69 protein-coding genes (2 of these 69 cut by a window edge) are annotated in these 52922 nt (G+C 61.7%); 53 read left to right on the top strand and 16 right to left on the bottom strand.

Features of this window, described 5'->3' with window-relative positions:
* The 4 genes from KKP04_RS09650 to grxD all read left to right on the top strand — a co-directional run.
* Nucleotides 1–379, top strand: partial view of a type II toxin-antitoxin system RatA family toxin gene (locus KKP04_RS09650; protein WP_215030055.1) — the 3' portion only. It extends 107 nt beyond the left edge of the window; 379 of the gene's 486 nt are visible here — the last part of the coding sequence; the start codon falls outside the window, past its left edge; it ends in the stop codon at nt 377–379.
* A gap of 162 nt (nt 380–541) precedes the next feature.
* Nucleotides 542–859, top strand: a complete 318-nt coding sequence (locus KKP04_RS09655) for a hypothetical protein (protein WP_215030058.1) — start codon at nt 542–544, stop codon at nt 857–859.
* A gap of 309 nt (nt 860–1168) precedes the next feature.
* Nucleotides 1169–1405 carry a BolA family protein gene (locus KKP04_RS09660; protein ID WP_215030060.1) on the top strand — a complete coding sequence of 79 codons (237 nt, stop codon included), beginning with the start codon at nt 1169–1171 and terminating at the stop codon, nt 1403–1405.
* 94 nt (nt 1406–1499) lie between these two features.
* Complete coding sequence (grxD, locus tag KKP04_RS09665) at nt 1500–1838, top strand: Grx4 family monothiol glutaredoxin (RefSeq protein WP_215030062.1); 339 nt, start codon at nt 1500–1502, stop codon at nt 1836–1838.
* Nucleotides 1839–1931: 93 nt separating this feature from the next.
* Here the strand turns inward: grxD and ubiB are convergent, their stop codons facing one another.
* The 3 genes from ubiB to KKP04_RS09680 form a co-directional block, all read right to left on the bottom strand.
* Nucleotides 1932–3482, bottom strand: a complete 1551-nt coding sequence (gene ubiB / locus KKP04_RS09670; protein WP_215030074.1) for a 2-polyprenylphenol 6-hydroxylase — start codon at nt 3480–3482, stop codon at nt 1932–1934.
* 179 nt (nt 3483–3661) lie between these two features.
* The gene (xth, locus tag KKP04_RS09675; RefSeq protein ID WP_215030077.1) at nt 3662–4450 is read right to left on the bottom strand and encodes an exodeoxyribonuclease III; all 789 of its coding nucleotides are present in this window, start codon (nt 4448–4450) and stop codon (nt 3662–3664) included.
* 6 nt (nt 4451–4456) lie between these two features.
* Nucleotides 4457–4792: an iron-sulfur cluster assembly accessory protein gene (locus KKP04_RS09680; protein ID WP_215030080.1), complete on the bottom strand. Its 336-nt coding sequence runs from the start codon at nt 4790–4792 to the stop codon at nt 4457–4459.
* 109 nt (nt 4793–4901) lie between these two features.
* On the opposite strand from KKP04_RS09680, the gene KKP04_RS09685 reads away from it, so the two are divergent.
* The gene (locus KKP04_RS09685) at nt 4902–6101 is read left to right on the top strand and encodes a deoxyguanosinetriphosphate triphosphohydrolase (RefSeq protein ID WP_215030083.1); all 1200 of its coding nucleotides are present in this window, start codon (nt 4902–4904) and stop codon (nt 6099–6101) included.
* A gap of 51 nt (nt 6102–6152) precedes the next feature.
* Here the strand turns inward: KKP04_RS09685 and KKP04_RS09690 are convergent, their stop codons facing one another.
* The gene (locus KKP04_RS09690) at nt 6153–7184 is read right to left on the bottom strand and encodes a cytochrome-c peroxidase (protein WP_215030087.1); all 1032 of its coding nucleotides are present in this window, start codon (nt 7182–7184) and stop codon (nt 6153–6155) included.
* Between the two features lie 304 nt (nt 7185–7488).
* Here KKP04_RS09690 and KKP04_RS09695 point away from each other — a divergent pair, with 304 nt between their 5' ends.
* Entirely contained in the window at nt 7489–8160 is a 672-nt protein-coding gene (locus KKP04_RS09695) for a phosphatase PAP2 family protein (RefSeq protein WP_215030093.1), read from the top strand.
* Here the strand turns inward: KKP04_RS09695 and KKP04_RS09700 are convergent.
* Nucleotides 8142–8372, bottom strand: coding sequence for a hypothetical protein (locus KKP04_RS09700; protein WP_215030096.1), 231 nt, complete (start codon nt 8370–8372; stop codon nt 8142–8144). The genes KKP04_RS09695 and KKP04_RS09700 overlap by 19 nt on opposite strands.
* Before the next feature lie 401 nt (nt 8373–8773).
* On the opposite strand from KKP04_RS09700, the gene rpsL reads away from it, so the two are divergent.
* The 35 genes from rpsL (at nt 8774) to frdD (ending at nt 31630) form a co-directional block, all read left to right on the top strand.
* Nucleotides 8774–9145 (top strand): 30S ribosomal protein S12, encoded by a 372-nt coding sequence (rpsL, locus tag KKP04_RS09705; RefSeq protein WP_013420548.1) that lies wholly within the window; start codon nt 8774–8776, stop codon nt 9143–9145.
* Nucleotides 9146–9163: 18 nt separating this feature from the next.
* Nucleotides 9164–9634: a 30S ribosomal protein S7 gene (gene rpsG / locus KKP04_RS09710; RefSeq protein ID WP_037232737.1), complete on the top strand. Its 471-nt coding sequence runs from the start codon at nt 9164–9166 to the stop codon at nt 9632–9634.
* 27 nt (nt 9635–9661) lie between these two features.
* Nucleotides 9662–11737 (top strand): elongation factor G, encoded by a 2076-nt coding sequence (gene fusA, locus KKP04_RS09715; RefSeq protein ID WP_215030108.1) that lies wholly within the window; start codon nt 9662–9664, stop codon nt 11735–11737.
* Between the two features lie 75 nt (nt 11738–11812).
* Nucleotides 11813–13003, top strand: a complete 1191-nt coding sequence (gene tuf / locus KKP04_RS09720; protein WP_215030111.1) for an elongation factor Tu — start codon at nt 11813–11815, stop codon at nt 13001–13003.
* A gap of 64 nt (nt 13004–13067) precedes the next feature.
* Nucleotides 13068–13376 carry a 30S ribosomal protein S10 gene (gene rpsJ / locus KKP04_RS09725; RefSeq protein WP_013420552.1) on the top strand — a complete coding sequence of 103 codons (309 nt, stop codon included), beginning with the start codon at nt 13068–13070 and terminating at the stop codon, nt 13374–13376.
* Nucleotides 13377–13536: 160 nt separating this feature from the next.
* Complete coding sequence (rplC, locus tag KKP04_RS09730) at nt 13537–14247, top strand: 50S ribosomal protein L3 (protein WP_215030114.1); 711 nt, start codon at nt 13537–13539, stop codon at nt 14245–14247.
* On the top strand, nt 14248–14868 hold the full coding sequence (gene rplD / locus KKP04_RS09735; RefSeq protein WP_215030117.1) for a 50S ribosomal protein L4: 621 nt from the start codon (nt 14248–14250) through the stop codon (nt 14866–14868).
* Nucleotides 14865–15158, top strand: coding sequence for a 50S ribosomal protein L23 (locus KKP04_RS09740; RefSeq protein WP_215030120.1), 294 nt, complete (start codon nt 14865–14867; stop codon nt 15156–15158). Before rplD ends, KKP04_RS09740 begins: the two co-directional genes overlap by 4 nt.
* Nucleotides 15159–15186: 28 nt before the next feature.
* Nucleotides 15187–16020: a 50S ribosomal protein L2 gene (gene rplB, locus KKP04_RS09745; protein WP_215030123.1), complete on the top strand. Its 834-nt coding sequence runs from the start codon at nt 15187–15189 to the stop codon at nt 16018–16020.
* A gap of 8 nt (nt 16021–16028) precedes the next feature.
* Complete coding sequence (gene rpsS, locus KKP04_RS09750) at nt 16029–16307, top strand: 30S ribosomal protein S19 (RefSeq protein WP_215030126.1); 279 nt, start codon at nt 16029–16031, stop codon at nt 16305–16307.
* A 2-nt stretch (nt 16308–16309) separates the two neighbouring features.
* Nucleotides 16310–16690: a 50S ribosomal protein L22 gene (rplV, locus tag KKP04_RS09755; protein WP_013420558.1), complete on the top strand. Its 381-nt coding sequence runs from the start codon at nt 16310–16312 to the stop codon at nt 16688–16690.
* Nucleotides 16690–17460, top strand: coding sequence for a 30S ribosomal protein S3 (gene rpsC, locus KKP04_RS09760; RefSeq protein WP_215030129.1), 771 nt, complete (start codon nt 16690–16692; stop codon nt 17458–17460). Before rplV ends, rpsC begins: the two co-directional genes overlap by 1 nt.
* Before the next feature lie 58 nt (nt 17461–17518).
* Nucleotides 17519–17950 carry a 50S ribosomal protein L16 gene (rplP, locus tag KKP04_RS09765; protein ID WP_013420560.1) on the top strand — a complete coding sequence of 144 codons (432 nt, stop codon included), beginning with the start codon at nt 17519–17521 and terminating at the stop codon, nt 17948–17950.
* Nucleotides 17951–17957: 7 nt separating this feature from the next.
* Nucleotides 17958–18161, top strand: coding sequence for a 50S ribosomal protein L29 (gene rpmC, locus KKP04_RS09770; protein ID WP_215030132.1), 204 nt, complete (start codon nt 17958–17960; stop codon nt 18159–18161).
* Between the two features lie 11 nt (nt 18162–18172).
* Nucleotides 18173–18427: a 30S ribosomal protein S17 gene (rpsQ, locus tag KKP04_RS09775; protein ID WP_215030148.1), complete on the top strand. Its 255-nt coding sequence runs from the start codon at nt 18173–18175 to the stop codon at nt 18425–18427.
* Between the two features lie 49 nt (nt 18428–18476).
* Nucleotides 18477–18845: a 50S ribosomal protein L14 gene (gene rplN, locus KKP04_RS09780; protein WP_215030152.1), complete on the top strand. Its 369-nt coding sequence runs from the start codon at nt 18477–18479 to the stop codon at nt 18843–18845.
* On the top strand, nt 18845–19171 hold the full coding sequence (gene rplX, locus KKP04_RS09785) for a 50S ribosomal protein L24 (RefSeq protein WP_215030155.1): 327 nt from the start codon (nt 18845–18847) through the stop codon (nt 19169–19171). The genes rplN and rplX overlap by 1 nt, the downstream gene beginning before the upstream one ends.
* Nucleotides 19164–19736: a 50S ribosomal protein L5 gene (gene rplE, locus KKP04_RS09790; protein WP_251134016.1), complete on the top strand. Its 573-nt coding sequence runs from the start codon at nt 19164–19166 to the stop codon at nt 19734–19736. Before rplX ends, rplE begins: the two co-directional genes overlap by 8 nt.
* A gap of 17 nt (nt 19737–19753) precedes the next feature.
* The gene (gene rpsN / locus KKP04_RS09795) at nt 19754–20059 is read left to right on the top strand and encodes a 30S ribosomal protein S14 (RefSeq protein ID WP_215030157.1); all 306 of its coding nucleotides are present in this window, start codon (nt 19754–19756) and stop codon (nt 20057–20059) included.
* 13 nt (nt 20060–20072) lie between these two features.
* Nucleotides 20073–20471, top strand: coding sequence for a 30S ribosomal protein S8 (gene rpsH, locus KKP04_RS09800; protein ID WP_013420567.1), 399 nt, complete (start codon nt 20073–20075; stop codon nt 20469–20471).
* Nucleotides 20472–20572: 101 nt separating this feature from the next.
* Nucleotides 20573–21106, top strand: a complete 534-nt coding sequence (gene rplF / locus KKP04_RS09805; protein ID WP_215030159.1) for a 50S ribosomal protein L6 — start codon at nt 20573–20575, stop codon at nt 21104–21106.
* Between the two features lie 9 nt (nt 21107–21115).
* Nucleotides 21116–21478 (top strand): 50S ribosomal protein L18, encoded by a 363-nt coding sequence (gene rplR, locus KKP04_RS09810; protein WP_215030161.1) that lies wholly within the window; start codon nt 21116–21118, stop codon nt 21476–21478.
* 47 nt (nt 21479–21525) lie between these two features.
* The gene (rpsE, locus tag KKP04_RS09815; protein WP_215030163.1) at nt 21526–22107 is read left to right on the top strand and encodes a 30S ribosomal protein S5; all 582 of its coding nucleotides are present in this window, start codon (nt 21526–21528) and stop codon (nt 22105–22107) included.
* Between the two features lie 11 nt (nt 22108–22118).
* Nucleotides 22119–22340, top strand: a complete 222-nt coding sequence (gene rpmD, locus KKP04_RS09820) for a 50S ribosomal protein L30 (protein WP_013420571.1) — start codon at nt 22119–22121, stop codon at nt 22338–22340.
* Between the two features lie 33 nt (nt 22341–22373).
* Nucleotides 22374–22925, top strand: a complete 552-nt coding sequence (gene rplO / locus KKP04_RS09825; RefSeq protein ID WP_215030165.1) for a 50S ribosomal protein L15 — start codon at nt 22374–22376, stop codon at nt 22923–22925.
* Nucleotides 22926–23064: 139 nt separating this feature from the next.
* A complete protein-coding gene (gene secY / locus KKP04_RS09830; RefSeq protein WP_215030167.1) occupies nt 23065–24387 on the top strand; it encodes a preprotein translocase subunit SecY in 1323 nt (440 codons plus the stop codon).
* The gene (locus tag KKP04_RS09835) at nt 24384–25040 is read left to right on the top strand and encodes an adenylate kinase (protein WP_215030172.1); all 657 of its coding nucleotides are present in this window, start codon (nt 24384–24386) and stop codon (nt 25038–25040) included. Before secY ends, KKP04_RS09835 begins: the two co-directional genes overlap by 4 nt.
* A 203-nt stretch (nt 25041–25243) precedes the next feature.
* Nucleotides 25244–25612 (top strand): 30S ribosomal protein S13, encoded by a 369-nt coding sequence (rpsM, locus tag KKP04_RS09840; protein WP_215030175.1) that lies wholly within the window; start codon nt 25244–25246, stop codon nt 25610–25612.
* An 89-nt stretch (nt 25613–25701) separates the two neighbouring features.
* Entirely contained in the window at nt 25702–26091 is a 390-nt protein-coding gene (gene rpsK / locus KKP04_RS09845) for a 30S ribosomal protein S11 (RefSeq protein WP_013420576.1), read from the top strand.
* 115 nt (nt 26092–26206) lie between these two features.
* Nucleotides 26207–27247: a DNA-directed RNA polymerase subunit alpha gene (locus KKP04_RS09850; RefSeq protein WP_215030178.1), complete on the top strand. Its 1041-nt coding sequence runs from the start codon at nt 26207–26209 to the stop codon at nt 27245–27247.
* A gap of 160 nt (nt 27248–27407) precedes the next feature.
* A complete protein-coding gene (gene rplQ / locus KKP04_RS09855) occupies nt 27408–27830 on the top strand; it encodes a 50S ribosomal protein L17 (RefSeq protein ID WP_215030181.1) in 423 nt (140 codons plus the stop codon).
* Nucleotides 27831–28328: 498 nt separating this feature from the next.
* Nucleotides 28329–30116, top strand: coding sequence for a fumarate reductase (quinol) flavoprotein subunit (frdA, locus tag KKP04_RS09860; protein WP_215030184.1), 1788 nt, complete (start codon nt 28329–28331; stop codon nt 30114–30116).
* Nucleotides 30109–30864 (top strand): succinate dehydrogenase/fumarate reductase iron-sulfur subunit, encoded by a 756-nt coding sequence (locus tag KKP04_RS09865; protein WP_215030187.1) that lies wholly within the window; start codon nt 30109–30111, stop codon nt 30862–30864. Before frdA ends, KKP04_RS09865 begins: the two co-directional genes overlap by 8 nt.
* Nucleotides 30861–31259 (top strand): fumarate reductase subunit C, encoded by a 399-nt coding sequence (locus tag KKP04_RS09870; protein ID WP_215030190.1) that lies wholly within the window; start codon nt 30861–30863, stop codon nt 31257–31259. The genes KKP04_RS09865 and KKP04_RS09870 overlap by 4 nt, the downstream gene beginning before the upstream one ends.
* On the top strand, nt 31259–31630 hold the full coding sequence (gene frdD, locus KKP04_RS09875; RefSeq protein WP_215030193.1) for a fumarate reductase subunit FrdD: 372 nt from the start codon (nt 31259–31261) through the stop codon (nt 31628–31630). Before KKP04_RS09870 ends, frdD begins: the two co-directional genes overlap by 1 nt.
* A 12-nt stretch (nt 31631–31642) precedes the next feature.
* On the opposite strand, the gene KKP04_RS09880 is transcribed toward frdD, so the two are convergent.
* The gene (locus tag KKP04_RS09880) at nt 31643–33067 is read right to left on the bottom strand and encodes an aldehyde dehydrogenase family protein (protein ID WP_215030196.1); all 1425 of its coding nucleotides are present in this window, start codon (nt 33065–33067) and stop codon (nt 31643–31645) included.
* 348 nt (nt 33068–33415) lie between these two features.
* Here KKP04_RS09880 and KKP04_RS09885 point away from each other — a divergent pair, with 348 nt between their 5' ends.
* Nucleotides 33416–34597, top strand: coding sequence for an acetate/propionate family kinase (locus KKP04_RS09885; protein ID WP_251134017.1), 1182 nt, complete (start codon nt 33416–33418; stop codon nt 34595–34597).
* A gap of 43 nt (nt 34598–34640) precedes the next feature.
* Here the strand turns inward: KKP04_RS09885 and KKP04_RS09890 are convergent, their stop codons facing one another.
* Together KKP04_RS09890 and KKP04_RS09895 are read right to left on the bottom strand one after the other, a co-directional pair.
* On the bottom strand, nt 34641–35315 hold the full coding sequence (locus KKP04_RS09890) for a response regulator transcription factor (protein WP_215030203.1): 675 nt from the start codon (nt 35313–35315) through the stop codon (nt 34641–34643).
* 273 nt (nt 35316–35588) lie between these two features.
* Entirely contained in the window at nt 35589–36080 is a 492-nt protein-coding gene (locus KKP04_RS09895) for a hypothetical protein (protein ID WP_215030205.1), read from the bottom strand.
* Between the two features lie 211 nt (nt 36081–36291).
* Here KKP04_RS09895 and KKP04_RS09900 point away from each other — a divergent pair, with 211 nt between their 5' ends.
* From KKP04_RS09900 to KKP04_RS09915, 4 genes are all read left to right on the top strand, one after another.
* Nucleotides 36292–37449: an MlaE family lipid ABC transporter permease subunit gene (locus tag KKP04_RS09900; protein WP_215030207.1), complete on the top strand. Its 1158-nt coding sequence runs from the start codon at nt 36292–36294 to the stop codon at nt 37447–37449.
* A gap of 1 nt (nt 37450) precedes the next feature.
* Nucleotides 37451–38245 (top strand): ABC transporter ATP-binding protein, encoded by a 795-nt coding sequence (locus KKP04_RS09905; protein WP_215030210.1) that lies wholly within the window; start codon nt 37451–37453, stop codon nt 38243–38245.
* A 1-nt stretch (nt 38246) separates the two neighbouring features.
* Entirely contained in the window at nt 38247–39182 is a 936-nt protein-coding gene (locus KKP04_RS09910; RefSeq protein ID WP_215030212.1) for an MlaD family protein, read from the top strand.
* 431 nt (nt 39183–39613) lie between these two features.
* Nucleotides 39614–40210 (top strand): ABC-type transport auxiliary lipoprotein family protein, encoded by a 597-nt coding sequence (locus KKP04_RS09915; protein ID WP_215030215.1) that lies wholly within the window; start codon nt 39614–39616, stop codon nt 40208–40210.
* A gap of 81 nt (nt 40211–40291) precedes the next feature.
* Here the strand turns inward: KKP04_RS09915 and KKP04_RS09920 are convergent, their stop codons facing one another.
* Nucleotides 40292–40912 (bottom strand): glutathione S-transferase family protein, encoded by a 621-nt coding sequence (locus KKP04_RS09920; protein ID WP_215030218.1) that lies wholly within the window; start codon nt 40910–40912, stop codon nt 40292–40294.
* Between the two features lie 298 nt (nt 40913–41210).
* Here KKP04_RS09920 and pufB (KKP04_RS09925) point away from each other — a divergent pair, with 298 nt between their 5' ends.
* The 5 genes from pufB (KKP04_RS09925) (at nt 41211) to KKP04_RS09945 (ending at nt 44551) form a co-directional block, all read left to right on the top strand.
* A complete protein-coding gene (pufB, locus tag KKP04_RS09925; protein ID WP_127077868.1) occupies nt 41211–41363 on the top strand; it encodes a light-harvesting antenna LH1, beta subunit in 153 nt (50 codons plus the stop codon).
* 28 nt (nt 41364–41391) lie between these two features.
* The gene (locus KKP04_RS09930) at nt 41392–41589 is read left to right on the top strand and encodes a light-harvesting protein (protein WP_215030220.1); all 198 of its coding nucleotides are present in this window, start codon (nt 41392–41394) and stop codon (nt 41587–41589) included.
* Between the two features lie 678 nt (nt 41590–42267).
* Nucleotides 42268–42423: a light-harvesting antenna LH1, beta subunit gene (pufB, locus tag KKP04_RS09935; protein ID WP_215030283.1), complete on the top strand. Its 156-nt coding sequence runs from the start codon at nt 42268–42270 to the stop codon at nt 42421–42423.
* A 32-nt stretch (nt 42424–42455) separates the two neighbouring features.
* Nucleotides 42456–42653 (top strand): light-harvesting protein, encoded by a 198-nt coding sequence (locus KKP04_RS09940; RefSeq protein ID WP_215030222.1) that lies wholly within the window; start codon nt 42456–42458, stop codon nt 42651–42653.
* A gap of 449 nt (nt 42654–43102) precedes the next feature.
* Nucleotides 43103–44551 carry a PucC family protein gene (locus KKP04_RS09945; protein ID WP_215030224.1) on the top strand — a complete coding sequence of 483 codons (1449 nt, stop codon included), beginning with the start codon at nt 43103–43105 and terminating at the stop codon, nt 44549–44551.
* A 163-nt stretch (nt 44552–44714) separates the two neighbouring features.
* On the opposite strand, the gene gor is transcribed toward KKP04_RS09945, so the two are convergent.
* The 4 genes from gor to KKP04_RS09965 all read right to left on the bottom strand — a co-directional run bounded on the left by gor (nt 44715) and on the right by KKP04_RS09965 (nt 49693).
* On the bottom strand, nt 44715–46085 hold the full coding sequence (gene gor / locus KKP04_RS09950) for a glutathione-disulfide reductase (RefSeq protein ID WP_251134019.1): 1371 nt from the start codon (nt 46083–46085) through the stop codon (nt 44715–44717).
* 86 nt (nt 46086–46171) lie between these two features.
* Nucleotides 46172–47386 (bottom strand): hypothetical protein, encoded by a 1215-nt coding sequence (locus KKP04_RS09955; protein ID WP_215030229.1) that lies wholly within the window; start codon nt 47384–47386, stop codon nt 46172–46174.
* Between the two features lie 136 nt (nt 47387–47522).
* Nucleotides 47523–48248: a ribose-5-phosphate isomerase RpiA gene (gene rpiA, locus KKP04_RS09960; RefSeq protein WP_215030232.1), complete on the bottom strand. Its 726-nt coding sequence runs from the start codon at nt 48246–48248 to the stop codon at nt 47523–47525.
* On the bottom strand, nt 48245–49693 hold the full coding sequence (locus KKP04_RS09965; RefSeq protein ID WP_215030235.1) for an NAD-dependent succinate-semialdehyde dehydrogenase: 1449 nt from the start codon (nt 49691–49693) through the stop codon (nt 48245–48247). Before KKP04_RS09965 ends, rpiA begins: the two co-directional genes overlap by 4 nt.
* 206 nt (nt 49694–49899) lie before the next feature.
* On the opposite strand from KKP04_RS09965, the gene KKP04_RS09970 reads away from it, so the two are divergent.
* Nucleotides 49900–50121 carry a hypothetical protein gene (locus KKP04_RS09970; protein WP_215030238.1) on the top strand — a complete coding sequence of 74 codons (222 nt, stop codon included), beginning with the start codon at nt 49900–49902 and terminating at the stop codon, nt 50119–50121.
* Between the two features lie 300 nt (nt 50122–50421).
* On the opposite strand, the gene KKP04_RS09975 is transcribed toward KKP04_RS09970, so the two are convergent.
* Both KKP04_RS09975 and KKP04_RS09980 read right to left on the bottom strand, forming a co-directional pair.
* Nucleotides 50422–51006: a YceI family protein gene (locus KKP04_RS09975; protein ID WP_215030240.1), complete on the bottom strand. Its 585-nt coding sequence runs from the start codon at nt 51004–51006 to the stop codon at nt 50422–50424.
* Nucleotides 51007–51192: 186 nt separating this feature from the next.
* Entirely contained in the window at nt 51193–51672 is a 480-nt protein-coding gene (locus KKP04_RS09980) for a pyridoxamine 5'-phosphate oxidase family protein (protein WP_215030243.1), read from the bottom strand.
* A gap of 237 nt (nt 51673–51909) precedes the next feature.
* Between KKP04_RS09980 and KKP04_RS09985 the strand changes: the two genes are divergently transcribed.
* A complete protein-coding gene (locus KKP04_RS09985) occupies nt 51910–52626 on the top strand; it encodes a hypothetical protein (protein WP_215030247.1) in 717 nt (238 codons plus the stop codon).
* Nucleotides 52627–52734: 108 nt separating this feature from the next.
* Here the strand turns inward: KKP04_RS09985 and hisN are convergent, their stop codons facing one another.
* Nucleotides 52735–52922, bottom strand: partial view of a histidinol-phosphatase gene (gene hisN, locus KKP04_RS09990; protein ID WP_215030250.1) — the 3' end only. Its footprint extends 598 nt past the window's final position; only the last 188 of its 786 coding nucleotides appear in the window; its start codon lies beyond the right edge, outside the window; its stop codon occupies nt 52735–52737.

Genomic DNA, 52922 nt, shown 5'->3' on the forward strand with positions numbered 1-52922 from the left:
ATTGCACATCGAGAAGCGCATTGCGGACGAGGACGGCGAAACGCTCATTGCGCGCATGACCGCGTCGTACAAGCTGTTCAGCGAGAGTTTCACCACGAGGGTGCGGCTCAGGCCCGAGAACCGCGTGATCATGGTCGATTATCTCGACGGCCCGTTCCGCAAGCTCGAAAATCGCTGGACGTTCGTTCCCGCGCCGGACGGCACCTGCCGCATCCTGTTCTATCTCGACTACGAATTCCGCTCGCTGCCGTTGCAGATGCTGATGGGATCGGTGTTCGACAAGGCTTTCCGGAAGTTCTCGACCGCGTTCGAGGACCGCGCCGACCAGATCTATCGCGGGCGTGCTGCCGCGGAAGGCCCGGCTTCCGCCACCGGTTAGGCGCGCGCGCCGTCTTGCTCATCGCCTGAATTCGCGAGACTAATACATAGCCCGCTGTCAGGCAGACGCTCCACTTATCGTCCCAAATTCCGGGACCGCCTCTCTGTACAAAGTGCCGCGGAGCATGTTAGGTAAGTCGAGCAATTTCGAGCGAGGGAAAAAATGCGCAAAGTTGCTCTTGCCGGTCTGGCCGCCCTTGCGGTCTCTCTCTTGGCGCCGACGCACGTTTGGGCGTGGTCGAGCGAACCCATCGAGCAAAACAGCGGTGCCGCAGCCGCTCTGAACGACGACGACAAGCTGAAGGCCCTTCAGGACAAGGTCGACGGCAAGGGAGAATTCAAGAGCGGCTTCTACGTTTCGGGCGGCGCGGCAAGCGGGCCGTTCGGGAGCCACTTCGGCGCCCAGCGGCAGAACCCGGCGAACGCAGGAGTGCCTTACGGATATTCGCCTATGCCGGGGTTCCGCGGGATGGGCCGCTAGAAGTCAGAAGTGGATCTGCAAGCGTCGTGCCTGCTGGCGCGGCGCGTTTTCTAGCGCGACCGGAGCGCAGAGCGCACTCGCATCTTGCCGCGATCACGCTTCCGCACAGAGGCGCGCTCAAGTAGCCCATTCCACGGCCGATCTTGATCCGTCGATCGTACACGTTCGACCTGAACGGCCCCGGTTGAGAATTGCCCCGATCACGCGGCTTTGAAACCCGATGAGGCGACCCGCCTCCCGCGCTTGTTGCGCAATGCAGCATTTCGCCTGTAATCTCTCGCCAACATTATCGAAGGAGACGCATCCCCGATGCCCATGGAGGCCAACGAAATCGAGCGCCTGATCAAGGAGCACCTGCCGGATGCCGAAGTGCAGATCGAGGCGCTCAAGAGCGACGGCGATCATTATGCTGCTCTCGTGACATCGTCCGCCTTCGCGGGGAAGTCGCGCGTGCAGCAACATCAACTGGTTTATGCCGCGCTCAAGGGTCGGATGGGGGGCGAACTTCATGCCCTCGCGCTCACGACCAAGCTCCCCGGCGAATAGCGGCGGCAGCCGAGAGCGAAGAGCTACTGCCGCGCCTTGTTTTTTCGACGCGCGGTTAACACCTTAGTTCCGACATCGCACAAGGAATGCAAGCATGAGCGAAGACGTCCAGAGCTGGATCAAGGAGCAGGTCACGAGCAACGACGTGGTCCTCTTCATGAAAGGGACCAAGGAGTTTCCGCAATGCGGTTTCTCAGGCCGTGTCTCGCAGATTCTGAATTTCCTCGGTGTGACCTACAAGGATGTCAACGTCCTCGCCGACGATGGAATTCGCGACGGGATCAAGATTTACGCCAATTGGCCGACAATTCCGCAGCTCTACATCAAAGGGGAGTTCGTCGGCGGCGCCGACATCGTGTCCGAGATGTTTCAGTCAGGCGAATTGCAGAAGGTGTTCACCGACAAGGGTGTCCCGACAAGCAAGGCGGCGTAGCGAATTTGACATTTGAGCCGCGTTGCTGCGAGTTCCCGCTCAAATGTCATCTTCAAAAGCTCAAGCGCGGCGCAAGGTCCGACAGGTCGGGTTTCAGGGAAACAGAAGTTTTGCCGCGATCGTGACCAGCGCGCCCGTCGCAAGCCAGAGCGGCAGCGCGATGGGCCACCGGCTTGGCCGTGGCGACGTTTCGCGCGCCTTGTCGGGATCGAGCGCATCGACGATCTTCGCGCCGCGTTCGATCAGGTCGGGCGCATGCTTGAGCGCCACCGCCAGAGCGTTCACGTTCGACACAGCATCGCGGATCTGCGCCCTAGGGCCGAGCTGACCGGTCAGCCATTCGCGGACGACCGGCTCGGCCGCCACCCAGATGTTGAGCTTCGGATCGAGCGAACGGGCGACCCCCTCAACAACGACCATCGTCTTTTGCAGGAGCAAGAGTTCCGGCCGCATCTTCATCTGGAACACTTCCGTGTTCTCGAAAAGCTGCGTGAGCAGGCGCGCCATGGAGATTTCTTCCGACGGACGCCCCATGATCGGCTCACCGATGGCCCGCAGCGCCTGGCCGAACGCCGCCACGCTCTGGTTCGCAGGCACATAGCCGGCCTCGAAGTGAATTTCCGAGGTGCGATAATAGTTGCGGGTGATAAAACCGTAGAGGATTTCGGCGAGGAAGCGCTGTTCCCTCGGACCGAGGCGCCCCATGATGCCGAAATCCACGGCGATCAACGCGCCGTCGCTCGGATCGACGAACAAATTGCCCTGATGCATGTCGGCGTGGAAGAAGCCGTCGCGGATTGCATGCTTGAGGAAGGACTGGATCACCATGAGGCCGAGCGCCTCCATGTCGACCCCGGCCGCCCGCACCGCCTCCACATTCGTCAGCGGGATACCGTCGATCCAGTCGAGTGTCAGCACGCGCTTCGACGTGCGTTCCCAATCGACGCGCGGCACCCGAAAGCCGACATCCCCGCCCTTCGCGATATTGTCGGCCATCTCGGAAATCGCGGCGGCCTCAAGGCGCAGATCCATCTCCAGCACAACGGACTGGGCGAGAGTATCGACCGCTGCCACCGGCCGCAGCCGCCTTATTTGCGGAGAAAACCTCTCCGCCGTATGCGCCGCGAAATAAAAGCTCTCAAGGTCGCGCTCGAAGCGCTTTTCGACGTCCGGCCGAAGGATCTTGACGGCGACAGCCCGAGTGGTGCCGCCGGGCGTGCGCACGGCCGCCTTGTGAACCTGCGCGATGGAGGCCGCTGCGATAGGTGGCCCGAACTCCACGAAAACGTCCTGCCACCGCTTGCCGAAGGACGCTTCGATCTCATGGTGAGCCTTGTCGCCCGAGAACGGAGGCAGTCGATCCCGCAGCGAGCCGAGCGCGTTGGCGAGATGAGGCCCCACCACATCCGGCCGCGTCGCCATAAACTGCCCAAGCTTGATATAGGTCGGCCCGAGCGCCCGGATCGCCTTCGACAGCCGTTCCCCTCGCGCTTGCTGTTTCGCGGCCGACTCCCGCGCGTCTCCGCGCAGAATGCGCAGCGACGCGGGCAGCGTCACAGTATCGGGGACGAATCCCACGCCGTACCATGCGAGCGTCGCGCCGGCTTTCGTCAGTCGGTATGTATTCCTGATGGTTTTGAACATGAGCGGGGGTGTGGAATTGGATTAGGTGCCGATTAGCACGTGCGAGGATTAATGTCAGGTTTTTGAATCGCCGCAGTTTGAATTTTCGCGGAAAATTCCCCTGCGCGCGACGTATCGAACGAAGCAAAGAGCGAGGCTAGGCGGCCTTGTTCTTTTTCCGCCCCTGACCGAACGATCGCTCACATGCCGAGGGTGACCTGGACGGGAGTGTGATCCGAAGGTTTGTCCCAGCTTCTCGGCGTGCGGTCAATGCTTGCGGTGCGAAGCCGGGAAAACGCCTGTGGCGACAGCAGGATGTGATCAATGCGGAGGCCGAGATTCTTCTGCCATGCGCCCGCCTGATAATCCCAGAAGGTATATTGCCCGCCGCCGGAATTGCAGGCCGCCACCGCATCCGTCAGGCCGAGGTTGAGGATGCGGCGGAACGCTTGCCGCGATTCCAGACGGAACAAGGCATCTTCCGTCCACACAGCCGGATTATACACGTCGATGCCGCGCGGAATGATGTTGTAATCGCCCGCGAGCGCGAACGGTTCCTCATAGGCGAGAAGCGTCCGGGCGTGCGCCTTGAACCGCGCAAGCCACGCGAGTTTGTAATCAAGCTTCGGCGAAGCCACGGGGTTGCCGTTCGGCGCATAGACCGACGCCACCCGAAACGCTCCGCCGCCCGGAAGAGAGAGAACGGCCTCGATGTAACGCGATTGCTCGTCGGTGTCGTCGCCGGGCAGACCGACGACGGTTTCATCGATGGGCAACTTCGACAGGATGGCGACGCCGTTGAACGATTTCTGCCCGATGACGGCGCAATTATAGCCAAGCTCCTCGAAGGCGCCGCGCGGAAATGCCTCCGTCTGGCACTTGATCTCCTGAAGGCAAAGCACATCGGGGCGCGCGCGCTTCAGCCATTGCACGGCGGCGGCCTCGCGCTGCTTGATGGAGTTGACGTTCCAGGTCGCGACGGTGAGCACGACGCCTCAGATCGAGAAGGATGTGCCGCACCCGCAGGAGGCGGTGACATTCGGGTTCGTGATCTTGAACGACGATCCCATGAGGTCGTCGATGAAATCGATCTCGGAGCCAGCCATGAACGGCACCGACACGGGGTCGATGACGACGCGTGCGCCAGCTTTCTCGATCACGATATCGTCCTCGGCGGGCGCGGGCACGATTTCGAAATTGTAGCTGAACCCCGAACAGCCGCCGCCTTGCACGCTGATACGCAATGCATTCTCGCCTTGCGCAGGGCCGACGATCTCCCGAATACGGTTGGCGGCGCGCTCGCTCACGCTTATGTTGACTTCCGTGGTCATGACGATTGTTCGCCTCTCCTGAACCTTGACCTCAGTTTGGATGTTCGCGCGTCAATGTCAACCGCGCGGGGAGCGCGCATCCCCGCGACGAGGCATCGGAGACGAAACCATGGCCGAGCTTGCCCCGTACGCGGCACATGCCGAAACGAGCCTCGGGCGGCTTCACCCCGAGGCGCCCTGCCCCACCCGCGACGTCTATCAGCGCGACCGCGACCGCCTCGTTCACTCGACCGCGTTCCGCAGGCTGATGCACAAGACGCAGGTCTTCATCTGTCACGAGGGCGACCATTACCGCACGCGGCTCACCCACACGCTGGAAGTGGCGCAGATCGCGCGCACGCTGGCCCGAGCGCTCGGCCTTAACGAAGATTTGACCGAGGCCATCGCGCTCGCCCACGATCTCGGCCACCCGCCTTTCGGCCATGCGGGCGAGGACGCGCTGAACGAGGCCATGGCGGCCGTCGGCGGCTTCGATCATAACGCGCAGAGTTTGCGCATCGTGACGTTGCTCGAACACCGTTACGCAGCGTTTCGCGGCATGAACCTGACGTTCGAAACGCTGGAAGGCATCGTCAAGCACAACGGCCCGCTTGTCGCCGCCGATGGGCGCCCGCTCGCGCGCTACGCTGAAACCGGCCTCCCGCTCGCGATCCGTGCCTACGCCCGCGAACAGGATCTGCGGCTTCATACGCAAGCGCCGCTCGAAGGCCAGATCGCGGCGCTTGCCGATGACATCGCCTACAACAATCACGACATCGACGACGGTTTCCGCGCCGGATATATCACGGTGCGCGAGATGGAAGAGGTGCCTCTCGTCGCGCGGATGCTGGCGGAGGTGCGCGCGCGCCATGGCGATCTCGCCGATGCGCCGCTCGTTTACGAAATGAACCGGCGCATGGTGGCGGCGATGGTGCAGGACGTGCTGGCGGAGACGCGCGCGCGGATCGCTGCCGACGCGCCTGCGTCCATTGATGACGTCCGCAGCGCGCCCGAGCCGCTCGCGCGGTTCTCGGACGGCATGGCGGCGAGTATCGCCGACCTGCGGCGCTTCCTGTTCGCGCGGGTCTACAAACACCGCGACATCGTGAAGAAGATGACGGATGCGCAAGCGATCCTGCGCGAGCTTTACGATTATTTCGCAGCCAATCCCGCCGAGATGCATCGCGAAGCCGCGCGCGTGGCCTCGCTGTCGGACGACACGGCGCGGCTTCGCGCGGCGGGCGATTTCGTGGCTGGCATGACCGACATGTTCGCGATCAAGGCTTATGCTGCGATCAGAAGCGGCCTCGCGAAAGGCGCGCCGCTATAGAAGCGTGGATGCGCCCGAAACGGTTCGGTGCCGCTTCGAGCGCCGCGTTTTCTACTCCGGCTTCGGCACGTCGTTCGTGCGGACCGGCAGGATCGGCAGTTCGACCCGCGGTTGCTCGCCGGTGAGCGTCTTGAGGAAGGCGACGATCAGCTTCGTGTCTTCGTCGGTCAGCTTCTCGCCGAGTTGTGAATCGCCCATGACGGCGACGGCCTGCTCAAGCGACCACACCTGCCCGCTATGGAAATAGGGTGCGCGCAGAGCGACGTTGCGAAGCGGCGCCGCGCGGAACACATATTCATCCGAGGCGGTCTTGCTGACGGCGAAGCGGCCTTTATCCCCGAGCGGCAGGATCTCCGCGCCGGGCTTCTGGACCACGCCGAACGGATAATAAGCGTTGCCGCCGATGTTGATCCCGTTGTGGCAGGCCGCGCAGCCCTTGTCCATGAACAGGCGAAGGCCCTTTTTCTCAGTGTCGTTCATGGCCGTTTCGCTTCCTTCGAGGAATTGGTCGAAGCGCGCGGCGGGCGTGATGAGCGTGGCTTCGAAGGCCTCGATGGCCTTTGCGAAATTATCGAACGTGACCGGTTCCTTCTCGCCGGGGAACGCTTTCTTGAACGCGTCGACATAGCCGGGCATCGCGGACAGCGTCGCGACGACATTGGCAGGCGTGTTGTTCATTTCGACGCTCGCCTGCACCGGGCCTTTCGCCTGTGCCTTGAGATCTTCGGCGCGGCCGTCCCAGAATTGCGCGACGTTGAACACCGAGTTGAACACGGTGGGAGCGCGGCGCGGCCCCTTCTGCCAGCCGTGGCCAATGGACGTCGGCCCCGCATCCACGCCGCCGGTGCCGAGATTGTGACAACTGTTGCAACTGATGATCTGGCTGCGCGAAAGGCGCGGATCGAAGAACAACATCTTGCCGAGTTCGATCTTGTCGCGCGTGACGGCATTATTCTTCACGGCCGGAACCATCGAGGGGATCGGCTTGAACACGGCATTTGCGTCGGCGCGCAGTTCGTCCGCCGATGCCGCTGCCGGCAACGCAAGGCCAAGTGCCAGAGCCAGTGAGAAAAGTCTCTTCATGAGCCCACTCCTTTTTTGAAAGAGGCAGACCCATTTCTGCGCCTTTCGGCGGAAAGCTCATTGAGCGAGGTCAAAGTTTAGAATGATTTAAAGGAGAAGCTTATTTTCCGAAGAGAGCGCGCTCTGACAAAGTACGCGAACGCGACTTCGCGGGATGGCTCCTGCTTCGCTTCCACCGCGAGCGCCGCGATGTCCATCTGCTGGGGCTCGAAACAAACTTGTATGCGGGTTAAGCTTAAGACGCATTAGCGTAACGTTGAGCATCTATGGTGCGGCAAGCCCGGCGGTGTGAGGAGAGCGGTGCATGGACGCGGTGACGGTCGAATTTCAAGCGAGGCGGAAGGCATGCCTGATCCGCTTCGTCGCGGGACTAGGCGCGGTGGCGGTGGCGGTCGTCTTCTGCTTTTTCTTCGTCGACCGGCAGATCGCCGGGCTGCTCCGGCCGGATTTCTACGGCGATCCGTTTTTCGTTGCGTTGACCTTCATCGCGAAGCCGCTCGCGCCCGCAGGCGCGATTGTTCTCGCCCTTATCGCGACGCGGAATTACCTGCGCGGCGGCTCGCTGACGCCCCGCGAGGATGAGATGCTGCGCCTCTCCCTCGCCATCGTGGTCTCGGCTGCGCTCGCCGTTCAACTGAAAATCCTGTTCGGCCGGACGTGGCCGGAAACGTGGGTGAACAACAACCCGTCCTGGTTCGTGAACGGCGTCTACGGCTTCTTCCCGTTGACCGACAGCCGGGGCTTCGCCTCATTCCCATCTGGCCACACGACAATTATCGCGGCCTTTGCCGGTGCTGTGTGGCGGCTCTGGCCGAAGCTGCGTTTCGTGGGCGTGATCGCGACGGCGCTCGTCGGCATCGGGCTTCTCGGCGCGACGTATCACTGGTTTTCGGATATCGTCGCGGGCGCGGTGCTCGGCTTTGTAACGGGCCTCGCCGCCGCGAGCATAGGCAAGACTCAGCCGAACGCCTCATAGAGATACGGAATCAGAATGAAGCCCGCCAGCGCGATCAGCGAAAGCGCGGTGCCGATCACAACGAGCGCATGCGGTCTGCCGAATCCGCGCCGCTTGCGGAGAGGCGGTTCGCCGGGTAAATCGCCGCTCTCGAACTTCGTCCCGGCATTCTGCCCGGTATGTTCCGGTTCGCGATGCGCGCGGTGCCGGGGGTGATGCGTCGGATGGGTCATGGCGGAGCTTTCCTTTTCAATGCATCCAATGCGAAGGCCCGCCCGCTGTTCCGTAAAGGATGTTGCGGAAGCTTGGCTTTTACCCACGGCGTTAACGCAGGGTGCGAAAGGCGTTCTTCGCGGCAACACGAAACGAAAGATGAGCAAACTGCCGAAAATAAACCAAATTTGAGCTTGACGGCCCAAGCCCACGCCCCTATTTTGCGCACACTCTGGTGGCAGGTCGTAAGCAGTTTTCGCGCGCTAAGGCGTGCTTTCGCTTAAACACTGCCGCGAAGACACCGGACAACCTTATTCCCGAGACCCAAGAGGCTGTGCCTCCGAAGTCTTTTCGTCTTCATCGGACTGGAAGGCGGAAGTTTCCGTCCCCGGTCCCTACGCCGTTTGATTTGGAAGCGTTGATGCCAACGATACAGCAATTGATCCGCAAGCCGCGCGTCGCGCCGGTCAAGCGAAACAAAGTGCCGGCGATGACGGAGTGCCCGCAGAAGCGTGGCGTCTGCACGCGCGTCTATACGACGACGCCGAAGAAGCCAAACTCCGCTCTGCGTAAAGTGGCGCGCGTCCGTCTGACGAACGGCTTCGAAGTGACGAGCTATATTCCGGGCGAAGGCCATAACCTTCAGGAGCACTCCGTGGTGCTGATCCGCGGCGGCCGCGTGAAGGACTTGCCGGGCGTTCGCTATCACATCATCCGTGGCGTGCTCGACACGCAGGGCGTGGCGAAGCGCAGGCAGCGCCGTTCGAAGTACGGCGCGAAGCGGCCGAAGTAAGACTGAGGATTTGAAGCAATGTCACGTCGGCACAGAGCTGATAAGCGCGAGATCATTCCGGACCCGAAATACGGGGACGTGGTCATCACGAAATTCATGAACAGCCTCATGTTCGAGGGCAAGAAGTCCGCGGCCGAGACCATCGTCTATGGTGCGCTGGGCCGGATCGAACAGAAGGCGAAGCGCGATGGAATTGAAATGTTCCACGAGGCGCTGAACAACGTTAAGCCGGCCATCGAGGTTCGCTCCCGCCGTGTCGGCGGCGCGACCTATCAGGTGCCGGTGGAAGTGAGAAACGAACGCCGTCAGGCGCTGGCGATCCGCTGGATCATCACCGCTGCGCGCGGACGCAACGAAAACACGATGGAAGAGCGGCTTTCCGGCGAGTTGCTGGATGCCGCAAACAACCGCGGCACCGCAGTAAAGAAACGCGAAGACACGCACAAGATGGCGGAAGCCAATCGCGCGTTCTCGCATTACCGTTGGTAACGAATCAGAGACGGCAAGGGCTTGGTCATGGCGCGTCAAACTCCCATCGAAGACTATCGCAATATCGGCATCATGGCTCACATCGATGCCGGTAAGACGACGACGACTGAGCGCATCCTGTATTACACGGGAAAGAGCCACAAGATCGGCGAGGTGCACGATGGCGCCGCGACGATGGACTGGATGGAGCAGGAGCAGGAGCGCGGCATCACGATCACGTCCGCCGCGACGACCGCTTACTGGAAGGGCAAGCGTATCAACATCATCGATACGCCCGGCCACGTGGACTTCACCATCGAAGTCGAGCGCAGCCTTCGCGTGCTCGATGGCGCTGTCGCGCTTCTCGACGCCAACCAGGGCGTTGAGCCGCAGACGGAAACCGTCTGGCGCCAGGGCGACAAGTACAACGTGCCGCGCATGATCTTCGTCAACAAGATGGACAAGATCGGCGCCGACTTCTACGCCTGCGTGCAGTCCGTGATAGACCGTCTCGGTGCGAAGCCGCTCGTGTTGCAGCTTCCGATCGGTTCGGAAAGCGACTTCAAGGGCATCGTCGATCTCATTCGCATGAAGGCCGTGGTCTGGGACGACGATATTCTCGGCGCGAGCTTCCGCGACGACGATGTCCCTGCCGACTTGCTCGACAAGGCGAAGGACTATCGCCACAAGCTCGTAGAGACGGTTGTCGAACTCGATGACGAGGCGATGGAAGCTTACCTCGACGGCAACGAGCCGGACGAGGCGAAGCTGAAAGAGCTCATTCGCAAGGGCACCATCGGAGCTCAGTTCTATCCGGTGTTCTGCGGCTCGGCCTTCAAGAACAAGGGTGTCCAGCCGCTGCTCGATGGCGTGCTCGATTACCTCCCGTCGCCGCTGGACATTCCGCCGATCAAGGCGATCGACGTGAAGACCGGCGAAGAGACCGTTCGCAGGTCGTCAGACGATGAGCCGCTTTCGATGCTCGCGTTCAAGATCATGAACGACCCGTTCGTCGGCTCGCTCACGTTCTGCCGCATCTATTCCGGCCGCGTTGAAACGGGCATGCAGCTCATCAACACGGTCAAGGACAAGAAAGAGCGTATCGGCCGCATGCTTCTCATGCATGCGAACAGCCGGGAAGACATCAAGGAAGCATTCGCGGGCGACATAGTCGCGATCGCGTCGCTGAAGGATGTGATCACGGGCGACACCCTTAGCGATCCGCTGAAGCCCGCGATCCTCGAACGCATGGAGTTCCCGGAACCCGTGATCGAGGTCGCGGTGGAGCCGAAGACGAAGGCCGACCAGGAAAAGATGGGCATGGCGCTGAATCGCCTCGCTCAGGAAGATCCGTCCTTCCGCGTCACAAGCGACGTCGAGAGCGGCCAGACGATTATCAAGGGCATGGGCGAGCTTCACCTCGAAATCATCGTCGACCGCATGCGTCGCGAGTTCAAGGTGGAAGCGACCGTCGGTGCTCCGCAGGTGGCCTATCGCGAGACGATCACGCGGAAGCAGGAAGTCGACTACACCCATAAGAAGCAGACCGGCGGTACCGGCCAGTTTGCGCGCGTCAAGATTATTCTGGAGCCTCAGGAACAGGGCGCAGGCTTTCTGTTCGAGTCCAAGATTGTCGGCGGTTCGGTGCCGAAGGAATACATTCCCGGCGTGGAAAAGGGCGTGCGCAGTGTGCTCGACAACGGCATTCTGGCAGGCTTCCCGATGCTTGACCTGAAGGTGTCGCTGATCGACGGTGCGTATCACGAAGTCGACTCGAGCGTGCTTGCGTTCGAAATCGCATCGCGCGCCGCCTTCCGCGAAGGTGCACAGAAGGCCGGCCCGAAGCTGCTTGAGCCGATCATGAAGGTCGAAGTCGTCTCGCCGGAAGATTACGTCGGCGGCGTCATCGGCGACCTGACCGGCCGTCGCGGCCAGATCCTCGGGCAGGAAATGCGCGGCAACGCCACGGTGATCAACTCCATGGTTCCGCTCGCGAACATGTTCGGTTATGTGAACACTCTTCGCTCGATGAGCCAGGGGCGTGCGCAGTTTACCATGCAGTTTGACCACTATGCGCAGGTTCCGCAGAACGTGGCAGAAGAAGTCCAGGCGAAATTCGCCTGATAAGGCAACAAAGTCAGGAGCTTTATACCGACCTAGTCTCTAGTTCGGGATGAAAGAGGAAGAACGGAGAGCCACATGGCCAAGGCAAAATTCTCGCGCAGCAAGCCGCATCTGAACATCGGCACCATCGGTCACGTGGACCATGGCAAGACGTCGCTGACGGCCGCGATCACGAAGGTGCTGGCTGAGACCGGCGGCGCGACGTTTACGGCTTACGATCAGATCGACAAGGCGCCTGAAGAGAAGGCCCGCGGCATCACGATTTCGACGTCGCACGTCGAGTACGAAACCGCCAACCGTCACTATGCGCACGTCGACTGCCCCGGCCACGCCGACTACGTGAAGAACATGATCACCGGCGCCGCGCAGATGGACGGCGCGATCCTCGTCGTGTCCGCTGCGGACGGCCCGATGCCGCAGACCCGCGAGCATATCCTGCTCGCCCGTCAGGTCGGCGTTCCGGCGCTCGTCGTGTTCATGAACAAGGTCGACCTGCTGGACGATCCGGAGCTGCTCGAACTCGTGGAACTCGAAATCCGCGAGTTGCTCTCGAAGTACGACTTCCCGGGCGACGACATCCCGATCGTGAAGGGTTCCGCCAAGGCGGCGCTCGACGGCGATGCCGGCGAACTCGGCCGTGAGGCGATCATCAAGCTGATGGAAGAAGTCGACGCTCACATCCCGCTGCCCGAGCGTCCTCGCGACCAGCCGTTCCTGATGCCGATCGAAGACGTGTTCTCGATCTCGGGTCGCGGTACGGTGGTGACGGGTCGTATCGAACGCGGTGTGATCAAGGTCGGCGAAGAAATCGAGATCGTCGGCATCAAGCCCACTGTCAAGTCGATCGTCACGGGCGTTGAAATGTTCCGCAAGCTGCTCGATCAGGGTGAGGCTGGCGACAACGTGGGCTGTCTGCTCCGTGGTATCGACCGCGAAGCGGTCGAGCGCGGTCAGGTGCTCTGCAAGCCCGGCTCGGTCACGCCGCACACCAAGTTCACGGCGGAAGCCTACATTCTCACGAAGGAAGAAGGCGGTCGTCATACACCGTTCTTCACGAACTATCGCCCTCAGTTCTACTTCCGCACGACGGACGTGACGGGTGTGGTTCAGCTGCCGGAAGGCACTGAAATGGTGATGCCGGGCGATAACGTCTCGATGGAAGTCGAGCTGATCGTGCCGATCGCCATGGAAGAAAAGCTTCGCTTTGCTATCCGCGAAGGTGGCCGCACCGTCGGCGCCGGCGTGGTTGCCAGCATCATCAAGTAATTATTAAAGGGACGACGGAGCGGGCGCTCCAAGAACGGAGCGCCTCTTCTATTGGGAGTTTGATATGGCAGGCCAAACCATTCGCATCCGGCTGAAGGCGTTCGACCACCGCGTGCTCGACGCCTCCACGAAGGAGATTGTCAATACCGCGAAGCGGACGGGTGCGGATGTGCACGGGCCGATCCCGCTCCCGACACGCATCGAGCGGTACACCGTGAACCGCTCGCCGCACATCGACAAGAAGAGCCGCGAGCAGTTCGAAATGCGCACCCACAAGCGCCTGATCGACATTGTCGATCCGACTCCGCAGACGGTTGATGCGCTCATGAAGCTCGACCTCGCGGCGGGCGTGGATGTTGAGATCAAGCTTTAGCGCGCGTCGCTGAAGGTTTTATGACGCTGCGCCCCGTTTGCGGGGATTAGGGCAAGGCCCGCGCGGCAACGTTGGATGCGCCGACCGCAGAGCGGAGGGCGCGGGTTGAACAAAGAATTCAGCCGCTTTCGATGGCGGCGAAGGAAACTGAGGCAGACCGATGCGATCGGGATTGTTGGCACAGAAGGTTGGCATGACGCGAATCTTCACCGAGTCGGGCGAGCATGTGCCCGTGACGGTGTTGAAACTCGATCAATGCCAGGTCATCGCGCACCGGACGCAGGAAGCGAACGGTTACACGGCGATTCAGGTCGGCGCGGGGTCGCGGAAGGTCAAGAACGTGACGCGCGCCGAGCGCGGTCATTTCGCGAAGGCTCAGGTTGAGCCCAAGGCGAAGGTGGTTGAGTTCCGCGTGACGCCGGAGAATGTCATCGAGGTCGGCGCAGAGCTGACGGCGGATCATTTTCTCACGGGGCAATTCGTCGACGTGATCGGGACCAGCATCGGCAAAGGCTTTGCCGGCGCAATGAAGCGCTGGAACTTCGGCGGTCTGCGCGCTACGCACGGTGTTTCTATCTCGCACCGCTCTCATGGTTCGACCGGTAATCGTCAGGATCCGGGCAAGACCTTCAAGGGCAAGAAGATGGCCGGTCATATGGGCGTCGATCGCGTCACCACGCAGAATTTGCAGGTGGTGAGGACCGACGTCGAGCGCGGCCTTCTCCTCATCCGCGGCGCCGTTCCCGGCGCAAAAGGCGGCTGGGTCATGGTCAAGGACGCCGTGAAGAAGCCTCTTCCGAAGGACGTTCCCGTTCCGGGGGCGTTCCGCAAAAGCAACAACGATTCCGCGGCTGCGGAAGCGGGGGCATAAATGAAGGCGGAAGTCATCACCCTTGACGCTTCCAATGCGGGAAGCGTGGAATTGGACGATGCGGTGTTCGCGCTCGAACCGCGCGCCGACATCCTGCAACGCATGGTCCGCTACCAGCTGTCGAAGCGCCAGGCCGGCACTCACAAGGCCAAGGCGCGCAGCGAGGTGAGCGGTCCGAACAAGAAGATCTACAAGCAGAAGGGCACAGGCCAGGCCCGTCACGGCAACGACAAGCCGCCGCAGTTCCGCGGTGGTGGTCGCACCGCCGGCCCGGTCCCGCGCAGCCACGCGCATGATCTGCCGAAGAAGGTGCGGGCGCTCGCGCTGAAGCATGCGCTCTCGGTCAAGGCGAAGTCGGATGCGCTCGTCGTGCTCGACAAGGCGGAGGTCGCCGAGCCGAAGACCGCGCAGCTTCGCGGCAAGTTCGCCGGCCTCGGCCTGTCGAATGCGCTGATCATCGACGGCGCCGCGCTGCAGGATAATTTCGCGCTCGCCGCACGCAACATCCCGAATGTGGATGTGCTGCCGGTTCAGGGCATCAACGTGTACGACATTCTGCGCCGGGAGAAGCTCGTGCTGACCCGCGCGGCGCTCGAAGCGCTGGAGGAGCGGTTCAAATGAGGGAAGAAGAACTCTACGACGTGATCCGCTCGCCGATTATCACCGAGAAGTCCACGCTGGTCTCCGAGAACAATCAGGTGGTGTTCAAGGTGGCGATCGACGCGACGAAGCCGGACATCAAGGAGGCCATCGAGCGCCTCTTCAACGTCAACGTCGTGGCCGTCAACACCCTGATCCGCAAGGGCAAGGTCAAGCGGTTCAAGGGCGTCAAAGGCCAGCAGAGCGATTTCAAGAAAGCGATCGTGACCCTGAAAGAGGGCCAAACGATCGATATAACGACAACGCTGTAAGGCAGACTTCGGTAAGGGCGCATTCGCCATGGCATTAAAGAAATTCAACCCCATAACGCCGGGTCTTCGCCAGCTCGTTCTGGTCGACCGTTCCCAGCTGTGGAAGGGCAAGCCGGTGAAGGCGCTGACCGAGGGGCGCGCCGAGAGCGCCGGTCGGAACGTGCACGGTCGCATCACTTCGCGGCGTCGCGGCGGCGGCCACAAGCGTAATTATCGCATCGTGGACTTCAAGCGGCGCAAGTTCGACATCCTCGCGACGGTCGAGCGGCTCGAATACGATCCGAACCGGACGGCGTTCATCGCGCTGATCAAGTACGAAGACGGCGAGCTGTCCTATATTCTCGCGCCGCAGCGCCTCAATGTCGGCGACAAGGTCGTCTCCGGCAAGAAGGTCGACGTGAAACCGGGCAACGCGATGCCGCTGGCCAACATGCCGATCGGCACGATCATCCACAATGTGGAGATGAAGCTCGGCAAGGGCGGCCAGATCGCGCGCTCCGCAGGCTGCTACGCCCAGCTCGTCGGGCGCGACCAGGGCATGGCGATCCTCCGCCTCAACTCGGGCGAGATGCGCATGGTACAGGCGGATTGCATGGCAACCGTCGGCGCCGTGTCGAACCCCGACAATTCGAACCAGAGTTTAGGCAAGGCGGGCCGCAACCGCTGGCTCGGCAAGCGGCCGAGCGTCCGCGGCGTCGCCATGAACCCGATCGACCATCCGCACGGCGGCGGCGAAGGCCGCACCTCCGGTGGCCGTCATCCCGTCACCCCGTGGGGCAAGGGCACCAAGGGTAATCGTACCCGCAAGAACATTCGCACGGATAAGTTTATCGTCCGCGCCCGCCACGTGAAGAAGAAGTAGAGGCCGCGATGACACGCTCAGTCTGGAAAGGGCCGTTTGTCGACGGCTACGTAATCGCCAAGGCGGATGCCGCCCGCGATAAGAAATCCAATGCGCCGATCAAGATCTGGAGCCGGCGTTCGACGATTCTGCCGCAGTTTGTCGGCCTGACCTTCGCCGTTCACAACGGCCAGAAGCATATCCCGGTGCTCGTCTCCGAGGATATGGTCGGCCACAAGTTCGGCGAGTTCTCGCCCACGCGCACCTATTACGGCCACTCCGCCGACAAGAAGGCGAGGAAGAGGTAGCCATGTCGAAGCCGAAAACAGAGCGGCGGATCAAGGACAACGAGGCTCAGGCAGTCGCGCGTTCGCTTCGCGTGAGCCCGCAGAAGCTGAACCTCGTCGCCCAGCTCATTCGCGGCAAGAAGGTGGACAAGGCGCTCGCAGACCTCACCTTCTCGCGCAAGCGCATCGCACAGGACGTGAAGAAGACGCTTCAGTCGGCCATCGCGAACGCTGAGAACAACCACAATCTCGACGTCGATCAACTCATCGTCGCCGAGGCTTATGTGGGCAAGAACCTCGTGCTGAAGCGCTTCCACGCCCGCGCCCGCGGCCGCATGGGACGCATCGAGAAGCCGTTTTCGCAACTCACCGTGGTTGTGAGAGAAGTTCAGGAGCAGGCCTAATGGGTCAGAAAGTCAACCCGATCGGGCTGCGGCTCGGCATCAACCGCACCTGGGACAGCCGGTGGTACGCGGACAAGGACGAATACGGCAAGCTTCTGCACGAAGACTTCCGCATCCGCGAATTTATCATGAAGCAGCGCCGTCAGGCGGGTATTTCAAAGGTCGTCATCGAGCGCCCGCATCGCAAATGCCGCGTGACCGTGCACACGGCGCGGCCCGGCATCCTGATCGGCAAGAAGGGCGCGGACATCGAAAAGCTCCGCGGCCAGCTTGCCAAGTTCACGACGTCAGAGGTGCATCTGAACATCGTCGAAGTTCGGAAGCCCGAGCTTGACGCGACGCTTGCCGCTGAAGGCATCGCCCAGCAGCTCGAACGTCGCGTTGCGTTTCGCCGCGCCATGAAGCGCGCGACCCAATCGGCTCTCCGTCTCGGCGCCCAAGGCGTGCGCATCTACGTCGCGGGTCGTCTCGGCGGCGCGGAGATCGCGCGTATGGAATGGTATCTCGATGGTCGCGTGCCGCTGCATACGCTGCGCGCCGACATCGACTACGGCACGGCCGTGGCCGAGACTGCCTATGGGGTGATCGGCGTTAAGGTGTGGATCTTCAAGGGCGAAATCCTTGAGCACGATCCGATGGCCCAGGAGCGTCGGTCTATGGAAAGCCAGGAAAGCGGCGGTCCGGGTGGCGGTCGTCCGGAAGGACGGGGCCCACGTCGTGATCGCGGCGATCGCGATCGGGATCGCGGCGGACGCGATCGCGACCGCTAAACGGAAAAGGCTAAGACCCGCAGCCTTGTTGGCGCGGCTTTGGATCATGGTGTGAGCGATGCTGCAACCGAAAAAAACAAAGTTCAGGAAGGCCTTCAAGGGCCGGATGAATGGCAATGCCAAAGGCGGCACGTCGCTTAACTTTGGCAGCTACGGCCTGAAGGCTCTGGAACCGGAACGCGTGACGGCGCGGCAGATCGAGGCGGCCCGCCGCGCGATCACCCGCCAGATGAAGCGCGCGGGTCGCGTATGGATCCGCATATTCCCGGACCTGCCGGTTTCGAAGAAGCCGACCGAAGTTCGCATGGGCAAGGGCAAGGGCTCGCCGGAATTCTGGGCGGCGCGCGTCAAGCCGGGCAAGATCATGTTCGAGATCGATGGTGTCGGCGAGGAAACCGCTCGCGAGGCTCTGCGTCTCGGTGCGGCGAAGCTGCCGATCCGCACCCGCGTGGTTGTGCGTCTCGGCGAAATCGCGGCTGTGAAGGAATAAGGCGGCCATGAAACTCGAAGACATTCGCAAATTCACGCTGGATCAGCTTGAGGATGAACTCGTCAAGTTGAAGCGCGAGCAGTTCAACCTTCGCTTTCAGAAGGCGTCGTCGCAGTTGAACAACACGGCGCGCGTCAGAGATGTCCGGCGCACCATTGCGCGTATCAAGACGGTCGAGCGCGAGAAGCGCGTCGCCGAAGCGCAAAGTTAAGGAAGAAGAAAATGCCGAAGCGCGTTTTGCAGGGTGTGGTGGTCTCCGACAAGAACGACAAGACCGTTGTCGTGCAGGTCGAGCGCCGTCTGACGCACCCGGTTCTGAAGAAGACCGTGCGCCTGACGAAGAAGTATCATGCGCACGACGAGAACAATGCTTTCCATGAGGGCGACGTGGTTCGCATTCAGGAAAGCGCTCCGATTTCGAAGAACAAGCGCTGGGTCGTCCTCGATCCGGCGACATCCGGGCCATCGTCCGAGTGATTGAACGCGGGGCAGGCCAAGAGCTTCCTCGTCTGAAAGGTGAACTGCAATGATACAGATGCAAACTAATCTGGAAGTCGCCGATAACAGCGGCGCGCGCCGGGTCATGTGCATCAAGGTGCTCGGCGGCTCGATGCGTCGGACGGCCACGATTGGCGACGTCATCGTCGTCAGCGTCAAGGAAGCCATCCCGAAGGGTCGCGTGAAAAAGGGCCAGGTGATGAAGGCGGTGATCGTGCGCACGTCGTTTCCGGTGCGCCGTCCCGATGGCAGCGTGATCCGTTTCGACTCGAACGCCGCCGTGCTCATCAACAACCAGCGCGAGCCGATCGGTACGCGCATCTTCGGACCGGTGCCGCGCGAACTCCGCGCCAAGCAGCATATGAAAATCATCTCGCTCGCGCCTGAGGTGCTGTAATGACGCAGCCTAAGCTGAAAATCAAAAAGGGCGACAAGGTTGTCGTCCTTGCCGGCCGCGACAAGGGCAAGCACGGCGAAGTGGTGAAGGTGTTCCCGACGGAAAATCGCGCCGTGGTTCAGGGCGTGAACGTCGTTCAACGTCACCAGAAGCAGTCGGCTGCGCAGGAAGGCGGCATCGTCGCCAAGGAAGCGCCTATCCATATTTCGAATATCGCGCTGGAAGATCCGAAGGATGGATCGGCCACGCGCATCGGTTTTAAAATCCTGGAAGACGGGCGCAAGGTGCGGGTCGCCAAGCGTTCGGGCGAGACGATCGATGACTAATCAAGCGGAAGCCACGAACGGGTACGTGCCCCGGCTCAAGACACGCTACATCGAGGTCGCGCGTCCGGCCCTGATGGAAGAATTCAAGTACTCGAACCCCATGCGGGTTCCCGAGATCACGAAGGTTGTGCTCAATATGGGCATCGGCGAGGCAACGGCCGACCGCAAGAAGGTCGAGCAGGCGACGCGCGACCTGACGCTCATCGCCGGCCAGAAACCGGTCATGACCAAGTCGCGCAAGTCCATTGCGGGCTTCAAGCTCCGCGAAGACATGGCGATCGGCTGCAAGGTCACGCTTCGCAAGGCTCGCATGTACGAGTTCCTCGACAGGCTCGTCACCATCGCCCTGCCCCGCGTCAAGGACTTTCGCGGCCTGAATGCGAAGAGCTTCGACGGACGCGGCAATTATGCGATGGGCATCAAGGAGCACATCGTTTTCCCGGAAATCGACTACGACAAGGTCGAGCAGATCTGGGGCATGGACATCATCGTGTGCACCACGGCCGAGACTGACGACGAGGCCCGCGCACTTCTGAAACAATTCAACTTCCCGTTCCGGCAGTAGGGCGAGGGAGGAGCACTATGGCTAAGACAGGCATGATCGAGCGCAACAACAAGCGTCGGCGCATAGCGGCGCGTGATGCCGAGAAGCGCTCGGAGCTCAAAGCAATCGCGACCGACAGGGATCTGCCGATGGAGGAGCGCTTCGCCGCGCGCCTCAAGCTCGCGCAGCTTCCGCGGAATGGCTCGCCGACGCGCATTCGTAATCGCTGCGAGGTAACGGGACGTCCGCGCGGTTTTTACCGCAAGCTGAAGATGTCGCGTATCGCGCTTCGCGAACTGGGCAATCAGGGACTTATCCCCGGTTTGTTAAAGTCGAGCTGGTAGGGATCACAGAGCAATGACGGTTTCCGATCCACTGGGCGATATGCTGACGCGGATTCGCAATGCGCAGATGCGCAGCAGGCCCAAGGTTTCGACCCCTGCGTCGAAGCTGCGCGCACGCGTCCTCGACGTTCTCCGGGAAGAAGGCTACATCCGCGGCTATGCCGAGATCGAGTATGGCGGTGGCAAGACTGAATTCGAGATCGAGCTGAAATATTATGATGGCGCTCCCGTCATTCGTGATATCAAGCGCGTCTCCACCCCCGGCCGCCGCGTCTATTCGAGTGTGCAGGATTTGCCGACCATCGCAAACGGTCTCGGCGTTGCGATCCTCTCTACGCCGAAGGGCGTGATGTCGGATACGCGCGCCCGGGCCGAGAATGTCGGTGGCGAGATTTTGTGCAGCGTGTTCTAAGCCAAGGCTGGAGCACGACAGCGAAGTTTTCTGAACGGCCGGCGAGACGCTCATAGGCGGTCTTGGCCGGAGCAGCAGGAAGAAGAAGAAGGTTTTGGACGATGTCCCGAATTGGCAAGAAGCCGGTCCCCGTCCCGAAGAACGTGACGGCGACGGTTGAAGGACAGACAGTGACGGTGAAGGGGCCGAAAGGTCAGCTTTCGCTCACCCTCGTCGATGACGTCGAGGTGAAGCTGGAAGACGGTGCTATTTCCGTCAAGCCCAGAACCGACACCAAGCGTGCCCGCTCGATGTGGGGCATGTCGCGGTCGCTCGTGGAAAACCTCGTTGTCGGCACGACAAACGGTTTCACCCGCACGCTCGAAATCACCGGCGTCGGTTATCGCGCCGCGATGGACGGCAAGGCGCTGAAGCTCCAGCTTGGCTACAGCCATGACGTGATGTATTCCATCCCGGAAGGCATTAATATTGTCGTCCCGAAGCCGACCGAGATTACGATCTCCGGCATCGAGAAGGACAAGGTCGGCCAGGTAGCGGCTGAAATTCGCGGGTTCCGCGGTCCCGAGCCTTACAAGGGCAAGGGCGTTCGCTATCAGGGCGAGTACATTCAGCGCAAAGAAGGCAAGAAGAAGTAAGGACGAACGATGGCCTCTCCGCTCTCCAGTTACGATCGCCGCAAGGCTCGCGTTCGTCGCAGCCTGCGCCGGGCGCAGGGCGACCGTCCTCGCCTGTCCGTGTTCCGCTCGTCGAAGAATATCTACGCTCAGATCATCGACGACACCAAGGGATGCACGCTCGCTTCGGCTTCGAGCCTCGACGCCGAGTTCAAGAGCAGCCTGTCGAAAGGCACCGATGTCGCCGCAGCTGCGGCGGTTGGCAAGCTCGTCGCGGAACGCGCGATCAAGGCCGGCATCAAGGATGTCGTCTTCGATCGCGGCGGCTACATGTATCATGGGCGCGTCAAGGCGCTCGCAGACGCCGCTCGCGAAGCCGGGTTGAACTTCTAAATATACGCCTCGGGCCTCCGGTCTGAGACAAATGAAAGGGTACGCTCGTGGCTCGTGATCCACGTGAAAGAGGCAGAGAACGGGACCGCGACGATCGCGACAGCGAATTCGTGGACAAGCTCGTTCATATCAACCGCGTCGCCAAGGTGGTGAAGGGCGGTCGTCGCTTCGGTTTTGCCGCTCTCGTCGTCGTCGGCGACCAGAAGGGCCGCGTCGGCTTCGGCCATGGCAAGGCGCGTGAAGTGCCGGACGCCATCAAGAAGGCGACTGACGCCGCGAAGCGCAGCCTCATCCGCGTTCCGCTGCGCGAAGGCCGCACGTTGCATCATGACGTGCATGGCCATCACGGTGCGGGCAAAGTGTTCCTCCGCGCGGCGCCTCCCGGCACCGGCATCATCGCGGGCGGCCCGATGCGCGCCGTCTTCGAGACGCTGGGCGTTCAGGACGTCGTGGCGAAGTCGATCGGCACGTCGAACCCCTACAACATGGTTCGTGCCACGTTCGACGCGCTCAAGCATGAAGACAGCCCGCGCGGCGTCGCGGCGCGTCGCGGCAAGAAGGTGAGCGAGATCGTGACCCGCCGTCGTGACGGCGCAGAAGGCCAAGCCTCCGCTCAGGCTGAGGCGTAAGGGAGGCGATCATGGCGGAAGCGAAGAAGACGCTCACCATCGAGCAGATCGGCAGCCCGATCCGCAGGCCATTCGATCAGCGCGAGACGCTGATCGGCCTTGGCCTGAACAAGATGCACCGCCGCAAGGTCGTGGTCGATAATCCGGCCATCCGCGGCATGATCAACAAGGTTTCGCATCTCGTGCGCATCGTTGAAGAAAACGGTGTGCCGGTGGACGCAAAAAAGCGATAAGGGAAGCGCAACGCGCGGCCCGGAGACGGAATTATGAAGCTGAACGAGTTGAGAGACAATCCTGGCGCCACGAAGGACCGCATCCGCGTCGGTCGCGGCATCGGCTCCGGCAAGGGCAAGACGGGCGGTCGCGGCGTCAAGGGTCAGAAGGCGCGCTCTGGCGTGGCCATCAAAGGCTTCGAAGGCGGCCAGATGCCCATCCATATGCGTCTGCCGAAGCGTGGCTTCAACAACATCTTCCGGCTCGACTTTGCCCACATCAACCTCGATCGCGTTCAGGAGGCCATCGATGCGGGCAAGCTCGACGCCTCCAGGGTGATCGATGCTGAAGCTCTCGTCGAGAGCGGCGCGCTCCGGCGCGAACGCGACGGCGTGCGGCTCCTCGCGCGCGGTGAAGTGAAGTCGAAGCTGGCCTTCAAGGTGGCGAAGGCTTCCGAAGCTGCGGTCAAGGCGGTCGAAGCTGCGGGCGGATCGGTGGAAATTACCATGCCGCGCGAGGATCGCCTCGCCGGTGACGGCAAACGCGCGGTGCGTCGCCGGGCTGCGCTGGCGAAGCGCGAATCCCGTGCTTCAAAGGCAGACTGATTTTGGCCGCGCTACGTTCCACGACGCCGGATCGTTCGCACGGCTCTGTGAGCTTAAACAGTGACGAATTAACGAGCTAAACTCGCGCAGACGCTCCGGGCGCACCCGCGCCCAAAGCGCCGCAACCGGAGTCGCAGTCATGGTTTCCGCAGCGGAACAACTCGCCGCTAACCTCAAGTTTTCGACGTTCGCAAAGGCCGGTGAACTCAAGCAGCGGCTTTTGTTCACGCTCGCCGCATTGCTGATCTATCGGCTCGGCACGTTCATCCCGTTGCCCGGGATCGACACGACGCTGCTCGCGAAGCTGTTCGAAAGCGCCCCGAACACCGTGTTCGGGATGCTGAACGTGTTCTCGGGCGGCGCGCTTTCCCGTTCGGCGATCTTCCTTCTGAACATCATGCCGTATATCACGGCGTCGATCATCATTCAGTTGCTGACGTCCGTTGTTCCGACGCTGGAAGCGCTGAAGAAGGAAGGCGAGTCCGGCCGAAAGCAAATAAACCAGTACACGCGATATCTGACCGTGCTGATCGCGACGGTACAGGCGACGCTGACGGCGCAGGGGCTGAACAGCTCGGCGCTCGAACCCGGCTGGTTCTTCCAGCTCACGACGGTCGTTTCGCTCGTGGGCGGCACGATGTTCCTCGTGTGGCTCGGCGAACAGATCACGGCCCGCGGCATCGGCAACGGCGCATCGCTCATCATCTTCGCGGGCATCGTGGCGGAAATGCCGACCGCGCTCTATCGCATCCTCGAACAGGGCCGCAGCGGTGTGCTTTCGCCTGCTGTCATCCTCGGGCTGTTCGTGATGATGGTTGCGGTTGTGACGGTCGTGGTGTTCTTCGAACGGGCGCAGCGCAAGCTGACGATTCAGTATCCGAAGCGGCAGGTCGGCAACCGCATGTTCCAGGGCGACAGCTCGCATCTTCCGCTGAAGCTGAATGCCTCGGGCGTTATCCCGCCGATCTTTGCGTCGACGCTTCTCTATCTGCCCGCGACGATCGAGCAGATTGTCGGCAAGTCTTCGGAGACGCTGAACCAGGTGCTCCCGTATTTCGGGCCGGGCCAACCGCTTCATATCCTGTTCTACATCGCGCTGATCGTCTTCTTCTGCTTCTTCTATACGCCGATCGTCATCAACCCGAAGGACACGGCCGAGAACCTCAAGAAGTATGGCGGCTTCATACCCGGCATTCGACCCGGCCAGCGCACGGCGGAATATATCGACTACGTGATGACCCGCATCACGCTCGTTGGGGCGGCCTATGTGTCGGCGGTGTGTATCTTGCCTGAAATTCTGTCCTATCAGATGCAGGCACCGTTCTACTTCGGCGGAACTTCGCTTCTGATCGTGGTCAGTGTCACCATGGATACGGTCGCACAGGTGCAGAGCCATCTTCTGGCGCATCAATATGAGGGCCTGATCAAGAAGGCGAAGCTTAGGGGAGCGAAACGTCGATGAACATCATTCTGCTTGGCCCTCCCGGCTCCGGCAAAGGCACGCAGTCGAAATATCTGGAAGATAATTTCGGCCTCAAGCAGCTTTCGTCCGGAGACATGCTGCGGGCGGCCGTTTCGAACGGCACCGAAGTCGGCAAACTGGCGAAGTCCTATATGGAGAGTGGCCAGCTCGTTCCGGACGAAGTCGTCATGGGTGTGGTTTTCGAGACGCTGGAGAGCTTCCCGGCGGACAAGCCGGGGTTCATTCTCGACGGCTTCCCGCGGACGAATCAGCAGGCCGAGGAACTCGACGCGTTTCTCACGAAACACGGCAAGACGATCGGCGCAGTGATCCTCGTGGATGTACCGGACGATCTGCTCGTCAAGCGGATCGCAGGTCGCTTCACATGCGGAAGCTGCGGCGAGGTCTACAACGACTTCTTCCGTCTGCCGAAAGTCGAGAACACGTGCGACCGTTGTGGTAGCACCGCGTTCAAGCGGCGCTCGGACGACAAGCCGGAAACGGTGAAGGAGCGCCTCGATGTCTACCACACGCAGACGAAGCCGCTGGTCGACTATTACAAGGCGCAGGGCAAGCTGAAGACGGTGAACGGCGACGCGCCGATCGAAACTGTAACGCGTCAGATGAACGACATCCTGGGCGCGGCGGGCTGAGGCCTCCGCGCATCATTCGAGGCGCAAGATCGTTCGCAGACTTTCTTGCGCATTGCGGCTGGACTAATTAGCAAAGGGTGACTATATTGGCGCCCTTGGCTCATGATCTGCGGTTGCCTGGAGGTTTTCGCCTCGCAGGCGCCGTTGTCTTATTTTCGGTATGAGCGGACACCCGCTCGAACTAGCAACACGACGAGGACCACGTGGCACGTATCGCGGGTGTGAACATCCCTTCCAATAAGCGCGTTGAAATCAGCCTTCGCTATATCCATGGCATCGGGGCGAGATTCGCGAAGGAAATCTGTGACAAGGTCAGCATCCCGGTGGAACGCCGGGTCAACGAGTTGAGCGACGCAGAGATCCTGCAAATCCGCGAAGTCATCGACCGCGACTATGTTGTCGAGGGCGATCTTCGTCGCGAAGTTGCGATGAACATCAAGCGGCTGATGGATTTGGGCTGCTATCGCGGCCTTCGGCATCGTCGCGGGCTGCCTGTACGCGGCCAGCGGACGCATACGAACGCGCGCACGCGGAAAGGTCCGGCCAAGCCTATCGCCGGTAAAAAGAAGTAAGGGCTGGCTTTGAAGGTGGCGCGGCCCGCTCACGGCGTTTCGTCGGATTGTGGGTCGCGTTGTAGCTTCGATTTTTTGGGACTGGGACGATGGCGAAGGAAAAAGCGCGCGTCAAACGCCGCGAGAAGAAAAATATTGCATCGGGCGTTGCGCACGTGAATGCGAGCTTCAACAACACGATGATCACGATCACCGACGCGCAGGGCAACGCGATTTCCTGGTCGTCTTCGGGCGCGATGGGCTTCAAGGGTTCGCGCAAGTCGACGCCCTATGCAGCGCAGGTTGCGGCCGAAGATGCAGGCCGCAAGGCGCAGGAACACGGCATGCGCACGATCGAGATCGAAGTGAGCGGCCCCGGTTCGGGACGTGAGTCGGCTCTTCGCGCGCTCCAGGCCTGTGGCTTCCAGGTCACGTCGATCCGCGATGTGACCCCGATTCCGCACAATGGTTGCCGCCCGCGCAAGCGCCGTCGCGTTTAAGTTGCGATGCCGGTCCGCCGACGGAGCGATTGGCGCCCCGTTTCGATGAGCGGGTGCGAGGCGAGGCCAGGGCAAGCTTCGCATGAGTTAACGAGCGCGGGGAACCTCGCGTTCGATGCCGCCGTATAAGGAAAGAAACGTGCTTAACAAGAATTGGCAGGATCTCATCAAGCCGGGCAAGATCAACGTGATCCCCGGTGCGAATCCGAAATACGTGGCTTCCATCGTCGCGGAGCCGCTTGAGCGCGGCTTCGGCCTGACGCTCGGCAACGCGCTTCGCCGCGTTCTGCTGTCGTCGCTTCAGGGCGGCGCGGTCACGACAATTCACATCGACGGCGTGCTGCACGAATTCTCGTCCATCCCGGGCGTTCGCGAAGATGTCACCGACATCGTGCTGAACGTCAAGGAAGTCGCCCTCCGCATCCATTCCGAGGGCGTGAAACGGATGGTGCTGCGCAAGGAAGGCCCCGGCGTGGCCCGCGCGCGCGACATCGACGCCGGTCCGGACGTTGAGATCCTCAATCCCGACCACGTTCTCTGCACGCTCGACGAAGGCGCGACAGTTCGCATGGAACTGACCGCCGCCATCGGCAAGGGTTACGTGCCCGCCGAGCGCAATCGCCCGGACGACGCGCCAATCGGCCTCATTCCGGTCGACAGCCTCTACAGCCCGGTCAAGAAGGTCTCGTACCGCATCGCGAACACGCGCGAAGGGCAGATCCTCGATTACGACAAGCTGACGCTGGACGTCGAGACGAACGGCGCGGTGTCTCCGGAAGACGCGGTGGCGCTTGCGGCGCGCATCATTCAGGATCAGTTGTCGATCTTCGTGAATTTCGAAGAGCCGCGCAAGGAAGTCGCCGAGGAGCGCATCCCGCAACTCGAATTCAATGCGGCGTTGCTCAAGAAGGTCGACGAACTCGAGCTTTCGGTGCGTTCGGCGAACTGCCTGAAGAACGACAACATCGTCTACATCGGCGATCTCATCCAGAAGACCGAAGCGGAGATGTTGCGCACGCCGAATTTCGGGCGTAAGTCTCTGAACGAAATCAAAGAGGTGCTCGCCGGCATGGGGCTGCATCTCGGCATGGAAGTCCCGAACTGGCCGCCGGAGAACATCGAAGAACTGGCGAAGCGCTTCGAGGACCATTACTAGATCGGCCTGTGCGTCAAATCGGAGATGATTGGACGCTGAGAACCTGATCGACACCCAAGACTTGCAGCGTGGTGCCGCGCCTGATGTACGGTACGACGCTGTAACAGACCAATCAGACCGCGGGGCGCAGTCCGGCGCGGCGAAGTTTGAGGACGAGACAATGCGTCACCGTAGATCCGGTCGTAAATTCAATCGCACGGCGAGCCACCGTCAGGCCATGTTCGCCAATATGGCCGCTGCTCTCATCAAGCACGAGCAGATCGTGACCACCCTGCCGAAGGCGAAGGATCTGCGCGGCGTCGTCGAGGCGCTGATCACGCTCGCGAAGCGCGGCGATCTGCATGCGCGCCGCGTGGTGGCGTCCCGCCTTCGCGACGAAACGCAATTGGCGAAGCTGTTTGCAACGCTCGCTCCGCGCTATGCGGATCGTCCGGGCGGTTATACCCGCGTTCTGAAAGCTGGCTTCCGCTATGGCGACAATGCGCCGCTCGCGGTCATCGAGCTTGTGGATCGCGACGTCAATGCTAAGGGGCTGGATTCCGGTCCCGTGCAAGACGTCGAGGACGAAGCGGAAGCGGCGTAAGCCGGTCTACCGAGCGGCAGGCGCGGATTCGCAGGCTGCGAGACACGTTTCAGAAGTTTAGTTTCCGGCCGCGCGATCGATGCGCGGCCTTTTCTTTGCATCCGGGGCGTCGGACTTTGATCGCAAGGTGAGAAGGCCGACGCGACGCAGACACCCGCCCAAGAAGTTGGACGTGGGTTGCTTGCGATAACTCGTCATCCTCCCAAGCCTTGATGAGCGTTCGATTTTCTGTCCGCGCGATGTCTTTCTGCCCCGCATGCAAAGCGTCAGGGGAGAAGCTGTGCACGCAAGCAAATCCCTTGTGCGCTTCGTCGATCTGCGGTCTTCGCGCCACTTTTCGCAATTCGATGCATTTTTGCGGCACAGACCCGACGATCTTTCATCACGGATCGGTTATCTTCGGCGCGACCATCGGCGCAGCGAGCGATTCTCACGCGCCCAATCATAACAATCGCGAAGGTAGCGGCGGAGAACGCCCCCGCGCAGGAGGGACTCGGAGTGGAGCACATCGAAGCCGATATCCTGATCATTGGCGCGGGCGGGGCGGGCCTGCGTGCGGCGATTGCCGCCGCCGAAGCCGCGCCCGGCCTCTCCATCGCGCTGGTTTCGAAGGTTTACCCGATGCGAAGCCACACGGTGGCGGCGGAGGGCGGCTCTGCGGGCGTGTTGCAGGACTCCGACAGCCTTCAGGCCCATTTCGACGACACCGTTTCCGGCGGCGACTGGCTTTGCGAGCAGGACGTGGTGGAATACTTCGTCGAGCACTGCACGCCGGAAATGATCCAGCTCGAACATTGGGGCTGTCCGTGGAGCCGCAAGCCGGACGGCGATATCGCCGTGCGGCGCTTCGGCGGCATGAAGATCGCGCGCACGTGGTTCGCGGCGGATCGCACGGGCTTTCATATCCTGCACACGCTGTATCAGACGTCCATGAAGTACCCGTCCATCAAGCGGCTGGATGAGTTCTTCTGCACGGACCTCCTTGTTGACGATGGCCGCGCGCAGGGTGCCGTGTTCCTCAGCCTCGCAACCGGCGAGTTCACCGCCGTCACCGCGCGCGCTGTCATCATCGCAACGGGGGGCGCGGGCCGAGTGTACCCGCAGAACACCAATGGCGGCATTGTCACCGGCGACGGCATGGCGCTGGCGTTCCGTCACGGCGTGCCGCTGCGCGACATGGAATTCATGCAATATCATCCGACCTGCATGCCGGGCAGCGGCGTGCTCTTCACCGAGGGCGCGCGCGGCGAAGGCGGCTTCCTGCGCAACAAGGACGGCTACCGTTATTTGCAGGATTACGGCCTCGGTCCGGCATTGCCAGAGGTCCGCAACAAATACATGGAGCTTGGCCCGCGCGACAGGATCAGTCAGGCGTTCTGGCATGAGGAGCGCAAGGGACGCACCATCGAGACGGCGCATGGCGATGCGGTGCTGCTCGACCTCACGCATCTCGGCCGCGACAAGATCCTCGAACGCCTCCCGCAGATCTACGACCTCGCGAAGGATTACATGGGCGTCGACGCGGCGGAACAGCCGATCCCCGTGCGTCCGGCGGTGCATTACACGATGGGCGGCATTCTCGTGGACGGTCGCACCGCCGCGCCGCTGCCCGGCCTGTATGCTGCGGGCGAATGCTCCAGCGTCGGCATTCACGGCGCGAACCGACTCGGCTCGAACTCGCTCGCCGAGCTTTCGGTGTTCGGCCGCGTGGCTGGCGAACAGGCGGCGGCCTTCGCGCAGGACTCGTCGAACGGCGACAAGGGCCGTCTTCTCGATCAGGCCCGCGCGGCGGAAGGCCGGGCGCTCGCGCTGCTGAACCGGCAGGGCAAGGGTGAACGGCACGCGGCGCTGCGCGACGAGATGACGGCCGCCATGGAGCGCGGCTGCGGTATCTATCGGCTCGGCGACGAGACGCAGCAAACCTGCGATACGCTCGCCGACCTCAAGAAGCGCTATGCGGATGTCACGCTCGACGATCATACCCGCGTTTGGAACACCGACTGGACCACAGCCATCGAACTCGGCTTCCAGCTCGACGTGGCGGAGGTCATCGCGTATTCGGCGCTGGAGCGCAAGGAGTCGCGCGGGGCGCACCAGCGGCTCGACGGCTACGAGAACCGCGACGATGAGCGCTATCTGGCGCACAGCCTCGCGCATTATCGCGACGGCGCGGCGCCGGAAATTACCTATGCGCCCGTGTCCATCACCAAATCGCCTCCCGGCCAGCGCGCCTACGGCGAAGCAGGCGTCAAACTCGAAGAAGCGAAGGCGCACAAGCATGACTGAGCGCGCGGACAAGACCATTGAATTGCGCGTCTTGCGCTACAATCCGGTGACGGACGAGAAGCCGCATCATCAGAGCTTCACCGTGCCGTATACGAGCGACATGTCGGTGTTGCAGGGGCTTCAGTGGATCAAGGACACGATAGACGGCAGCCTGACCTATCGCTGGTCGTGCCGCATGGCGATCTGCGGAAGCTGCGGCATGATGATCAACGCCGAGCCGAAGCTCGCCTGTCACACGCTGCTGCGCGATCTCGCGCCGGGGCCGGTCACGGTCGAGCCGCTGAACCATTTCCCCATCGAGCGCGATCTCGTGGTGACGGTGGACGACTTCGTGAAGAAGATCGAGAGCGTCACGCCCTGGCTGATCCCCAAACACCCGAAGCCGGTTTCGGAAGGTCCGTATAATCAGACGCCCGCGCAGATGGCGGCCTATGAAAATTTCAGCGCCTGCATCAACTGCATGCTGTGCTACGCAGCCTGCCCGCAATATGGCGAGAACCCGAAGTTCATCGGCCCGGCCGCGATGGCGATCCTCCAGCGCTACGATGGCGACTCGCGCGACGGCGGCAGCGCGCTGCGCATCGATGCGGTGCATGGCGAGGATGGCGTGTGGGGTTGCACGGCGGTTGGGGCATGCAGCGATGTTTGCCCCAAGGCGGTGGACCCGATGCACGCCGTCAACCAGAACAAGATGAACACCGCGCTCGACTACTTCCTGCGCTTCTTGAAGAAGAGGGACACGAAATGAGCGAACGTCGCCCTTATGTGCGCCCCATGCCCCGCGACTGGTGGGCGCGCTGGCCTTTCCGGCATTACACCGTCCGCGAGCTTTCGGGCGTGACCATCGCGATCTACGCCGCCGTGCTGCTGTCCGGGCTGGTCGCGCTGTTGCAAGGCCCTGCCGCCTGGGACGCCTGGCGCGGCTGGCTTGCCTCCCCCGCCTCGCTGGTGCTGCATGGCGCGCTGCTCATCGCCATGCTCTGGCATGTGCGCACATGGTTTCAGATCCTGCCGAAGACGATGCCGAAGCTCATACTCGGAGGCACGCCGGTGCCGCAAAGAACCATCACGCTGATCGGCACATCGGTCGCGGTCATCTGTTCGTCGGCGCTCGTCGCATTCGTTCTGTGGAGGCCGTTTTGATGCCGCACGCTCCCGAAAAGCGCAGCAACGCACCGATCTTTTGGCTTCTTTTCGGCGCGGGCGGCACGCTGTCGGCGCTGTTCGGCGTCGGGCTGATCCTCGTGACCGGTTTCCTTGCGCCGCAGGGCATCGGCATCGGCCCCGACGCGTTGAGCTACGAAAACGCGCTTGCGTTCACGCAAAACTGGCTTGGCAAGGCCGCGATCTGGGCTGTTATTTCGCTGTTCTTCTGGCACGCGGCCGAGCGGCTTTATCTCACGCTGAAGGACATGCATGTGTTCAGCGACCTTGGGCGGCGGCTTCTGACTTATGGCGTCGCCGCCGTGGTGACGGTGGCGACGGCGGGGCTTCTTCTTGCCATCGGGTTTTAGACGGAACGAGCCCTATCTCCCGTATTTCTCCCAGTGCGGGCCGAATAACTCGGCTTCCGTCGGGCGCTTCTCGGGGATAGGCGTCACAAGATGCGTGATGTTGAGGAAGTGGCGGTAGTTGAGATTTTCGGAGATCGAGTTCTTCTGCCAGCTTCCGCAGCCCATACTGAGCGTAAACGGCAACCCGGAATCGAACGAACCCCCATGGGCGAAAGTGTGCGCGAAATTCACGAGCACGCGCACCACGTCGAGATCGGCGGCGAGTTCGCGCGCGCGGTCCATGTTCGCCGTGTGGATGCCGAGCGAGTGCCCGCGCCCCTGATGATCGAGAATGCGCCGCACGATATCCTTCGCGTCGGCAAAGTCGCGGGCGCGATAGACCGTCAGCACGAGCGAAAGCTTCTCGCTCGACAGTGGAAAATCGGGGCCGATGCCGGTTTCCTCCACGAGAAAGAACCGCGCGGCGTCCGCATCGCGAGGCAGGCCGAACGCCCGCGCCAATACGCCTGCATCCTTTGCGATGAGGTGGCGATTGAGCTTGTGGCTCTGCCATAGCGCGGCTTCGATATCGGCTCTCTTCTCCCGCGCGCAGAGATAGGCGCCCGCGCGCTCCAGCGCCGCAATCGCGCGCTCATAGACGGCGTCGACAATCACCACCGCGTTTTCCGACGAGCACGACGTGGAATTATCGAAGATCTTCGATCGCGCGATCTTCGCGGCCGCCGCGTCGAGATCGGCCGTTTCGTCCACGATCACCGGCACATTGCCCGTGCCGACGCCGATGGCGGGCGTTCCGCTCATATAGCCGCGCCGCACATTGTCCTGCGAGCCGGTGACGACCACGAGGTCGACCGCCTCCATCATTGCGCGCGTGAGATGCTTCGTGACGGGCTGCGGCAGCACTTGAAGCAGGTCTTCGGGCAGGCCGATGTGCGCCAGCCCTTCGCGCATGAGTTCGACGGCGCGCGCGGTCGTCGTGTAGCCGAGCGGCGACGGCGCGACGATCATCGCATTGCGGCCCTTGATCGCCATCATCCCCTTGTTGGCCGCGGTGGCGCCCGGATTGGTTGACGGCGTGACGGCGCCGACGACGCCGATGGGCTTCGCATATTTGACGATGCCTTGCGCCGGGTCTTCCTCGATCACGCCGACCGACTTCACCCGCAAGAGATCGCGCAGCGTGCCGAAGGTCTTGCGCTGCTTCTTGTCGATCTTGTCGGGCACGTTGCCGAGGCCCGTGTCGGCGACGGCGATACGAGCGAGTTCCTCCGCGTGCTCGGGCTTGTAGATCGCCCAGGCCATGGCGCGCACGGCTTCATCGACGCGCGCCTGATCGCTCCCGGCGAACGTCGCCTGCGCGGCGCGGGCGCGCTCCATCAGCACCGCGACTGCGTTCCGGCTTTCCAAATGTGGCCTCTCGGCATCGCCCGCTGACATCTATTTTCCGATTGCCGCTGTTTCCGCTGGAAGTTGTACAGGGGCGCGAGCCATTTGAGGAAGGTGTTTTCGCTCTGCCGCTCGCCCGAAAGGCGGATATCGCATGGCCGGCGAAGTTGCGGGCGCCATGGCGCGGGCGGGCGATATGAATTTCCCCGCAACGACCAGGGCAGAACCTCTTTTCCGAGGTTGCCGATGCTGCCGGTTTGGCAGAGACTGCGCCGCGTCCGGGCAATCCCGATGAGGAAACCGGAGAAGACGAACGGCTGACTTCACACTTCACACGCGCCCGTTGCGCTTCGCCGAACGCACGCGCGCCTTGCGGAACCCAACCCGATGAAGAATGCCATGATCACCCTCAATGCGGGGTCTTCGTCGCTGAAATTCGCGCTTTTCGATATTCACGGCGATGGGATCGTCGAGGCGTTTCGCGGGCAGGTCGAGGGGCTGCATGGCGACGCCGCGGAGTTCTCCGTCAAGGCCGCGCCGGGTTCGGAGATGCCGTCCTTTGCGCCGAGGCCGACCGTCTCCGCATCGCATGTGGCGGCGCTTCACGAGGTGCTGGATTTCGTGCATCTATATGGCGGCGGCCGGAAGATTGTCGGCGTCGGCCACCGCATCGTGCATGGCGGCACGATGTTCACGAAGCCTATTCGCGTGGACGAAGACGCGCTTCTGGAAATGCGCACCCTTATTCCGCTGGCGCCGCTGCATCAAACACACAACATCCGCTGTATCCTCGCCGCGCGAAAGGTGTTTCCGGAAGCGGTGCAGGTTGCCTGTTTCGACACGGCGTTCCACCGCACGCATAATTGGGAGAACGACACGTTCGGCCTGCCGCCGGAATATTACGATGCCGGTGTGCGCCGTTACGGCTTTCACGGCCTCGCCTATGAGCACCTCGTGGACGAGTTTCGCAGCTTCGCGCCCGAAATCGCGGAGGGGCGCGTGATCATGGCCCATCTCGGCAATGGCGCGTCCATGTGCGCGATGAAGGAAGGGCGCAGCATCAGCTCGACCATGAGCTTCACGCCGCTCGACGGCCTCGCGATGGGAACCCGCTGCGGGCAGATCGACGCCGGGGTGGTGCTGCATCTGCTGACCGAGCGCCGTATGAGCGTCGACACCGTGACGCAACTTCTTCATCGCGGCTCGGGGCTCAAGGGCATGTCGGGCTTTTCGCATGACGTGCGCGACCTCGAAAAGGCGGACACGCCCGGCTCGCGCGCGGCGCTCGCCTATTTCGTTCACCGCGCCCGTTATGAAATCGGCGCGCTTACCGCGCTCCTCGGCGGGTTGGACGCGCTTGTGTTCTCGGGCGGCATCGGCGAACATTCCGCCGATCTTCGCGGGCGGATTTGCGCCGATTTCGAATGGCTCGGCCTTTCGCTGGATGCGGAGCGCAATGCTCGGGCCGAACGACTTCTCAGCACCGATGCATCGCGCGTGAAGGTTTTTGTCGTCGCCGCGAACGAGGAAAAGACCATCGCGCAGCACACGCTGTCGTTCCTGCCCACTTCACAGAAATAGCGCGCCCGAACCGTGGGCGCGTCGCCGCTCGCGATGTCCGCGCTTAGTCCTGCGTAAGCCGGTAGCCGAGGAAGCGCTGGGAGTCGATCGGGTCCGAGCCGAGCCGCTGACGCAGCCGCTTGCGCAACTTGCTGATGTGGCTTTCGATGACGTTCTCGTCGATGCCGTCGTCGAACAGCCCGTAGACGAAGTTGAAAATCTGCGACTTCGTCACACGGCGGCCCTTGTTCGCCATGAGATATTCGAGAATGCGGCGCTCGCGGCGCGGGAGCGGTAGCGGCTCGCCGTCGACTTCGGGGTCGCGGCCATCGGAGAAGACGCGGATGCGGCCCGACAGCGGGTGCGCCTCGGCGTCCTGCTGCGAGCGGCGGCTGATGGCGCGGATGCGGGCGAGAATTTCGCGCACATGCACGGGCTTGCGCACGACGTCATCGACACCGGCGGCGAACAGGTCGAGCGTATCGTTCAGCGATTTCGTCTCGTTCATGGCGATGACGGCGGCACCGGACCGCGACTTGATCTTGAGCGGCACTTCCTCGCGATTTTGGAAGTCCCCAAGCAGAAAAGCTTCAACTGCGTCGATATCCGGCTCCGGTGCCGTATTAACCCATTGCCGGAAGTCATGCGGCGCAAGCCCGGTTGCGGAAACGCCCTCCCGGCAGAACCAGGCGGCATAACCGTTCAAAACGGTTTCGCGTTCATCGACGATGACAATCATGGCTTTTTCCGATTCGAAACAACTAAGGTCTGCTTAACGGCTTAAACGCAACCTGTGGCTGCATCAACCTCTGATTGTCTCGATCGGCGGAACGCAATCCGTTAACTCGCGAAGCGTTGCAAGAATGCCTCGCTTCAACTTGGGGTAGGTTTTGCGCAAACTTCGAGGGGGACTATCCCGGCGGGGCCGGGCGTCGCGTCGCAGGCGGACGCGCAAAACCCGGCGGCATGGGCGCCACCGGGCAGGACCATCAGCCAATCGCTCGAAAGCGCGTCAGCGCTGCTCGGTCGTGAAATAGGAGGATAGTTCGCCGAAAAGCTTGGCGGTTCGATCCGACGCATAGCGTGCGGCGTGCGATTCCGGCTGCTGGGCTTGCGATTCGAGTTCCTCGTTCAACGTGTCGGCCATGCGATCCTCGATCGACTCGATCAGCGCAATGACCGCAGCCTCGATTTCTTCCAGACCGCTCAGCAGAAGTTCCGACTTGTCGCCATCGTCGAAACAATCGAATGCCTTGTGCCGATGTCGTGAGACGGTGCTGAGAATGTTCGACAGATCGCGGCAAACCTCCGCGTTGAGACCGGGCACGCCGAGCGCCGCGCGATGCAGCCGCGAAATGGAGCGCAGGAGACGGAGCGTCTCCAACCCGCGATTGCGCTCCACGTAGGCTCGCAGGAAGCGGCGGCCCTTTTCTGTTGCAAGCAGGGCGCTTTCTATCGCGCAGTAGTCGGCCTCCGACAGGGGAGCCATAGGAAGGATTGTCATACTCGCCGCCGGGTGTTCGAAAATCGGTTGTAGAAACACTACCGGGTAAACCTTTCCAAACGCTTGACAAAATCGCACCGTTTCTTTGCGTCTCGTTCTTGTCATGGTTCGCTGGCAGGAACGGGCTCCGTGAAGGTTTGCGACAGTTTTTCACAGACTCGACGCCCGATCCTCGCTATGGCTTAACAATTCTTTCAGAAGTCTGACGGGAATGCACGATAACGAGGCAGTTCTGGACCGGAGTACAAGACCGGCCCTCCGCTCCGCCGAGGAGCGCGGGACGCGTCGGCTTGTCGTGTCCGGCGACTGGACGCTCGCGACGCTGCGCGAGGCACAGGCGGCCGTCGACGGCGTCGAAGCGCCGAACGGCCCCGCTCACGAGATCGACATCGGCGATATGCGGCGGCTCGATACGGCGGGCGCGTTGACGCTCGTCGGTCTCAGGGATGGCAAGTCCGCCGCCGCAACCGCCGATTTCTCTTCCGCACGCGCTGAACACCGCATCCTTCTCGACGAGATTGCGCGCGCCGCCCCGGCCTCGTTCGAGCCGCCGCCGCCGCGCGCGGGCGCAGCCGTCGAAACACTCCGCCGCTTCCTCTCCGCCGCAACCGCCATCGGGCGCGACGCCGTCCGCCTCACCATGTTTCTGGGTGAAACGACCGCAGCCTTGGGCCGCGTCGTCGCGCGACCGAAACGTTTTCGCGTGAAGGCGTTCACCCACCAGCTTCAACAGACCGGCCTTTCCGCCGTGCCGATCATCGCTCTGGTGAGCTTCCTCATCGGCGGTGTGGTGATGCAGCAGGCCGCTTTCCAGCTTCAGAAGTTCGGCGCGGAGACAATGTCCATCGACATGCTGGGCATCCTCGCGCTTCGCGAACTGGGGGTGATACTCGCCGCCGTCATGGTCGCGGGGCGCTCGGCCTCAGCGTTCACGGCGCAGATCGGCACCATGAAGATGCGCGAAGAGATCGACGCCATGCGCACGCTCGGCATCGATCCCATCGAAACGCTGGTGCTGCCGCGCGTGCTCGCGCTGATGATCGCGCTGCCGCTTCTGGTTTTCCTGGCCGACGTCATGGCGCTGGCGGGCGGTGCCGTCATGGCGAAGCTTTATCTATCGCTCGACACCGAAATGTATCTGCAACGGCTGAACAGCGCCGTGCAGGCGAAGCATCTTTATGTCGGGCTGATCAAGGCTCCCTTCGCCGCGCTCGTCATCGGGCTTGTCGGCTGTCTGGAGGGCCTGAGCGTTCGCGGAAGCGCGGAGTCGGTCGGCACGCAGGTGACGACGGCGGTGGTGAAGGCCATCTTCCTCGTGCTGGTCCTCGACGCGGTGTTCGCGATTTTCCTTTCCGCGGCGGGGTTCTGACATGGCGACACCGCACCTGGACGACGCGCCACAGCACTACGCGATCCGCATTCGCGGGCTGACGAAACATTTCGGCAGTCAGCTCATTTTCGAGAATCTGAACCTCGACGTGCGCGCCGGCGAAATCCTCGCCATCGCGGGCGGATCGGGCACCGGCAAATCGGTGCTGCTTCGCACGATCCTCAAGCTTCTGCCGTTCGAAGCGGGCAGCGTGGAAATTCTCGGCAGCAACTTCGCGTCGCTCTCGAAAACCGAGCGCGTGAAGGTTGAGCGGCAAGTGGGCGTCCTGTTTCAGGATGGCGCGCTGTTCTCCTCGCTGACCGTGCTTCAGAACGTTCAGGTGCCGATGCGCGAGCATCTGAAACTGCCGCAGAAGACCATGGACGCGCTGGCCCTGCTCAAGATCGCGATGGTGGGGCTTCCCCCGAACGCGGCGTACAAATACCCGTCGGAACTGTCCGGCGGCATGAGGAAGCGCGCGGGGTTGGCGCGTGCGCTCGCGCTCGATCCGCGCATCGTCTTCCTCGACGAGCCGACCTCCGGCCTCGATCCCATCGGCGCGGCGGCGTTCGACCGGCTCATCCGGAGCCTGCAAAGAACGCTCGGCCTCACCGTGTACATGATCACCCACGACCTCGACAGCATCTTCGCCGTGTGCGACCGCGTGGCGGTGCTGGCCGACAAGCATATCGTGCGCGAGGGCGCGCCGATGGACCTCGTCCGCGATCCCGGCCATCCGTGGGTGCGGGAGTATTTCTGCGGCGAGCGCGGCCGACAAATCGCAAAGGCATCCTGAGATGGAAACACGGGCAAACTACCTCATCGTCGGCGTCTTCGTCCTCGGACTGATCGCGGCGCTGCTCGGCTTCATCTACTGGATGAAGCATGACGCCGACGGCGGCGGCGGCAAGGAATATCACGTGATCCTCGAAGGCTCGGTTCAAGGCATCACGGTTGCCTCTCCCGTGATGTTCAACGGCATCCGCTACGGAGCGGTGCGCAAGATCGAGTTGGTGCCCGAGGATACGCGGAAGGTGCGCATCCTGATTTCGGTCAGGCAGAACACGCCGGTTCGCACCAACAGCCACGCACGCATCTCGCAGCAGGGGCTTGCGGGATGGGTCGCGATGGAAATCACGCCCGGCACGCCCGACATGCCGATGCTTCAGGCGAAGCCCGGGGAGACTATTCCCGTGATCCTTGCCGATCCGGGCGCGTCCGGCTCGCTGTTCGCGGGGGTTTCCGACGCGGCCGGTCAGGCAAGCGCGCTCGCGGTGCGGCTCAACAACCTGATCGCGAACAATGAAGCCTCGCTCCGGCGCACCATCGCCAACCTTGAGGCTTTCACGGCGACCGTCGCGGAGCATAGGGGCGAGGTGGGCGAGATCGTCAAGAACGTGCGCGATGTGTCGGCGCGATTGAACGACGTCACGGCGAAAATCGACACAGCCGTGGATCGACTGGCCGGATCGGCTTCCGATCACCCCGATTCTGTTGTGTCGCAGGTGCAACAGGCGGCAGCTTCTTTTCGCCAGCTTTCGGAGAAACTCGACAAGACGCTCGGCGACAGGTCGGGCCCGATCACGGCCCAGGCTGAACGCTCGTTGCGCGAATTCGAGCTTTTTGCCAAGGACGGCAGGCGCTTGGCGGACAGCCTGGATCGGGTGGTCCAGAAACTCGATCGCAATCCGACGGGCTTTTTGCTTGGCGGTCAGCAGTCGCCCAAATACTAGAGCCCGTTCCGATCTGATTGAATTGCAATCAGATGGGTAAAACGGTCTCTTCTTGACTATTAGAGACGGATTTACCGATGGACCCGGGTCAAGCGGAGCGAATTTGACATTTGAGTCCCGGTTGCCGCGATCTCCCGCTCAAATGTCAAATTCAAAAGCTCTGATAAATTCGGTAAGTTGCTAATGATCCTTTGATTCCGATGTTTGCCCCAGGTGCAACAGACGGATGCAAATGTCGGGATCGGACCACTGGAGCTTCGTTTTGCGCTTCCTGGAAACACGGACAAAGCTCTATACATCTGTTTCGTCGCGTTTTCTTAACGCGATCGGTATCGTGCAGAAGCGCTTCCGGGATTGCAGGAAATTGAACCATTGAAGCGGGCGCTGTCGCTTATATTCGGTAGGGCGAATCGAGAGGGGCATTGGGCATCATGCGATTGATGCGTGAGATAGCCGCCATTGCGGTGGCGGGGATGTTGAGCGGGTGTGCCGTGGGCGGGCTCGTTGGCGCCTCCGCGCCTGCGACATTCGACCTTGAGGCGCCGCAGGTGGAGCGGATGCGCGCTCGCGGCATTCAGATCACCGTTTACCCACCGGTCGCGGTCAAGACCATCGACACGGTGGAAATCCTCGTAAAGGGCGGGAACGGCCGCGTCGCTTACTTTTCCGGTGCGGCCTGGGGAGACCGGCTCCCCGCGCTGTTTCAGGCACGGCTCGTCGAAACGCTTGCCAATTCCGGCGCCTTTCGCGCGGTGCTCACCAATCAGGACCGCGTGACGGGCGATCTGTCCCTGGCGATCGAAATCCGCGATTTTCAGGTTGATGCCACCTCCGGCGCCGCGGAAGCCGTGGTCGATGTCTACGTGAAACTCGTGGATGAGCGGACCACCTCCATCGTCACGACGAAGCGCTTCCTCGCGCGGGTGCCCGCCGCTGGGTCCGATCCGAACGCCGGCATTCATGCTTTGAATGTCGCATTCCAGCAGGTGGCCGTCGAAATCACCAAATGGATTGCGCGCCGCGGCTGATCCGAGCGAGAGCCGTGCAATGTGGTCGGCGTCTTGTTGCGTTTGCGATGCGAGCGCGCGCTGTAGCGCCGCCGGGTCCGGCTATGGGATGCCGATGCAAATCGTCTTTTCGAAAGACGGCAGCTTTTTCAATCTCTCGTAATAGCGAGTAACGTGGGGCAGGTTCGGGCGACGCAGGGGAAGGTTGAGCCAGCGATGCACCGCCATGCCCAGCGCGCTGTCGGCGATTGTTATTTCCGCCCCCGCGACATACGCGCCTGTTTTTTCCAGCCGATTGTCGAGAATCGCAAACAGCCGGTTTGCTTCGGCCTCGCGTTCCGCCGCATCGCGATCCGCGAACTCACCGACCTTGAGAAAATGTCGCATGAAGAGTGCCCGAAGCGCGGGCGAAACGTGGTCCAGCTTCCAGTCGAGCCACTGATCCACAAGCGAGCGGCTTTGCAAATCGCCGGGATAATAGCCGGGCGGCCCGTATTTTGCGGCGAGATAGCGCAGAATAGCGTGACTTTCCCACAATGTGAACGACTCGTCCTTGAGCACCGGCACCAGGCCGTTCGGATTGATATCCAGAAATTCGCGCGTATTCGTCGGTCTGAATGCACGTCCGTAATCGATACGGCGATACGGAATGCCGGCATCTTCCATAAAGAAAAGCACCTTCCTGACATTCCACGCTGTCGGGCGTCCGTAAATCTCGATCACTGCTTGCTCCTCAAGGCGCGATCCGACCGTCAAACTTTTCAGGCTTCCGTCAAACTACGAGGCGAAGGCACGGTTTTTCTCTGCATCGCGAAACATCACTATACTTGGAGCCCTAGATTAATTCTTTTTTTACGTGCGTTCTCAAGGCTTAAGGGACCTCTGAGCTTGTGGCAGATTGACACAAATCCCGCTTTTTCTGTCAATTCTCATTGACACCAAATGCCTCTGGAATATGGTCAAGCCGTAGAGCCGCACGCGGCCCTCACAGAGAAAAACCTGATCCTCGAAGGAGTTACACATGGCTGACCCAAATAAGGTTTATCCGACCGGTTTGACGCTTGCTGAAGCCGAAGAGCTGCACGGCTACGTCATCAACGGCACGCGCGTGTTCGGCGCCGTTGCGCTCGTTGCGCATTTCCTTGCGTATGCTTTCACGCCTTGGCTTCACTAATAACTCTTAGCAAACTGGAGAGCTCAAAATGGCTGATACTGATGGTCAACATGGCATCTGGCTGGTCGTCCCCCCGAAGGTCGGTCTCCCGCTGCTTCTCGGCACCGTGACACTCATCGCTATCCTCGTCCACGCCGCGCTGATCGGTCACACGACCTGGTTCCCGAAGTACTGGAACGGCTCGGCTGCGAAGGTTGCGGCGATCGAAACTTCCATCGTGAAGTAAGTTCGCTTGACGCCGTCTGGCGGGTTTTGCGGCTGCCATCGAGTGGCCGCATCCACGTCAGGCGGCGTTTTCGATTTCATAGCCTGCGCAGCAGCGTCGCTTCTTCTGCACGCAGGCGCCATTGTTTACAGGCCGGGCAGAGCCATGACAGGCAGCGCGGCATTATTTTTGTCGGAAGTTCCCCTGGCCCCCGGACATGCTCGGCTACGAGTCCGAGCACGACGCCATCAACGTCTACCTCAAAAATGCCGTCGTTTGGCTTTAGAAGTGGCGGTCGGCTCAGGCAAGAGTCAAAAGGGCCTGCCAGTCGCGTTTCGCTTTTAATATCAATTGCTGCAACACGCGTGATTCACAGTTTCTCACCAACGTAATCTCGCCCTGACTAAAGAAGAACTACGTATTTTTTCTATCGTTACTTAATTGATCGAACGGCATGTTGCGCTTCGTCAGTTTATCCGCGACTTTTTGCGCCGCTCGCCCCGTTTTCTAGCTAAACCAACCTTGCGTCATAATGCCCCAAAGCCAATTACGCCTGTCAAATCCGGTTGACGCATGCGATTGTCAGCATATGCTTACACCCGAGCTGCCATAATAATACGTCCGCTCGACAGGCAGCTTGTGAGCACCCGCGTGCGGGTTCCAGCACGAAAAACCAGCAGGTCCTTTTAAGGAGGTACTATCATGGCTGATCCGGTGAAGGTTTATCCGACGGGTCTTACCTTGGCGGAAGCCGAGGAGTTGCATGGCCACGTCATCAACGGCACTCGCGTGTTCGGCGCGATTGCGGTCGTGGCGCACATCCTGGCCTACGTCTACACCCCTTGGCTCCACTAATCTCTCTCATCCACTAATTAGGAGAATTCACTATGGCTGATACTGATGGCCAAGCCGGCATCTGGCTCGTCGTCCCCCCGAAGGTTGGTCTCCCCCTCCTTCTCGGCACCGTTGCTCTGATCGCGATCCTCGTGCACGCCGCGCTGGTCGGTCACACGAGCTGGTTCCCGAAGTACTGGAACGGCGCCGCTGCGAAGACCGCTTCGATCGAAACCTCGGTCGTGCGTTAATTCGCTTCGTCTCGCCGCCCGTCCTAGCGGCTCGGATCCTTCGGGGTCTTGGGCCTGCTCTCGCACGGGTTTAGCGAGGCGGCACTTTTCGGCGTCTCCCGTCCGCGGGAGACATCGAACGGCTTGCCGGGGCGACCGGACGCCGTCGAAGCCGGAAGTTATAAGCCTGCGCGCGGCCCGCAAGGCTGCTGTCGCGCAGGCTGCCGTTGGAGACACGGCAGTTTGAGGGTAAGCAAGCCGCTCTTGCGGCAATCCAGCGCAACTTTCGCGGCCGAATGGCCAAGAGGCGGACTGGGCACGACACGGTCAGGAAAAGCGGTGCGAAGGCGAAGGGGTCGTCTTGCAGCGCTTTTGGGGCGTTTCTGAAATCAGCGCTACTTTCCGGTCGCATATTCGGCGAAGGTTTTCCCGAGGCCATAAAGGCCCCTTCAGTTGGAGTTGCTTGATCGATGACTCGTATAAGCCAGCGAGTGACGACGTTCATATTCACCCGGGGAACGCAGTTTCTGCCCTTCGCGGACGCTGCGACGCCCGAACTTCCGCTGTCCCGACTCCTGCGCCTGTCGCTGTTTCAGGTTTCGGTCGGCATGGCGCTCGTGCTTCTCGTCGGCACGCTCAATCGCGTGATGATCGTGGAACTGAACGTTCCCGCTTCGGTGGTCGCGATCATGGTGGCAATGCCGCTGTTTTTCGCGCCGTTCCGCGCCCTCATCGGGCACCGCTCCGACACGCATAAGTCAGTCCTTGGATGGCGGCGCGTGCCGTTCATATGGCAGGGCACGCTCGTGCAGTTTGGCGGCCTCGCCATCATGCCTTTCGCCATTCTGATCCTGTCCGGCCAGGGCGACATGCAGGTTCCGGCTTTCGTCGGGCATCTTGCCGCCGGCTTGGCCTTCCTGCTCGTCGGCGCGGGTCTTCACACCGTGCAAACGGTCGGACTTGCTCTTGCCACCGACCTGGCGCCGAAGGAAACGCAGCCGAAGGTCGTCGGCCTGATGTATGTCATGCTGCTGTTCGGCATGATCGTAAGCGCAATCGTCTTTGGCTATCTTCTGACCGATTTCTCGCCGGGCCGCCTGATCCAGGTCATCCAGGGCGCGGCGGTCGCGACATTGGTGTTGAACACTGTCGCGATGTGGAAGATGGAGGCGCGTCGCCCGTCCCGACTGCTGACGGAAGAGGAGCGGAACAAGAAAGACCCGACGTTCCAGGAATCCTGGGCTGTGTTCGTCAAGGGCGGTAGCGCGATCCGCCGCCTCGCCGCCGTCGGTCTGGGCACTGCGGCGTTCAGCATGCATGATGTGTTGCTGGAGCCCTATGGCGGCCAAATCCTGAATCTCTCCGTGAGTTCGACGACGAAGCTGACGGCCATGTTCGCAATCGGCGGCCTCTTGGGCTTCGCGCTCGCCTCCCGCGTGTTGAGCCGAGGCTTCGATCCCTTCCGCATGGCCTTTTATGGGGCGTTGATAGGTATTCCGGCCTTCCTCGCTGTGATCATGGCAGCTCCGGCGTCGCAGCCGTGGCTTTTCGTGGTCGGCACCTCGCTGATCGGATTCGGAGCGGGGCTCTTCGGCCACGGCACGCTGACCGCCACCATGAACCTCGCACCCAAGGATCAGACGGGCCTCGCGCTTGGAGCCTGGGGCGCGGCGCAGGCGACGGCGGCGGGTTTCGCTGTCGCAAGCGGCGGCATCATCCGCGACGTGGTCTCCGGTTGGGGAGACCAGTCCTTCGGCCCGGCGACCGGATATATCGTTGTCTACTCGCTCGAGATTGTTCTTCTCGTCGCGGCGCTGATCGCCATGATCCCGCTGCTGCGCACGAGCGCCGTCGCTCCCGTAAAGGGCGCGCCGCCCGCAAGCGACGTGCGGCACAACCCCGTAACTCTGGACGCATAAACTGCTTCCGGCGAAGCGATGCCGCTTCGCCGGAAAAACCGGATGTGCGAAATCGGGGCCTTCCGCGCATCAAGCACGCGCATTACCCTGCGGCGGCGCGCCGATCGTTCCAGGCGACCGCTGCGAGTTCGTTCCCGCCCGCTCATGAGGGAACCGGCTCGGTTCAAGCTCCCGCTGGCGGCGTCCACTTCTCGCGCATTGTGACGAGTTCTTCCGCCATCGTCGGATGCAGTGCGATTGTGTCGTCGAAGTCGGCTTTCGTCGCGCCCATCTTCACTGCTATGGCGATGGCCTGAATGATCTCCGCCGCATCCGGCCCGAGGATATGCACGCCGAGCACGCGATCCGATTCGGCATCGACGATCAGCTTCATGATCGTCCGCTCCGGTCGCCCGGCGAGCGTGTTCTTCATCGGACGGAAAGCCGACTTGTAGATGTCGACCGCGCGGAACATCTCGCGGGCCGCCTCCTCGGTGTAGCCGACCGTGCCGATTTCGGGTTGCGAGAAGACCGCCGTTGGCAGGAAAGCCAGATCCACCGGGTTCGGGTTGTTCTTGTAGACGGCCTCGATGAAGGCCATGCCGTCGCGGATCGCAACCGGCGTCAGGTTCACCCGGTCGGTCACGTCGCCCACCGCGTAGATGCTGGGCACCGAGCTTTGATAACTGTCGTTCACCATCACGCGGCCGTTCCAGCCGCATTTGACGCCGAGTTTCTGAAGCCCGAGCCCAACCGTGTTGGGACGGCGCCCCGTCGCGAACATCGTCAGATCGCAAGCGATGCGCGTGTCGCGGTTCGTCGCCACAACCAGCCCGGTGCCGGTCTTCTCGATGGCAACCGGCTCTGTGTTGCAGGTGATCGTGACGCCGTGCTGGCGCATGATCGAGGTGAGCCCCTCGCGCATGTCGTGGTCGAAGCCGCGCAGAATTTCGCCGCCGCGATAGACCAGTTCGACATCGACGCCGAGGCCGTTGAAGATCCCGGCAAACTCAACCGCAATATATCCGCCGCCGACGATCACGATCTTTTTCGGCAGTTCTTCGAGGTGAAACGCCTCGTTCGAGGTGATGGCGTGTTCGATGCCGGGGATGTCGGGCAGGAACGGATGCCCGCCCGTCGCGATCAGGATGCGTTCGGCGGTGACGGTGCGATCCTCGGCCAGAAGCCTCACGGTGTGCGGGTCCACCACTTCGGCGCGGCTGTTGAACACGGTGCCGCCCGCCGCCTCGACGCCGCCTGAATAAAGGCCGCTCAGGCGCTCTATTTCCTTGTCCTTCGCCGCCACAAGCGCTTTCCAGTCGAACCGCTTGCCCTCCACCGTCCAGCCGTAGCCGTGAGCGTCGTCGATGGCGCGGCCGAATTCGCTCGCGTAAACGAACAGCTTCTTGGGCACACAGCCACGCACCACGCAGGTGCCGCCGAATTTGTATTCCTCGGCAATGGCCGTCCGCACGCCGAGTTTCGACGCGAGGCGCGCCGAGCGAACGCCGCCCGAACCGCCGCCGATGACAAAAAGATCGTAATCGAATCGCATGAGTTTCTTTTTGGTTGCGGGCTCATGCGATGATCGCACGAGCCTCATTGATCGCCAAACGGATAGCGGCTTGCCTGCCGCCGACGTCAGATCGGCGAGCCGGTCTTGTCCAGATCGTCGAGCGAGCTTTCAAGCCCCCGCCGCGTCTCCGGCGACAGGCGATCCGCGAGCTTGTCGCGCCATTTGTCTATCAGCGCCTGCCACTCGTCTGTGACTTTCTCACCGTCGCTCTTTGCCCGCTCGCGCACCTTTGCCTTGCGGTCGAAATCGTCGAAGGATTTCTGCGCTTGAAGGATGTCGTCCTTGGTAAAGGCCGTGGCGGCGACAACCGTGTTGCCGAGGAGATCGAACCCCTTCGCAAACGACGGTGTGAGAACGAAGCGGTGCAGCGTTTCGAGATCCTCGTCCGACAGGACCGACGCGACAACCGAGGGCGCAAGCGCGAGCACAAGCGCCTTTCGCATATTGTAGGTGAATTCGAACTCGTCGAGCTGCGCCGCCAGTTTCGCGCGCTCTTCCTCGGAGACGGGAGCGGTCGGCAGATACACGTCGCGGGCAAAGCGCTTCGCGCGAGCCACCATGTCTTCCAGATGCGAGATGCGTACGAGGTCTTCGACGACCGCCTGCGCCTTGCGAACTCTCGCGGCGGAGGGCACCGAAACCGGAGTTCCGTCAAGGCCGGGGAGCCCCTTCAGGTTTTTCGCGGCATCGAGCTGTTTCGCCCAGGCCGAGAATTCCGACACGATGCGGCTGTCTTCGTAGGTGTAGCCGGTCACGAGCTTCGACGCCGCGTAGAGAACGTCGAAGCCCTTCCGCACCGCGGGAAGCTCCAGCATCGCGCGCACGTCGGCAATTTCATCGCGGCTCGCCTCGCGCGCAAGCTGCGCGGCGAAGTCCGACACGATCGCGCCGCGATTTTCCGCAAGCGCAACGTCGAGTTCCTCACCCGCCTTGCGCATATAGTCCATCGCGGTGAGAAGCTTCGCGAGTTGCGCGGTCATCTCCGGGTTCGGGTCAGGCATGCCGGGATATCCGCCCTCAATGATTTCGCGCATCATCGGGATGTAAACGTCGCGCAGCGTGCGTTGCAAATCGCCGTAGATTTCCGCCGCGTGGCTGGCCGTGAGAATATCCTCGATCAGGGCCTGCGCGAGCCGCTTCGCCTCGGGATCGACGGGCTTTGCTCCCGGCTCGGCGGGCGCGGAAGCGGACGGCGGCGATGGTTCCAGTGCAAGGGCCACGCCGCCGGTGACGGCGGCGCAGGCCAAGAAAAATGCGGGGATCATCGATCTCAAGCGCATGCAATTGCTCCTGTATCAGCCCCGCCTGGCAGAGCCTTCTTGCGGGAACCGCGAAGGCTCTGTCTTTTGTAATGCGGTTTCATCAGCGACGACGTTCGCCATCGCTGTGAAAACGCTCCAACGGCACGCGGCTCGCTCAGTCCTCGTCTTCGTCGTCCGTTGCGGCGCTATAATGGCGGACGCCGTCTGGAGCCGCGAGGAAAACGTCATCCGCGATACCGAGGAACAGCCCGTGCTCGACGACGCCCGGCACGATGTCGAGCAGATCCGCGAGCATTTCCGGGTCCGGGATGGAGCCGAAGGCGCAATCGGCGATCAGATGGCCGCCGTCCGTGCGGAACGTGTCGCCCGAGGCGGTGCGGCGAAGCGCGATGCTGCCGTGACAGCCTGCGTCTTCGGCGGCGGCCTCGATCATGGCGAGCGTGGCAGCCACGCCGAAATCCGCGATTTCCACAGGCAGCGGAAATTCGCCGAGTTGCTCCACATATTTCGACGCGTCCGCGATGATGATCACGCGGTCGGAGGCGAAGGCGACGATCTTTTCGCGCAGAAGCGCGCCGCCGCCGCCCTTCAGCAGGTTGAGCTGCGGGTCGATCTCGTCCGCGCCGTCGATGGTCAGATCGACATCGGCGATGGTGTTGAAGTCGGCGATCTTGATGCCGCGTTCCTCCGCGAAGCGCTTCGTCTGCTCCGAGGTGGCGACGCAGGTGAGATCGAGGTCTTCCGTCTTCAGCCGCTCCGCGAGGAGTTCGATGAAGGCGGAGGCCGTTGAGCCTGTACCGAGGCCGAGCACCATGCCCGGCTCGACGAATTTAAGCGCTTCGGCAGCTGCCTGGCGCTTCAGAGTTTGAATGTCGGTCAATCCGAAAGTCCCCCAAGATACATGTATTTGAGTTCGAGAAATTCCTCGACGCCGTGGCGTGAGCCTTCGCGGCCGAGGCCAGATTCCTTGACGCCGCCGAAAGGCGCGACTTCTGTCGAGATAATGCCTTCGTTGACGCCGACAATGCCGAATTCGAGGCGTTCCGTCACGCGCCATACGCGCGCAACGTCGCGAGAATAGAAATATGCCGCAAGGCCGTAGGGCGTACCGTTGGCAAATGCGATGGCTTCATCCTCGGTCTTGAAGTGGAACAGCGGCGCGACCGGGCCAAAGGTTTCTTCCGTGGCCACACGCATGTCGGGCGTGGCGTCCGTCAGTACTGTCGGCTCGAAGAAGGTGCGGCCGAGCGCGTGCTGCTTGCCGCCGACGAGAATTTTTGCGCCTTTGGCGAGCGCGTCCGCGACGTGGTCTTCCACCTTTTTCAAGCCGGCTTCGTTGATGAGCGGGCCTTGTTCGACGCCCGCCTGCAAGCCATCGCCAACCTTGAGCGCAGCCACGCGTGCGGCGAGCTTCGCGGCGAAGGCATCATAGACGCCGTCTTGCACGAGAATGCGATTCGCGCACACGCAGGTCTGGCCCATGTTGCGGAATTTGGAGATGACCGCGCCTTCCACAGCCTTGTCGATATCCGCGTCGTCGAACACGATAAAGGGCGCGTTGCCGCCGAGTTCGAGCGAAACCTTCTTCACAGTGTCCGCCGATTGGCGCATCAGGAGCTTGCCGACGCGTGTCGAGCCGGTGAAGGTGATCGCGCGCACGAGCGGGTTTGCCGTCAGTTCAGCGCCGATAGCTTCTGCATCGCCGGTCACAATATTGATGACGCCGGGCGGAAAGCCTGCCTGCTCGGCAAGCGCGCCAAGCGCCAGCGCCGTCATCGGCGTATCGGGCGCGGGCTTAACGACCACCGTGCAACCCACCGCGAGCGCGGGCGCAACCTTGCGTGTGATCATCGCGAAGGGGAAATTCCAGGGCGTGATCGCGCCGACCACGCCGATGGGCTGCTTCATCACGATGACGCGGCCGCCCTTGCGCGGTGAGGGGACGGTTTCGCCATAGATGCGCTTGGCTTCTTCCGCGAAAAACTCGACGAAAGCGGCGCCATAGGCCACTTCGCCGCGAGATTCCGCCAGCGGCTTGCCCATTTCGACCGTCATGAGGCGCGCAAGAGATTCCGCGTGCGCGACCTGCAAATTGTGCCAGCGCTTGAGGATGGCCGCGCGCTCCTTGGCGAGCAGTCCGCTCCAGGCGGGAAAAGCCTTGTGCGCCGCATTGATGGCGTCGCGGGTTTCCGCACGCCCGAAATTCGGCACACGCGCAAGGAAAGCTCCGGTTGCGGGATTGACGACCGGCAGGGCAGGCTCGCCAACCCATTCGCCGCCGATCAGACAGCGATCACGGAGCAGCGACTTGAAGATCTGGTCCATGACACTCCAAATTAGCCGATCTGACATAATGCCGCGCCGCTCTTGACACTACAAGCGCACCAAATCGGCATCTGTTCCCCAAAAGCAACAAACTTTTAACAAATCCACTTCAATCTCAGGATGCATTTGATCTTGTTTGCAACCGATCATAAATGTGGGCCAGCAGCCTTGCGAGCGTCGCAGGCAAGGAACGACGGAGCCCCCCAATGACGAGCGTCTTATCACCGGTCCTGTCAGAAAGCACTCCCAATTCTCAAGCCAAGGCCGCCGAAGACGCGGATATCGCATTTCTTTCTCAGCAGGATAGCCGTGAATACCTCGCCGACATGCTAAGGGAACTTAGCGTGATCGCTGGCCACGCCGAACTCAATCGGGCGCGCGATCTGATCGAGGCGGCTCTGGCCGAGATAGAGCCACAGGAATCCTAGAGCGGGTGCAGTCGCGGCGAGCGTGGCCGCAGTGGCGTGACGAGGGTCACATGATGGACGCTCGGATCATTCGATGGCGCCGCGTCGGGCCGCCCAATCTACATCCCCGTGCCGCAAATCAGACGCGGCACGGGGATGTAGGTTTCTGTTGTCGATCAGCTTCTCTGCGTCAAATCGAGTCCGATTAAACGCAGGCTGATCTAGGTCGACGCCCGCTCGGAAGTTAGGCAATTCGATGCTGGCCATTCCCGGCCAGCATCGTGATTACGCAGGAACGAGTCCCGGTCGGATGCCCGTGAACTAGATCTTCTTGTTGAGTTCCGTCTGGATGTCGATCGTCACCTCGTCGGAGACGAACGGCGCGGCTTGCGAGACGCCAAAGTCCGTGCGCTTGATCGCCGTTGTGGCGCCGATGCCGAGCGTCGGCTTCTTCGACATCGGATGCATGCCGTCGAAATTGAGCGTGACATCGAGAACCACCGGCTTCGTCACGCCCTTGATCGTCAGGTTACCCGCGACCTTACCGGTTTTCTCGCCGGTGCGCTCGAACTTGGTGCTCTTGAAGGTCGCCTCGGGGAAAGCCTTGGCGTCGAAAAGCTTGTCGCCTTTCATGTGATCGTTGAAAACAGGGACGAGCGTCTCGATGCTGTCGGTCTTGAAGGTGATGGCGACCTTGCTGTTCTCCGGCTTGGCCGCGTCGTAAAGAACTTCACCTTCGTAGTTCTTGAATTGCGCACATTGGCGGCTGATGCCGAGATGATTCCAGCAGAAGCGGACGGCGGTGTGGCCGGGATCAAACGAGTAGGCCACAGGCTCTGCGGAAGCGATAGTGGTGGCCGCGAGAAATGCGGGAAGGGAAGCAATGACAATCCTGCGTAGCGACATGCCGAGTCTCCATCTTGTTAACCTTATGAGGCTCACAACAGGCGGGCTTCGCGGCCAACAGATGGCAACTTGTCGGCGAGTTCGTGATTTAATGTATCTTATTTTTCATGTTGACTGGTCGACCAGGAACGGGTTTCCCTGCCCGCAGTCTTTGCGCGATATCTCCTCTTGCCGTTCCCGCTAGCGTCAAGACATCGCCTTGTGGTCCGTCGCGGCGGCGAGTTGATCCGGAGATGCGTTCGACTTAATCAGGTCGCGCATTTTGCACGCGTCTACGTCCCAAAATTCCGCCGCCGTGATTTCGACGCAGAGCAGCGCGATGCGCGCATCCTCCGGTCCCTCGGGAAACCATCGCTGTGCCTGGCCGGTCCACAGTTCGCGGATCCTGGCCTCGTCGCGGGACGTGCGCGCAACGCCTGAAACAGAGACGAAAATCTGGTTCGCGGGGTCGCTGTAGCTGACATTCACCTGGCAATCCTTCCGGATCTCATCAACCTTTGGCGAGTCCCGGCCAGTAAAGAACCATAAACATCCATCTTCGGCGCGCTGCGTCGCCATCGGCCTCGCCCGCAAATGGCCGCTTTCGTCGGCTGTCGTGAGCATGCCGACCTCAATGGCGTCTATCATTGCGGTGAGTTTCGCGAACCCTTGCTGATGCGTATCCATCCTGTCTCTCCTTCCGCTTCGGCGGGCCGCGAGAGGGAACGTCGTGTCGTGTCCCGCTTTCTGCGCGCGCCTTCTGGAATCTCAACAAGATGATCCGTCGCCCGTTCCGATGCGCCCTATCTGGCGTTCGCCTTAAGCTGTGCATCAATGCAGCCACGGTCCTATGCGGCATGCCTCGCGAAAGATAAAAGTTTCATAAAACAATCATCGCGTTTTTCGTGTGAGTAGGTCGAATCGATGGATGACAAGGCGTTTCACAATTTCTGGGAGCGAATGCTCCTTTCCACTCTTTACTCGCTTGGCATCCTGGGGCTTGTCGGCTTTTCGGTCTGGCTGGCGTGGAGTTCGCTAACCGACAAGGGGAGTGCGAAGCCCGCGACTGCCACTGCGGCCACTCCGACCTACGCGGCGACGTCCGACGGCGGCACACTGGATCGCGATGCCGTAAAGGATAATTTTCGCCGCCTCCTGTTTTCCGGCGTAAAGCCATGCGCTGTCAGAAACAAGAAAATCTCCGACATCTCGGAGTGCAGCGTGTTCGGTATCAAACTCAACGACAGTTTTGCGTCCGTAAAGCGAACGGTCGACGGTTCGGGTTTCTTCGCGGAGCCCGCGGCACTGCATGAAACGTGCCGCAACGGGCGGAAGCAATGCACGCAACGACTGTTTCTTGACAACGGCAATTTCACGCTCAGTGTCGAATTCGAGCCCGAGGACGTGAATCCGCAGGACCATATGACGGCCTCGAAGATCACCGCGATCCTGTCGCCCAAAGACAATCCCTACGCGACTGCCCAGAGCCTGAGACCGGCTTTCCTGACACTCTTCGGAAGACCCGACAGGTCGGAGAAGGGGACGGACTACTGGGGCAATTCCTCCGCGGATACGATCCGGCTTTACGGTCACGAGGAGAGAATCTGGGTTATCCTTGAGAAGCCCGCAAAGGGAGGATAGGCACGCTGTAGAGCGGAAAACCCGAAGCGAACCGCCTGCGGCGCGAGATCGTGGCCGCGACGGCGCGGAAAAAGCTCAGTTCGCGCGCAACCAAGACCCCCGTTGCTTTCAGCCTCGCAACCGCTCGAGCGCCACGTCCAGCAAGGCGGGATCGCCGCAAGCGATACAGCGCCCCGCCGCCTGCGCCTCGCCGCCGTCCCATGTCTTAACGGCACCGCCTGCCTTCTCAACGATGGGGATAAGCGCAACGATGTCGAAGGGCTTCAGGCACGCCTCTGCCACGATGTCGATCTGGC

Source organism: Rhodomicrobium sp. Az07, from assembly GCF_018619475.1.
In the GTDB taxonomy this organism is placed as follows: Bacteria; Pseudomonadota; Alphaproteobacteria; order Rhizobiales; family Rhodomicrobiaceae; genus Rhodomicrobium.

What these genes read in the sequence shown, in the direction of transcription:
- KKP04_RS09655 (WP_215030058.1), top strand. Translation starts at nt 542, where the DNA reads ATGCGCAAAGTTGCTCTTGCCGGTCTGGCCGCCCTTGCGGTCTCTCTC.
- KKP04_RS09660 (WP_215030060.1), top strand. Translation starts at nt 1,169, where the DNA reads ATGCCCATGGAGGCCAACGAAATCGAGCGCCTGATCAAGGAGCACCTG.
- grxD (WP_215030062.1), top strand. Translation starts at nt 1,500, where the DNA reads ATGAGCGAAGACGTCCAGAGCTGGATCAAGGAGCAGGTCACGAGCAAC.
- ubiB (WP_215030074.1), bottom strand. Translation starts at nt 3,482, where the DNA reads ATGTTCAAAACCATCAGGAATACATACCGACTGACGAAAGCCGGCGCG.
- KKP04_RS09680 (WP_215030080.1), bottom strand. Translation starts at nt 4,792, where the DNA reads ATGACCACGGAAGTCAACATAAGCGTGAGCGAGCGCGCCGCCAACCGT.
- KKP04_RS09685 (WP_215030083.1), top strand. Translation starts at nt 4,902, where the DNA reads ATGGCCGAGCTTGCCCCGTACGCGGCACATGCCGAAACGAGCCTCGGG.
- KKP04_RS09690 (WP_215030087.1), bottom strand. Translation starts at nt 7,184, where the DNA reads ATGAAGAGACTTTTCTCACTGGCTCTGGCACTTGGCCTTGCGTTGCCG.
- KKP04_RS09695 (WP_215030093.1), top strand. Translation starts at nt 7,489, where the DNA reads ATGGACGCGGTGACGGTCGAATTTCAAGCGAGGCGGAAGGCATGCCTG.
- KKP04_RS09700 (WP_215030096.1), bottom strand. Translation starts at nt 8,372, where the DNA reads ATGACCCATCCGACGCATCACCCCCGGCACCGCGCGCATCGCGAACCG.
- rpsL (WP_013420548.1), top strand. Translation starts at nt 8,774, where the DNA reads ATGCCAACGATACAGCAATTGATCCGCAAGCCGCGCGTCGCGCCGGTC.
- rpsG (WP_037232737.1), top strand. Translation starts at nt 9,164, where the DNA reads ATGTCACGTCGGCACAGAGCTGATAAGCGCGAGATCATTCCGGACCCG.
- fusA (WP_215030108.1), top strand. Translation starts at nt 9,662, where the DNA reads ATGGCGCGTCAAACTCCCATCGAAGACTATCGCAATATCGGCATCATG.
- tuf (WP_215030111.1), top strand. Translation starts at nt 11,813, where the DNA reads ATGGCCAAGGCAAAATTCTCGCGCAGCAAGCCGCATCTGAACATCGGC.
- rpsJ (WP_013420552.1), top strand. Translation starts at nt 13,068, where the DNA reads ATGGCAGGCCAAACCATTCGCATCCGGCTGAAGGCGTTCGACCACCGC.
- rplC (WP_215030114.1), top strand. Translation starts at nt 13,537, where the DNA reads ATGCGATCGGGATTGTTGGCACAGAAGGTTGGCATGACGCGAATCTTC.
- rplD (WP_215030117.1), top strand. Translation starts at nt 14,248, where the DNA reads ATGAAGGCGGAAGTCATCACCCTTGACGCTTCCAATGCGGGAAGCGTG.
- KKP04_RS09740 (WP_215030120.1), top strand. Translation starts at nt 14,865, where the DNA reads ATGAGGGAAGAAGAACTCTACGACGTGATCCGCTCGCCGATTATCACC.
- rplB (WP_215030123.1), top strand. Translation starts at nt 15,187, where the DNA reads ATGGCATTAAAGAAATTCAACCCCATAACGCCGGGTCTTCGCCAGCTC.
- rpsS (WP_215030126.1), top strand. Translation starts at nt 16,029, where the DNA reads ATGACACGCTCAGTCTGGAAAGGGCCGTTTGTCGACGGCTACGTAATC.
- rplV (WP_013420558.1), top strand. Translation starts at nt 16,310, where the DNA reads ATGTCGAAGCCGAAAACAGAGCGGCGGATCAAGGACAACGAGGCTCAG.
- rpsC (WP_215030129.1), top strand. Translation starts at nt 16,690, where the DNA reads ATGGGTCAGAAAGTCAACCCGATCGGGCTGCGGCTCGGCATCAACCGC.
- rplP (WP_013420560.1), top strand. Translation starts at nt 17,519, where the DNA reads ATGCTGCAACCGAAAAAAACAAAGTTCAGGAAGGCCTTCAAGGGCCGG.
- rpmC (WP_215030132.1), top strand. Translation starts at nt 17,958, where the DNA reads ATGAAACTCGAAGACATTCGCAAATTCACGCTGGATCAGCTTGAGGAT.
- rpsQ (WP_215030148.1), top strand. Translation starts at nt 18,173, where the DNA reads ATGCCGAAGCGCGTTTTGCAGGGTGTGGTGGTCTCCGACAAGAACGAC.
- rplN (WP_215030152.1), top strand. Translation starts at nt 18,477, where the DNA reads ATGATACAGATGCAAACTAATCTGGAAGTCGCCGATAACAGCGGCGCG.
- rplX (WP_215030155.1), top strand. Translation starts at nt 18,845, where the DNA reads ATGACGCAGCCTAAGCTGAAAATCAAAAAGGGCGACAAGGTTGTCGTC.
- rplE (WP_251134016.1), top strand. Translation starts at nt 19,164, where the DNA reads ATGACTAATCAAGCGGAAGCCACGAACGGGTACGTGCCCCGGCTCAAG.
- rpsN (WP_215030157.1), top strand. Translation starts at nt 19,754, where the DNA reads ATGGCTAAGACAGGCATGATCGAGCGCAACAACAAGCGTCGGCGCATA.
- rpsH (WP_013420567.1), top strand. Translation starts at nt 20,073, where the DNA reads ATGACGGTTTCCGATCCACTGGGCGATATGCTGACGCGGATTCGCAAT.
- rplF (WP_215030159.1), top strand. Translation starts at nt 20,573, where the DNA reads ATGTCCCGAATTGGCAAGAAGCCGGTCCCCGTCCCGAAGAACGTGACG.
- rplR (WP_215030161.1), top strand. Translation starts at nt 21,116, where the DNA reads ATGGCCTCTCCGCTCTCCAGTTACGATCGCCGCAAGGCTCGCGTTCGT.
- rpmD (WP_013420571.1), top strand. Translation starts at nt 22,119, where the DNA reads ATGGCGGAAGCGAAGAAGACGCTCACCATCGAGCAGATCGGCAGCCCG.
- rplO (WP_215030165.1), top strand. Translation starts at nt 22,374, where the DNA reads ATGAAGCTGAACGAGTTGAGAGACAATCCTGGCGCCACGAAGGACCGC.
- secY (WP_215030167.1), top strand. Translation starts at nt 23,065, where the DNA reads ATGGTTTCCGCAGCGGAACAACTCGCCGCTAACCTCAAGTTTTCGACG.
- KKP04_RS09835 (WP_215030172.1), top strand. Translation starts at nt 24,384, where the DNA reads ATGAACATCATTCTGCTTGGCCCTCCCGGCTCCGGCAAAGGCACGCAG.
- rpsK (WP_013420576.1), top strand. Translation starts at nt 25,702, where the DNA reads ATGGCGAAGGAAAAAGCGCGCGTCAAACGCCGCGAGAAGAAAAATATT.
- KKP04_RS09850 (WP_215030178.1), top strand. Translation starts at nt 26,207, where the DNA reads ATGCCGCCGTATAAGGAAAGAAACGTGCTTAACAAGAATTGGCAGGAT.
- rplQ (WP_215030181.1), top strand. Translation starts at nt 27,408, where the DNA reads ATGCGTCACCGTAGATCCGGTCGTAAATTCAATCGCACGGCGAGCCAC.
- KKP04_RS09865 (WP_215030187.1), top strand. Translation starts at nt 30,109, where the DNA reads ATGACTGAGCGCGCGGACAAGACCATTGAATTGCGCGTCTTGCGCTAC.
- KKP04_RS09870 (WP_215030190.1), top strand. Translation starts at nt 30,861, where the DNA reads ATGAGCGAACGTCGCCCTTATGTGCGCCCCATGCCCCGCGACTGGTGG.
- frdD (WP_215030193.1), top strand. Translation starts at nt 31,259, where the DNA reads ATGCCGCACGCTCCCGAAAAGCGCAGCAACGCACCGATCTTTTGGCTT.
- KKP04_RS09880 (WP_215030196.1), bottom strand. Translation starts at nt 33,067, where the DNA reads ATGTCAGCGGGCGATGCCGAGAGGCCACATTTGGAAAGCCGGAACGCA.
- KKP04_RS09885 (WP_251134017.1), top strand. Translation starts at nt 33,416, where the DNA reads ATGATCACCCTCAATGCGGGGTCTTCGTCGCTGAAATTCGCGCTTTTC.
- KKP04_RS09890 (WP_215030203.1), bottom strand. Translation starts at nt 35,315, where the DNA reads ATGATTGTCATCGTCGATGAACGCGAAACCGTTTTGAACGGTTATGCC.
- KKP04_RS09895 (WP_215030205.1), bottom strand. Translation starts at nt 36,080, where the DNA reads ATGACAATCCTTCCTATGGCTCCCCTGTCGGAGGCCGACTACTGCGCG.
- KKP04_RS09900 (WP_215030207.1), top strand. Translation starts at nt 36,292, where the DNA reads ATGCACGATAACGAGGCAGTTCTGGACCGGAGTACAAGACCGGCCCTC.
- KKP04_RS09905 (WP_215030210.1), top strand. Translation starts at nt 37,451, where the DNA reads ATGGCGACACCGCACCTGGACGACGCGCCACAGCACTACGCGATCCGC.
- KKP04_RS09910 (WP_215030212.1), top strand. Translation starts at nt 38,247, where the DNA reads ATGGAAACACGGGCAAACTACCTCATCGTCGGCGTCTTCGTCCTCGGA.
- KKP04_RS09915 (WP_215030215.1), top strand. Translation starts at nt 39,614, where the DNA reads ATGCGATTGATGCGTGAGATAGCCGCCATTGCGGTGGCGGGGATGTTG.
- pufB (WP_127077868.1), top strand. Translation starts at nt 41,211, where the DNA reads ATGGCTGACCCAAATAAGGTTTATCCGACCGGTTTGACGCTTGCTGAA.
- KKP04_RS09930 (WP_215030220.1), top strand. Translation starts at nt 41,392, where the DNA reads ATGGCTGATACTGATGGTCAACATGGCATCTGGCTGGTCGTCCCCCCG.
- KKP04_RS09940 (WP_215030222.1), top strand. Translation starts at nt 42,456, where the DNA reads ATGGCTGATACTGATGGCCAAGCCGGCATCTGGCTCGTCGTCCCCCCG.
- KKP04_RS09945 (WP_215030224.1), top strand. Translation starts at nt 43,103, where the DNA reads ATGACTCGTATAAGCCAGCGAGTGACGACGTTCATATTCACCCGGGGA.
- gor (WP_251134019.1), bottom strand. Translation starts at nt 46,085, where the DNA reads ATGCGATTCGATTACGATCTTTTTGTCATCGGCGGCGGTTCGGGCGGC.
- KKP04_RS09955 (WP_215030229.1), bottom strand. Translation starts at nt 47,386, where the DNA reads ATGCGCTTGAGATCGATGATCCCCGCATTTTTCTTGGCCTGCGCCGCC.
- KKP04_RS09965 (WP_215030235.1), bottom strand. Translation starts at nt 49,693, where the DNA reads ATGGACCAGATCTTCAAGTCGCTGCTCCGTGATCGCTGTCTGATCGGC.
- KKP04_RS09970 (WP_215030238.1), top strand. Translation starts at nt 49,900, where the DNA reads ATGACGAGCGTCTTATCACCGGTCCTGTCAGAAAGCACTCCCAATTCT.
- KKP04_RS09975 (WP_215030240.1), bottom strand. Translation starts at nt 51,006, where the DNA reads ATGTCGCTACGCAGGATTGTCATTGCTTCCCTTCCCGCATTTCTCGCG.
- KKP04_RS09980 (WP_215030243.1), bottom strand. Translation starts at nt 51,672, where the DNA reads ATGGATACGCATCAGCAAGGGTTCGCGAAACTCACCGCAATGATAGAC.
- KKP04_RS09985 (WP_215030247.1), top strand. Translation starts at nt 51,910, where the DNA reads ATGGATGACAAGGCGTTTCACAATTTCTGGGAGCGAATGCTCCTTTCC.